The sequence below is a fragment of the Nostoc sp. DedSLP03 genome (assembly GCF_034530815.1).
Classification (GTDB): domain Bacteria; phylum Cyanobacteriota; class Cyanobacteriia; order Cyanobacteriales; family Nostocaceae; genus Nostoc.
In genome coordinates, this window is the sequence record NZ_JAVRCK010000042.1 from 1 (window position 1) to 48499 (window position 48499).

Annotated in this window: 42 protein-coding genes and 25 tRNA genes; 15 read left to right on the forward strand and 52 right to left on the reverse strand. The window is 42.4% G+C overall.

Annotation, left to right across the window (positions count from 1 at the left end; translation table 11 throughout):
• Positions 1–90 precede the first annotated feature (90 nt).
• From RM368_RS20255 to RM368_RS20265, 3 genes are all read right to left on the reverse strand, one after another.
• Positions 91–276: a DDE transposase family protein gene (locus RM368_RS20255; RefSeq protein ID WP_322695713.1), complete on the reverse strand. Its 186-nt coding sequence runs from the start codon at positions 274–276 to the stop codon at positions 91–93.
• Positions 277–397: 121 nt separating this feature from the next.
• Entirely contained in the window at positions 398–814 is a 417-nt protein-coding gene (locus tag RM368_RS20260) for a putative toxin-antitoxin system toxin component, PIN family (protein ID WP_322695714.1), read from the reverse strand.
• Entirely contained in the window at positions 801–1049 is a 249-nt protein-coding gene (locus RM368_RS20265) for a hypothetical protein (protein ID WP_322695715.1), read from the reverse strand. Before RM368_RS20265 ends, RM368_RS20260 begins: the two co-directional genes overlap by 14 nt.
• A gap of 108 nt (positions 1050–1157) precedes the next feature.
• On the opposite strand from RM368_RS20265, the gene RM368_RS38805 reads away from it, so the two are divergent.
• Positions 1158–1271, forward strand: coding sequence for a DUF6888 family protein (locus RM368_RS38805; protein WP_416212246.1), 114 nt, complete (start codon positions 1158–1160; stop codon positions 1269–1271).
• Between the two features lie 86 nt (positions 1272–1357).
• Here the strand turns inward: RM368_RS38805 and RM368_RS20270 are convergent, their stop codons facing one another.
• Both RM368_RS20270 and RM368_RS20275 read right to left on the reverse strand, forming a co-directional pair.
• Positions 1358–3085, reverse strand: a complete 1728-nt coding sequence (locus RM368_RS20270) for a succinate dehydrogenase/fumarate reductase flavoprotein subunit (RefSeq protein WP_322695716.1) — start codon at positions 3083–3085, stop codon at positions 1358–1360.
• A 240-nt stretch (positions 3086–3325) separates the two neighbouring features.
• A complete protein-coding gene (locus tag RM368_RS20275; protein WP_099102821.1) occupies positions 3326–3643 on the reverse strand; it encodes a hypothetical protein in 318 nt (105 codons plus the stop codon).
• A 521-nt stretch (positions 3644–4164) separates the two neighbouring features.
• Here RM368_RS20275 and RM368_RS20280 point away from each other — a divergent pair.
• A complete protein-coding gene (locus RM368_RS20280; protein ID WP_322695717.1) occupies positions 4165–4989 on the forward strand; it encodes a hypothetical protein in 825 nt (274 codons plus the stop codon).
• Positions 4990–5114: 125 nt separating this feature from the next.
• Here the strand turns inward: RM368_RS20280 and RM368_RS20285 are convergent, their stop codons facing one another.
• The 4 genes from RM368_RS20285 to pds all read right to left on the reverse strand — a co-directional run bounded on the left by RM368_RS20285 (position 5115) and on the right by pds (position 9197).
• Complete coding sequence (locus RM368_RS20285; RefSeq protein ID WP_322695718.1) at positions 5115–6437, reverse strand: ABC transporter substrate-binding protein; 1323 nt, start codon at positions 6435–6437, stop codon at positions 5115–5117.
• A 192-nt stretch (positions 6438–6629) separates the two neighbouring features.
• A tRNA-Ser gene (locus RM368_RS20290) sits at positions 6630–6721 on the reverse strand.
• Between the two features lie 120 nt (positions 6722–6841).
• Entirely contained in the window at positions 6842–7774 is a 933-nt protein-coding gene (gene crtB, locus RM368_RS20295) for a 15-cis-phytoene synthase CrtB (RefSeq protein ID WP_322695719.1), read from the reverse strand.
• Positions 7758–9197 (reverse strand): 15-cis-phytoene desaturase, encoded by a 1440-nt coding sequence (pds, locus tag RM368_RS20300; RefSeq protein WP_322695720.1) that lies wholly within the window; start codon positions 9195–9197, stop codon positions 7758–7760. The genes crtB and pds overlap by 17 nt, the downstream gene beginning before the upstream one ends.
• 437 nt (positions 9198–9634) lie before the next feature.
• Between pds and RM368_RS20305 the strand changes: the two genes are divergently transcribed.
• Entirely contained in the window at positions 9635–10723 is a 1089-nt protein-coding gene (locus RM368_RS20305) for a glycoside hydrolase family 3 protein (protein ID WP_322695721.1), read from the forward strand.
• A gap of 125 nt (positions 10724–10848) precedes the next feature.
• Here RM368_RS20305 and RM368_RS20310 read toward each other — a convergent pair.
• The 23 genes from RM368_RS20310 to RM368_RS20420 form a co-directional block, all read right to left on the reverse strand.
• Positions 10849–10919, reverse strand: a tRNA-Lys gene (locus RM368_RS20310).
• A gap of 137 nt (positions 10920–11056) precedes the next feature.
• Positions 11057–11139 (reverse strand) — tRNA-Ser (locus tag RM368_RS20315).
• Positions 11140–11146: 7 nt separating this feature from the next.
• A tRNA-His gene (locus RM368_RS20320) sits at positions 11147–11220 on the reverse strand.
• A gap of 9 nt (positions 11221–11229) precedes the next feature.
• A tRNA-Ala gene (locus RM368_RS20325) sits at positions 11230–11303 on the reverse strand.
• A gap of 76 nt (positions 11304–11379) precedes the next feature.
• Positions 11380–11453 (reverse strand) — tRNA-Arg (locus tag RM368_RS20330).
• Positions 11454–11459: 6 nt separating this feature from the next.
• Positions 11460–11530: transfer RNA gene (locus tag RM368_RS20335), tRNA-Leu, on the reverse strand.
• 10 nt (positions 11531–11540) lie between these two features.
• A tRNA-Leu gene (locus RM368_RS20340) sits at positions 11541–11614 on the reverse strand.
• A gap of 3 nt (positions 11615–11617) precedes the next feature.
• Positions 11618–11690: transfer RNA gene (locus RM368_RS20345), tRNA-Pro, on the reverse strand.
• A gap of 1 nt (position 11691) precedes the next feature.
• A tRNA-Leu gene (locus RM368_RS20350) sits at positions 11692–11769 on the reverse strand.
• A 6-nt stretch (positions 11770–11775) separates the two neighbouring features.
• Positions 11776–11852 (reverse strand) — tRNA-Leu (locus RM368_RS20355).
• A gap of 5 nt (positions 11853–11857) precedes the next feature.
• Positions 11858–11933: transfer RNA gene (locus RM368_RS20360), tRNA-Gln, on the reverse strand.
• Positions 11934–11936: 3 nt separating this feature from the next.
• A tRNA-Gln gene (locus RM368_RS20365) sits at positions 11937–12009 on the reverse strand.
• 130 nt (positions 12010–12139) lie between these two features.
• A tRNA-Asn gene (locus RM368_RS20370) sits at positions 12140–12214 on the reverse strand.
• A gap of 6 nt (positions 12215–12220) precedes the next feature.
• Positions 12221–12295 (reverse strand) — tRNA-Phe (locus tag RM368_RS20375).
• Between the two features lie 81 nt (positions 12296–12376).
• A tRNA-Arg gene (locus RM368_RS20380) sits at positions 12377–12451 on the reverse strand.
• 4 nt (positions 12452–12455) lie between these two features.
• Positions 12456–12545, reverse strand: a tRNA-Ser gene (locus tag RM368_RS20385).
• 4 nt (positions 12546–12549) lie between these two features.
• Positions 12550–12632 (reverse strand) — tRNA-Tyr (locus RM368_RS20390).
• Between the two features lie 7 nt (positions 12633–12639).
• A tRNA-Glu gene (locus tag RM368_RS20395) sits at positions 12640–12710 on the reverse strand.
• Between the two features lie 91 nt (positions 12711–12801).
• Positions 12802–12873: transfer RNA gene (locus RM368_RS20400), tRNA-Trp, on the reverse strand.
• Between the two features lie 5 nt (positions 12874–12878).
• A tRNA-Met gene (locus tag RM368_RS20405) sits at positions 12879–12949 on the reverse strand.
• 8 nt (positions 12950–12957) lie between these two features.
• A tRNA-Cys gene (locus RM368_RS20410) sits at positions 12958–13030 on the reverse strand.
• 3 nt (positions 13031–13033) lie between these two features.
• A tRNA-Glu gene (locus RM368_RS20415) sits at positions 13034–13110 on the reverse strand.
• Between the two features lie 4 nt (positions 13111–13114).
• Positions 13115–13188 (reverse strand) — tRNA-Asp (locus tag RM368_RS20420).
• A gap of 176 nt (positions 13189–13364) precedes the next feature.
• Between RM368_RS20420 and RM368_RS20425 the strand changes: the two genes are divergently transcribed.
• On the forward strand, positions 13365–13487 hold the full coding sequence (locus RM368_RS20425; protein ID WP_322678625.1) for a hypothetical protein: 123 nt from the start codon (positions 13365–13367) through the stop codon (positions 13485–13487).
• Between the two features lie 200 nt (positions 13488–13687).
• Positions 13688–14533 (forward strand): polysaccharide deacetylase family protein, encoded by an 846-nt coding sequence (locus RM368_RS20430; RefSeq protein WP_322695722.1) that lies wholly within the window; start codon positions 13688–13690, stop codon positions 14531–14533.
• Between the two features lie 263 nt (positions 14534–14796).
• Here RM368_RS20430 and RM368_RS20435 read toward each other — a convergent pair whose 3' ends face one another.
• Both RM368_RS20435 and RM368_RS20440 read right to left on the reverse strand, forming a co-directional pair.
• On the reverse strand, positions 14797–15186 hold the full coding sequence (locus tag RM368_RS20435; RefSeq protein ID WP_322695723.1) for an alr0857 family protein: 390 nt from the start codon (positions 15184–15186) through the stop codon (positions 14797–14799).
• Positions 15187–15202: 16 nt separating this feature from the next.
• Positions 15203–15709, reverse strand: a complete 507-nt coding sequence (locus tag RM368_RS20440; protein WP_322695765.1) for an HNH endonuclease — start codon at positions 15707–15709, stop codon at positions 15203–15205.
• 437 nt (positions 15710–16146) lie between these two features.
• On the opposite strand from RM368_RS20440, the gene RM368_RS20445 reads away from it, so the two are divergent.
• The 3 genes from RM368_RS20445 to RM368_RS20455 all read left to right on the forward strand — a co-directional run bounded on the left by RM368_RS20445 (position 16147) and on the right by RM368_RS20455 (position 20080).
• Complete coding sequence (locus RM368_RS20445; RefSeq protein ID WP_094347436.1) at positions 16147–16482, forward strand: hypothetical protein; 336 nt, start codon at positions 16147–16149, stop codon at positions 16480–16482.
• 953 nt (positions 16483–17435) lie between these two features.
• On the forward strand, positions 17436–19484 hold the full coding sequence (locus RM368_RS20450) for a GAF domain-containing protein (protein ID WP_409882161.1): 2049 nt from the start codon (positions 17436–17438) through the stop codon (positions 19482–19484).
• Positions 19485–19492: 8 nt separating this feature from the next.
• On the forward strand, positions 19493–20080 hold the full coding sequence (locus tag RM368_RS20455) for an SRPBCC family protein (RefSeq protein ID WP_322695724.1): 588 nt from the start codon (positions 19493–19495) through the stop codon (positions 20078–20080).
• A 93-nt stretch (positions 20081–20173) separates the two neighbouring features.
• Here the strand turns inward: RM368_RS20455 and RM368_RS20460 are convergent.
• Positions 20174–20246, reverse strand: a tRNA-Glu gene (locus RM368_RS20460).
• Between the two features lie 326 nt (positions 20247–20572).
• Between RM368_RS20460 and RM368_RS20465 the strand changes: the two genes are divergently transcribed.
• Positions 20573–22492, forward strand: a complete 1920-nt coding sequence (locus RM368_RS20465) for a cation:proton antiporter (RefSeq protein WP_322695725.1) — start codon at positions 20573–20575, stop codon at positions 22490–22492.
• A gap of 161 nt (positions 22493–22653) precedes the next feature.
• Here the strand turns inward: RM368_RS20465 and RM368_RS20470 are convergent, their stop codons facing one another.
• The gene (locus RM368_RS20470) at positions 22654–23286 is read right to left on the reverse strand and encodes a cytochrome b N-terminal domain-containing protein (RefSeq protein WP_322695726.1); all 633 of its coding nucleotides are present in this window, start codon (positions 23284–23286) and stop codon (positions 22654–22656) included.
• Positions 23287–23386: 100 nt separating this feature from the next.
• Positions 23387–24082, reverse strand: coding sequence for a triacylglycerol lipase (locus RM368_RS20475; RefSeq protein WP_322695727.1), 696 nt, complete (start codon positions 24080–24082; stop codon positions 23387–23389).
• Positions 24083–24696: 614 nt separating this feature from the next.
• On the opposite strand from RM368_RS20475, the gene RM368_RS20480 reads away from it, so the two are divergent.
• Complete coding sequence (locus tag RM368_RS20480; RefSeq protein ID WP_322695728.1) at positions 24697–26202, forward strand: hypothetical protein; 1506 nt, start codon at positions 24697–24699, stop codon at positions 26200–26202.
• 445 nt (positions 26203–26647) lie between these two features.
• On the opposite strand, the gene petJ is transcribed toward RM368_RS20480, so the two are convergent.
• The 6 genes from petJ to RM368_RS20510 form a co-directional block, all read right to left on the reverse strand.
• Positions 26648–26995, reverse strand: coding sequence for a cytochrome c6 PetJ (petJ, locus tag RM368_RS20485; RefSeq protein ID WP_322695729.1), 348 nt, complete (start codon positions 26993–26995; stop codon positions 26648–26650).
• A 245-nt stretch (positions 26996–27240) separates the two neighbouring features.
• Complete coding sequence (gene petE, locus RM368_RS20490) at positions 27241–27660, reverse strand: plastocyanin (RefSeq protein ID WP_322695730.1); 420 nt, start codon at positions 27658–27660, stop codon at positions 27241–27243.
• A gap of 242 nt (positions 27661–27902) precedes the next feature.
• A complete protein-coding gene (gene psbV / locus RM368_RS20495; protein WP_322695731.1) occupies positions 27903–28394 on the reverse strand; it encodes a photosystem II cytochrome c-550 in 492 nt (163 codons plus the stop codon).
• 134 nt (positions 28395–28528) lie between these two features.
• On the reverse strand, positions 28529–28744 hold the full coding sequence (locus tag RM368_RS20500; protein ID WP_322695732.1) for a hypothetical protein: 216 nt from the start codon (positions 28742–28744) through the stop codon (positions 28529–28531).
• Positions 28745–28960: 216 nt separating this feature from the next.
• On the reverse strand, positions 28961–29797 hold the full coding sequence (locus RM368_RS20505) for a carbohydrate ABC transporter permease (protein ID WP_322695733.1): 837 nt from the start codon (positions 29795–29797) through the stop codon (positions 28961–28963).
• Positions 29794–30702, reverse strand: a complete 909-nt coding sequence (locus RM368_RS20510; RefSeq protein ID WP_322695734.1) for a sugar ABC transporter permease — start codon at positions 30700–30702, stop codon at positions 29794–29796. Before RM368_RS20510 ends, RM368_RS20505 begins: the two co-directional genes overlap by 4 nt.
• 250 nt (positions 30703–30952) lie before the next feature.
• On the opposite strand from RM368_RS20510, the gene RM368_RS20515 reads away from it, so the two are divergent.
• Positions 30953–33403: an ATP-binding protein gene (locus tag RM368_RS20515; protein ID WP_322695735.1), complete on the forward strand. Its 2451-nt coding sequence runs from the start codon at positions 30953–30955 to the stop codon at positions 33401–33403.
• Between the two features lie 372 nt (positions 33404–33775).
• Here the strand turns inward: RM368_RS20515 and RM368_RS20520 are convergent, their stop codons facing one another.
• On the reverse strand, positions 33776–34687 hold the full coding sequence (locus RM368_RS20520) for a proline iminopeptidase-family hydrolase (protein ID WP_322695736.1): 912 nt from the start codon (positions 34685–34687) through the stop codon (positions 33776–33778).
• 35 nt (positions 34688–34722) lie between these two features.
• On the opposite strand from RM368_RS20520, the gene RM368_RS20525 reads away from it, so the two are divergent.
• Genes RM368_RS20525 through RM368_RS20535 form a run of 3 tightly spaced genes read left to right on the forward strand, consistent with a single transcriptional unit; the run spans position 34723 to position 36876 of the window.
• On the forward strand, positions 34723–36099 hold the full coding sequence (locus RM368_RS20525) for a hypothetical protein (protein WP_322695737.1): 1377 nt from the start codon (positions 34723–34725) through the stop codon (positions 36097–36099).
• A gap of 12 nt (positions 36100–36111) precedes the next feature.
• Positions 36112–36519 (forward strand): hypothetical protein, encoded by a 408-nt coding sequence (locus tag RM368_RS20530; protein WP_322695738.1) that lies wholly within the window; start codon positions 36112–36114, stop codon positions 36517–36519.
• Between the two features lie 9 nt (positions 36520–36528).
• The gene (locus tag RM368_RS20535; RefSeq protein WP_322695739.1) at positions 36529–36876 is read left to right on the forward strand and encodes a hypothetical protein; all 348 of its coding nucleotides are present in this window, start codon (positions 36529–36531) and stop codon (positions 36874–36876) included.
• A 152-nt stretch (positions 36877–37028) separates the two neighbouring features.
• On the opposite strand, the gene RM368_RS20540 is transcribed toward RM368_RS20535, so the two are convergent.
• Positions 37029–38249, reverse strand: a complete 1221-nt coding sequence (locus RM368_RS20540; RefSeq protein WP_322695766.1) for an ABC transporter substrate-binding protein — start codon at positions 38247–38249, stop codon at positions 37029–37031.
• A 227-nt stretch (positions 38250–38476) separates the two neighbouring features.
• Between RM368_RS20540 and RM368_RS20545 the strand changes: the two genes are divergently transcribed.
• A complete protein-coding gene (locus RM368_RS20545) occupies positions 38477–39910 on the forward strand; it encodes an MFS transporter (RefSeq protein ID WP_322695740.1) in 1434 nt (477 codons plus the stop codon).
• A 192-nt stretch (positions 39911–40102) separates the two neighbouring features.
• On the opposite strand, the gene accD is transcribed toward RM368_RS20545, so the two are convergent.
• From accD to RM368_RS20580, 7 genes are all read right to left on the reverse strand, one after another.
• The gene (gene accD, locus RM368_RS20550) at positions 40103–41053 is read right to left on the reverse strand and encodes an acetyl-CoA carboxylase, carboxyltransferase subunit beta (RefSeq protein ID WP_322695741.1); all 951 of its coding nucleotides are present in this window, start codon (positions 41051–41053) and stop codon (positions 40103–40105) included.
• A gap of 593 nt (positions 41054–41646) precedes the next feature.
• Positions 41647–42474: a prepilin peptidase gene (locus tag RM368_RS20555; RefSeq protein ID WP_322695742.1), complete on the reverse strand. Its 828-nt coding sequence runs from the start codon at positions 42472–42474 to the stop codon at positions 41647–41649.
• Positions 42475–42688: 214 nt separating this feature from the next.
• The gene (locus RM368_RS20560) at positions 42689–42949 is read right to left on the reverse strand and encodes a hypothetical protein (RefSeq protein ID WP_094347451.1); all 261 of its coding nucleotides are present in this window, start codon (positions 42947–42949) and stop codon (positions 42689–42691) included.
• A 90-nt stretch (positions 42950–43039) separates the two neighbouring features.
• Positions 43040–44128, reverse strand: coding sequence for a 3-isopropylmalate dehydrogenase (leuB, locus tag RM368_RS20565; protein WP_322695743.1), 1089 nt, complete (start codon positions 44126–44128; stop codon positions 43040–43042).
• A 374-nt stretch (positions 44129–44502) separates the two neighbouring features.
• Positions 44503–47253, reverse strand: a complete 2751-nt coding sequence (locus RM368_RS20570) for an HAD-IC family P-type ATPase (RefSeq protein WP_322695744.1) — start codon at positions 47251–47253, stop codon at positions 44503–44505.
• A gap of 113 nt (positions 47254–47366) precedes the next feature.
• Positions 47367–47909 carry a hypothetical protein gene (locus RM368_RS20575; protein ID WP_322695745.1) on the reverse strand — a complete coding sequence of 181 codons (543 nt, stop codon included), beginning with the start codon at positions 47907–47909 and terminating at the stop codon, positions 47367–47369.
• Between the two features lie 195 nt (positions 47910–48104).
• A partial coding sequence (locus RM368_RS20580; protein ID WP_322695746.1) for a hypothetical protein occupies positions 48105–48499 on the reverse strand: 395 nt, incomplete at its 5' end.

Genomic DNA, 48499 nt, shown 5'->3' on the forward strand with positions numbered 1-48499 from the left:
ATTCTTTTTCAGCAGTTCTGATTCCAGTTTACCTAATTGATGACACGCCCTAGGAATAAAGACCGTCACTGTCAACTTCTAACTACTAACTTAAATTGGTTGGCACTTCCCAGCCCTAATGAGTCCGACACGTCGAGCGATCGCTTCTTCTTGCGAACTAAAAGGCCCCCACTGTTCTATAATTTCTAGATTATCGTCGCCAACTTGGTCGCTGGGGATAATTTCACAGTTTCCCGCAGAACGCTTGACAATATACCAAGGTTGTGGGTTATTCATATTTGAAATAAAAATCTTGTTTTTTATAGTAACCTAAGTTGGGTATCATAATAGATTTCTTAGCTTGTTTCTCCACTACTGTATATAGCAAGGTGGGACAGTTGCGCTTAGGTTAATCTTGCTACTTTGAATCCAAAAATTCTTGAACAGTTAGAATCTCAATACCCCTCCAGGGGTTTAGCACTAGCAAATCATCATCTCCTGTAACAATACACTCTGCTTTAGCACTGACTGCTAATTCCAGATATTTGTTATCTTTTGGATCTCGGCATTCATTAATTTGTTCAATCACATCAATAAACTGAGAGTTTTCGGTTAAATCTTTGAGAAAATCTTGCCGCCTTTCTTGAGTAAGATATTTATCAAATTTGGGACGATATAAAACCTCTTGTAACTCAGATAATACAGAATCTGATAATACTATAACGCCAATATCCAGGGCTTGATCTAATGCCTGACGTGGCTTGCTTTGACTAAACAAAAATGCACTAATCAGCACATTGGTATCAAACACAAACCATCGATTATTCGTCATCATTCAAAAGCGATTTTAATATTTCAGGTGTTAATCCTCGCTCTCGTGCTTCAAAGCTTGCTTTATCCATCGTGTTTCTCAGACGCGCGATCGCTTCTTGTCTTTTAGTTGTAAATTGAGACTGCATGATTGCCGCAATCTTAAGTTGCAATTGTTCTCGTTCTTCTTCAGTGGCATTCCGGTACGCCTCTGCTACCTCAGAGGGAACTTTGATGGTAATTTCTTCTTTAGTAATCATGGTCTATAGTTCTCATAATTTATCATCTTTCATCATCTTACTTCTTTACGTCAGACTTCAACTTTTGACGGGAGCAGAAAATCTGGATGGACTAAATGCCATCAACTTATAAATGTGATGTTTCAGCCAATTCACATAGTGCGATTAGATGAACGATCGCTCAATATCTTTATATTAGCTAGAAAAAATAACAGTTGTAATTCAAAAACAATTAGGCTTTGATTGATAACTTAATCATTTCATATTTTTAATCGAGGTGGACAAAATTTTTGTCATCACCTCGATTTCTCAGATAAATTTATCTTTTGCTAATACTTCCGCTCTTTTGGCTCAAACATAGTAATCGCCACCGATCGATATTGAATATCAATTCCTGCTGGTGAGTAGTAAGCCATTGTGTGTTTGAGAAAGTTTGTATCATCTCGCTGGGAATAATCTTCGCGGAAATGAGCGCCACGACTTTCTTGGCGGTTTAGGGCTGATGCCAAAATAGTCTGTCCTACTACCATCAAACTTCGTAATTCTAAGGCTTCTACGAGTTCTGTATTCCAGCAACTACCTTTGTCATCTAAATAAATTTGCGGATATTTTTGTTGTATTTCTTCTAATTTCTGCAAACCTTCAGTCATTAATGCCTCAGTGCGGAAAACACCACAATACTCAGTCATACAATCCTGAAAAGCTTCACGGACTTGGTGAATGCGGTACTGTCCTGGTTGTTCTAGCAAAGCTTGAATTTGTTGCTGGGCTTCTGTTAGATACCGTTGCTCATCTACAGAGGGTAACTTACGTTTTTGCACAAATTTGGCGATCGCAGCTCCAGTTCTTTTACCATAAACTACACATTCCAATAGTGAATTACTGCCCAAACGATTTGCACCATGTACGGAAACACAAGATGTTTCACCCGCAGCAAAGAAAGCATCAACTAAACCATCACCACTACTGCGAACTTGACCATCGGTGTTAACTGGGATACCACCCATACAATAGTGAATTGTCGGGCGGACTGGCATCGGTTGAGTTACTGCGTCAACGCCTACTAGACGATGGGCTTCTTCCCAGCAGAAGGGAACGCGACTCATAATTTTTTCTTTGCCCAGATGGCGTAAATCCAGATAAACAAAGGGGCCACCAGCACTGCCGTTGAGATGAATACCACGTCCGGCGCGAATTTCGTAAGCGATCGCTCGTGAGGTAATATCACGAGGAGCTAGTTCCATGCGACTGGGTGCATAGTTCGCCATAAAGCGATCGCCTTCACTATTAATTAAATACGCCCCTTCTCCCCGTACCGCTTCCGAAATTAACACCCCTACCGGATATAAACCAGTGGGATGAAATTGGACAAATTCCATATCTTCGAGGGGCAAACCTGCGATCGCAGTCATTGCTAAACCATCACCCGAAGAAGCGTAATCATTTGAGGTAGTGTTATAAACGCGACCATAGCCCCCGGTGGCAAACATCACCGCCTTAGCCCGCACCACCTCTATATGTCCATCCAAAAGATGGAACATGACCACACCCTTGGCCTCATTTTCTTCTAAAATGAGACGCATCACGTACCACTCTTCATAAACTTGCACCCCATAACGCCGCAAATTGTTAACCAATTCGTGCAAAATCGCGTGACCAGTTTTATCAGCAGCGTAGCAAGTGCGGTTATGGGAATGTCCGCCAAAAGCTCTTTGGGCAATGCGCCCATCGGGTAAGCGAGAGAACAAAACGCCGAGATGTTCCAAGTCAATTACCACATCTGGCGCTTCTTGGGCGAGAATCGCTACAGCATCTTGGTCTGCCAAGTAATCAGAACCCTTGACAGTATCAAAAGCGTGTGCTTCCCAACTATCTTCGGAATCAACATTTTTCAGCGATGCAGCCATACCACCTTGAGCCGCCACCGAGTGAGAACGAATTGGGTGGGTTTTGGCAACCACAGCAATATTTAAACTAGGGTCAGTGCGGGCAATTTCTACAGCAGCGCGACATCCCGCCAATCCGCCCCCGACAATAATCACATCGTGTTCCAGCATAATTAGCCCTTTGATAGCAAACCACTGCTGTTCTATTGTAGAGACGTGATTAATCAGCTAGTGCGTTGTAACAATAACATCTGTACAAAAAAATTCCCTGCTTCTATACAGGGAGGTTGTAACAAATTTTGAAATTAGGAGTGAAAAGTTAAAAACAAAGAGTTATGGCACAGATAAAGTGACTCATAACTCTTGTACAGACGCGATTAATCGCGTCTGTACTCATAACTCCTAACTATGTTAGCTAGTTGCTTGTACAGGTTGTTGTTGAGAGACATTACCTGGTATGGGTTCCATTTTGGTTCCTGGCCCTACAGGACTGACTTCAATATGATTTAACAAGGTAGTGACAAACGCGAACAACAAGAAAGGTAGCGATAGCAGAACAACGAGACCCGCTGTTGCTAAAGCGTACACGGGCCGTTTAGCACCCATCAACGCCAAAGCTGATGCCAAACTTAGGGTAATTGTAATCAACCAAACAATTATTTGACCGTAGATATCACCGAAAGTCAGGGTACAGACAAACCGGTACTTTTGAATATTATTTTCGCTCATCACATTTGCCTCAAGTCTCTCCTAATAGGTTCTACGTTAGAACTATGTTTGCCTTGTAGGCAATTTCTAAATATTTTTGCAAGCTTTGTAATATCACTTCACAATCTAACTGCCTTTAATGGCAAGGCAGTTATGCTAACAAATTTGTTTCGTTTATGGAAGAGATGGCAATCGCGATGCCTCCTTAATAAACACTATCTTAATTTTAAGCAAAGAGACTATTTGTCATCTATCAAATTCAGGATATTTAGAATAAATATATCAATTCTATTTAATTTGTGAAAATTGCCACCCACAAATCCCCAATTTTGTAAAAGTTGTTGGGTATCTTGTTTTTCGCGAGTGATTCAGGATTACTATAGAATTTAATTTTTTGCTAATAAATATTAACTAGAGAAATCAAGTAAATTCAGGATGTAAAACCGATTTTTTGATGTTAAATTTTGAATATTGCCCGATTTTGTTGACTTAAGTCAACAAAAATCTTTATTTTTCGTGGCAACATTGTTTTAGGAGTGAACGTGAATACTATTTTTTTTCTTCGTAAAGGTGTTTTTTGGTTGCCAAGTTTAGCTACTCTTGCATTCGTGAGTAGCGGTTTATCTGCAAGCGCCCAGACAGTAAACAAGTTGAGCGATCGGGCATTAACTGAACCTTCCGCAACCGTAGCGTCTCCCAACGAGTTTAGGCAAAATCTCTCTACAGAAACAACTGAAACTTTTGCAGTCACAAATTTAACTAAAGTAGAGCAATTGCCCAACACTGCGATACAAGAAAACGCCAGTGTAACACCCATACCCGTTCCAGGTACAGTGGCGACCTCATCTGCAACGCTAACCTCTGAACCTGTACAACCGACTTCTCAAACTCCTGCTCAACCATCTGATACCAAAGTGGCGCAATCAGATATTGATTTAGGTAGAACTACCAATGGTGGTAGTAGCTATCTTGGCGTCGCTGCTAACATTGGTTTGAGCGGTGGTGACACGTCTTTGGGCGACGGTAACTTTGCGGTAGTTAGCAAAATCGGACTGACAAATTCTATATCAATACGACCCTCAGCCGTCTTTGGGGATAACACCACAGTTCTACTTCCGATCACCTACGATTTTACCTTTAAACCAGCAGATGCTTTTAGCGAACCATTAGCGATCGCACCTTACGTCGGAGTGGGTGCAGCTTACAAAACTGGTGATGATTCGCAATTTGCCTTTTTGGTGTCTGGTGGCATTGATGTGCCTCTAACTTCTCAATTTACGGCAACAGCTGCTATCAATGCCGGATTCTTCGATCAAACTGATGTGGGCTTGTTATTAGGAGTTGGTTACAACTTCAGTGGGCTTTAAAAGTTAAGAGTTAGGAGTTATGAGTTAGAAGTTAAGAGTTCGTAATGTTTCACTTATAACTCATAACTCTTCACTCCTAACTTCTAATTCTTAATTCATAACTCATAACTCTTCACTCCTAACTTCTACTTAGGGGTAACTTTGTCAATCACCTTGATTGTGCCATCGTCTCCTACTGTCCAAACATCGTATACACCCACGACATCGCCGTTAGCATCAACATCTACATTGCCGCTAGCGCCTTGGTAGTTAATCTTTTTACCATCTTTAAGTAACTTTAGTCCCTCGCAGACATCAGTAACTTCTGTGCCAGGGCCATCAGCAACTTCCCGGATTTTGCTGGCTATGCCAACGCCTGTATTTTCCTTAGCAGCTTGCGCCGCCAATGTTAATAAAGCAGCTGCATCCCAAGCTTGAGGAGCGTATTCCCCTGGTGCACCACCTTTTTTATCCTTCCACAGTTTGTTGAAAGCTTCTAATGCTTTACCATCGGAACCCGGTACTGTACCGATCGCTCCTGTTAAAATATATTTACCATCACCGCCTTTGCCAACTTGTTCGGGAAAAGTAGGCGATTTTACCCCATCTGTCAGCAGAATTTGTACTCCCTTCGCCACACCTTGTTGATAGGCGGCTTTTAGGAACAGACTACCAGTTTCCGCATACATTACAGCCAAAACTGCATCTGGCTTCCCAGCAAAAGCAGCAGCCGCTTCTGTATCAAATGTCTGGGCTTTCGGGTCGTAGCGGACAGGTCTATCTTTATTAACTATAGTGCCACCCAATTTTTCAAAAGTTTGCACAAATGCTTTTTCAAACCCTACGCCATAGTCATTATTAATCACGACTGTAGAAACTCGCTTGAAGCCTTTTTTGTTAGCAAGTTGGGCTAAGGCTAGTGCCTGGTAGGTATCGGGGGGAGCAGTACGCGCCCAAAAGCCTTTAAAGTCGCCTTTTTGTGCCTTTTCGGTAAACACGGTACTGGTACTACCAGGAGACACCAGCATGACTTTATTTGGTGTGGCAATAGAAACTGCTGCACTAGAAACGCTACTGGCAAAGGAGCCAACTACACCTGCAACTTTATCTAAAGTTGCTAGTTTGGTCATACCGGCAGCTCCAGCTTTCGGGTCGGTTTGGTCATCTACTTGCACCAAAGTAACAGGTTCGCCATTTACCCCACCGCAAGCGTTGACCGTATCCACCAGTAAAGGTATGGAACCTAGCATTTGCTGTCCTACTGAAGCCAAATCGCCTGTCGTCGGTAACAGGGAACCGATTTTTAGTCCTTTAGCACTGCTTGTAGTAGTTGAGTTTGCCGCTGGAGTAGCGGTACTTCCGTTGGTAGCTGTGCCGTTGGGGTTACTGTTATCACCACAAGCCCCAAGTAGAAACCCAGCCGCAAGGGTAGCTATACTTAAACTTAAGGCGGCACTAATTTTTCTCATAAATTACTTTCACTCCTCAAAACACTTAGGAGCCTAAAAATAAGATCCAAACTAGATTTGTAACTTAGCTGGATCTTATCAAGATTCCAAAAGATAAATCATATCATCCATCTTTAGGAGTAGAAATATTTACGCCGATAATAGTATTTCTTTTTTACACAGAATATACTCTGTGTATCAAAAGCTCAAAAACGGAGAGGGAGGGATTCGAACCCTCGGTACGGAGTTGCCTGCCGTACAACAGATTAGCAATCTGCCGCTTTCGACCACTCAGCCACCTCTCCATGACTCACGAATATCAATGTTACCAGACTTGTTAGCAAGAGTCAATAGTCATTTGTCATTGGTCATTAGTCATTTATAAAACTCTAAGGACTAAAGACTAGGGACAAATGACTAATTTTTTAAAGGACTTGCGATCGCATCCAAGCTATGGGCAAGCTGCATAACTTTTTCCATTGGGGAACGAAAGCCCGCTGACTGAATACATCGTAATCGTTGCGTTCAATCGCCTCCAAAATTTGACCGTACAGCATTGATGCTGCCCATACAGGCCAACGAGCATCGGATGCTAAATAAGTAATTCCCTGGTCGGATGTGGTGTAAAATTGGCGGGCGCGGTCAATTTGAAAGCGCATCAATGCCCGCCAACGATCGTCTACCACACCTTTGAAGAAGTCTTGCTCGGTATAGTTAAATTTTGCCAAGTCTTCCAGGGGAATGTAGATCCGTCCCCGTTTGGCATCTTCTCCCACATCCCGCAAGATGTTGGTGAGTTGATTGGCAATTCCGAGAGCGATCGCTTCTTCTATGGGAACATAAGGTTGTTTGTTCTGTTGCCACGGTGCTGCATATATGGTGTTATCCACACCCATAACTGATGTTGACATTAAGCCAACAGTGCCAGCAACGCGGTAACAGTAGAGGTATAAATCCTCAAAGGTTTCATAACGACTGCGATATAAGTCCATGCGCTGACCGGCAATCATATCCCGAAATGGTTGAATGTCCATCGGAAAGCGCTGGAGGGTATCAACTAAAGCTACATCGTAATTTTCTAATGGACACCCCGCAAAAATCGATTCCAGCTGCTGTTCCCATAGGTCTAGGGTTTCTGGCGTGGTAATAGCAGATGCGGGGCCATCCACCAATTCATCTGTACGGCGACACCAAGCGTAAATTGACCAAATAGATTGACGTTTTACCGGACTCATCAGCAAAGTACCCAGGTAAAAAGTCTTGGCATACTTTGCTGTGAGATGCCGACAAAGTTTGTATGACTCGTCTACAGAGACCAGCGTTTTCATGCGCGGCGGGGAATCAGGCAGTTGCAGCATTCGTTGCGGGCGGTCGGGTGAGCGTTTGCAGGTTTGAGGAATTTGCTACCGGGAGGGCCTCAGAAATCGCCTGCGCTGTCAGCTTACCAGAAAGTACGGCACCTTCCATACTGGCTAAGTAGCGTTGCATGGTGTAATCCCCTGAGAGATAGAAGTTACTAATGGGGGTTGTTTGCGAGGGACGGTACTGTTGACGACCAGGGGTCGCTTTGTAAACTGAACGGGGCGTTTTCACCACATGAGATTTCAGCAATGTTGCTGGATTGTCTCCCCCGAAGTGGTCGGGGAAGAGTTTTTCTAACTCGGCAATAGTTGCAGCCACAATCTCCTCATCGGATTTGGCAATCCAATCTTTTGCCGGGGCTAGAACTAATTCCAGCATCGAGCGTTCGGGGTTGGCGTATTCACGGCAGGTATTGCTCATATCAGCATAAACGCTTAGGAGGGGCGATCGCGAGAATAGCAAGTGATCAATTTGCGTAAGTTTACGATCGAACCACAAATGCACGTTAATCACAGGTACGCCCTCCAACCCGTCTAGCTTTTGGAAAAACTCCATTTCTTTCCAAGGTGCTGGCAAAATCACCTTCAGAGGGTCAACCGGCATGGCAGATACATACAAATCCGCCGTGAAAACTTCATCTTCCTCTCCATTCAACCCCCGCATCAAGTAACCTTTGACGCTACCATCGGCGTTTAGCAAAATCTCTTTTAAAGGGGCATTCAAACGGACTTCTCCACCGCGTTCGGTGATGTAATCTACTAGGGGCTGACACAATCGTTCTGTTGGCGAACCATCTAGAAAGGCCATTTTCGAGCCTTTTTTTTCTTGGAGGAAACGATTGAGGGCAGTTAAAAGAATGGTTGCCGAAATTTCATCTGGGCCGATGAAGTTCAGCGACTTGGCCATAGCAATAAAAACTTCTTTATTGACCCGTTCTGGAATTTTGTGTTTACGCAGCCAATCTGTCCAGGAATATTTGTCCATTTCTTCAACGTACTTTTGCCCCTGAATCATGGCCGGCAATAACCCGATGCCAAAGCGGATTTTTTCTGGCCATGTCAGCATGTCGTTGTTTCGCAAAATTGCCACTATACCATTAATTGGTGCTGGCAAATCTGGGAAATCAAAGCGACTGTAAGTACCTGGTGCATCTGGTTGGTTGAAGATCATTGTGTGTTCTTTCCACTGCAATCGATCTTCAATGTCCAGTTCTTTGAATAACTGCAACATATTCGGATATGCGCCAAAAAAGATGTGCAGACCTGTTTCGTACCAGTCTCCATCAGCATCTTTCCACGCGGCCACTTTACCGCCTAGAACGTCTCGACGTTCCAAGACAATGGGTGTGTGACCTGCGTCTGTAAGATATTTCGCGCAGGAAAGTCCTGCTAGTCCCGCTCCCGCGATCGCTACTCGCATGTAACCCTACTGCTCTTCAATATTTCTTAACCGTTTTATCGTTTTCATTATACGTTGCAATCCGTTACATTTGGCAGTTATTGTGCGATCACTTCCCTAAAAAACTTTTGCCAAAGGGAATTTTACCTACGCGCACTTGCCCAAGCAAATTGCCAATACCATTGTTGGCAATAGCTTTGTGGCGTACACTTTCTCTATATTTACATGCAAGTGATTTAGGGAAACAAAAGTATTTCCTTTGACTGAAAATAGCTAATTTTAAAAGTTGTCTGAAAGGAGTTGATTTCTTGGCTAATTTGTGTATTTGCTATTAGGAAACATCTGGGGCATTACTTAAAGAAAACTTTCCTCTCCCGATAAGGGTGTAGGATAAATGTTTATGTCCTCTAGGTTGAACAACCAAGTTGTTTACCGCACAACTTAATAGGTAAAAGATTATGGGTGTATCGCAGGAGCTAAGGCGCTTTGGACATCACTTAATTTTAGGTATTTCCGGCACGACATTAAGCGATGACGATAAACGCGCACTCAATGAATTAAAGCCGATTGGGGCGATCTTTTTTGCTAAGAACTTTTTGGATGGCACCCCATATCAGGTTTGGCTGGAAAGCTTCAAGGATTTGAATAACCAAATACGAGAATATACTGAACGTGATTCCATGTTCCTCACTCTCGATCATGAAGGAGGTCGTGTAATTCGTACACCACTGCCAATTACCCGCTTTCCTCATGCCTTATTGCTGCGATCGCACGCTTTTGAAGTAGCAAAAGCCACAGCAGTAGAACTAAAATCACTGGGAATCAATTTATCTTGGGCACCTGTAGCAGATATTTTTTCCCATCCTGACAACCCTGTGATTGGGTCTCGCGCCTTTGGTAACACTCCCGAAACTGCTACTCAAGGTGCGCGTGACTATTACCTTGGACTTCGAGATTCAGGAATTTTGGGATGTGCTAAACACTTTCCCGGACATGGAGACACCAGCAAGGACTCTCACATTGAGCTACCAATATTGAATTTAACTCTAGAAGACCTGCGACTTCGAGAACTTATACCTTTCAAAGCCTTAATCGAAGTACAGATTCCTTTGATTATGACTGTCCATATCTTATTTCCCAGAATAGATCCTGATGTCCCAGGAACGATTTCTCAGGCTATCCTCAAAACCATACTTAGAGAGGAACTTGGCTTTGAGGGAGTAGTTGTATCTGATGATTTGGATATGAAAGCGATCTCAGATATGTTTATGAAAGCTGGTACTGTGGCGCGGTCATTTAATGCAGGCTGCGATCTGTTTATTGTATCGCGTAATATTAACTCATCATCTATTGAAAGAACTTATCGGATTGCTGAAGATTTTGCTGATTCGCTCAGTAACGGTAGCTTAGATGAAGCAGTCGTAGAAGCAGCTAGAGAAAGAATTGAGAAACTACTGGCAGTAACACCGCAATATCCCATACATGCTTTGGATAAAGATGTATTATTACAACATGCTCAACTAGCGATCGCTAGTTGTTATTCCTAACCCAACGAGCATTCAAGTTGTACATTAGCAATTGCCAAAAGGCTAACCAAGATTGCATTTCTTAATTTTGAATTTTGAATACTTCGGCTACGCTCAGTACAAGTTTTGAATTTTGAATTGTTTAATGGGTGGTATAGGGGTCGAACCTATTTCTGCGGGTTAAAAGCTCGCTGCACAGCCAGTATGCCAACCACCCTAGTTAATTTGAAAAAGAAATGAGCAAGTGCGATTTGTAATACCAACATTTAGATATAAATCCACCAGGGAGGTACTGCCCCTCCTGTTTCTGTGTTATCAGCACAGCGCCTCACTTTTCGGCTTCAGGTGGAAAAGAGGAAGATGGAGGAATCGAACCCCTACAGTTGCCCATACCCTGGTTTTCAAGACCAGTTGCCGTCCATTCAGCAGCATCTTCCATTCAGGGGCGTCTGACGGGACTTGAACCCGCTCTGACTGGTTCCACAAACCAGCGCCTCGACCACTTTGGCTTCAGACACCATCATCAGTGGAATCAATGGGAATTGAACCCATAACCTCCTGCTTGCAAGGCAGACGCTCTAGCCATTTGAGCTATGACCCCATAAAAATTTAAAATTCAAAACTTGTACTGAGCGTAGCCGAAGTATTCAAAATTCAAAATTAAAGACATTTTCAAACGGGAGTGGTAGGACTTGAACCCACAACTTTCGAGGTAGAAGCTCGAAGCTCTATTCCATTGAGCTACACTCCCAATATTTGGTAGTCCTGGCAGGATTTGAACCTGCAAAAAACTAGATCCTCGGTCTAGTGCGTCTTCCGTTCCGCCACGAGAGCTTAGTACCCCTGACAGGATTTGAACCTGTAAAATCTGGACTCTGATTCCAGCACGTATGCCAGTTCCGTCACAGGGGCATATCGGGATGGCAGGACTCGAACCTGCGACTCCATGCTCCCAAAGCATGGCTTCTGGCCACTGAATTACATCCCGTTGGTACTCCTGGTGGGAGTCGAACCCACAACAAAACAGATTTTAAGTCTGCCACCTCTCCCAATTGGGCTACAGGAGCAAAGTTTGGTACTCTTGGTGGGAATCGAACCCACAACTTACCGTTTTTGAGACGGCAGCCTCTTCCAGTTGGGCTACAAGAGCAAGTTTGGCAGCCCCGCCAGGACTCGAACCTGGAATCTTCGCCTTCAAAGGGCGCTATGTTGCCAATTACACCACAGGGCTTTATTGCCAGGGCAGGGTTTGAACCTGCAACCTCATCGTTCAGAGCGATGCGACTTCCCAATTCGTCCACCCGGCATTAAATAATTCGTAATTCGTAGTTCGTAATTCGTAATTGTATTTTGTGACGGGGACTTAAACGCCCGATTAACATACAAGCCGTTTATAGAAACGTGGGTATCAACCCCTATTTAATTACGAATTATAATTGGCTGCCTCAGTAGGACTCGAACCTACAACCGCGCGGTTAACAGCCGCTTGCTCTGCCATTGAGCTATGAGGCAACGAAGCCCCCCAGGCCGGAATTGAACCGACGACCTCCTGTTCTTCAGACAGGCGCTAACTACCAACTGAGCTACCGGGGGATAAGAAGGAGAGATAGGTTTTACCTAGTGGACTGGTTTAATTCAACTCGAATCAGCCACTCCATCATCTCTCCCATGTAACGAGAGCGGAGGGATTTGAACCCTCATGTCTTCAGTTTCGTAGACTGAGATGTTATCCAGTTACACCACACTCTCAAAACGGAGAGAACAGGATTTGAACCTGCGACGGATATTAACTACCCGCTTCCTCTTAGCAGGAGGACGCTTTGAGCCACTCAGCCACCTCTCCACAGTGGGTCGAGCAGGATTTGAACCTGCGTGCAAAAAAGAACAGTTTTACAGACTGTCGCCTTCAACCAGACTCGGCCACCGACCCATAATGATTCCCTCGACGAGAATTGAACTCGCATCTTTGCTTTGAAAGAGCAATGACTTAACCATTCGTCCACGAGGGCAGAATTGAGAGAATTTTAGATTTTAAATTTTGAATTTTAGATTAAAAAATTTAATCCAAAATCTATAATCCAAAATCCAAAATTGTCTGACGCAGGGACTAGGATTTGAACCCAGAACATCGGATTTGGAGTCACGAGGTGTTGCCATTACACCATCCCTGCATTGTTAGCAGTGGCGGGATTTGCACCTGCATCGACCTGGTTATGAGCCAGGGGCTTTACGTTAAGCTACACTGCGACACCATAAGGCTGAGGTGAGATTTGAACTCACGATGTCGGTTTTGCAGACCAATGCCTTCAACCACTTGGCTACTCAGCCATTTGGGAGTCCCGACGAGATTTGCACTCGCAATCTTCAGCTTGAGAAACTGATGGCTTAAACTATTCGCCTACGGGACTGCAACCAGGGTGACGGGACTTGAACCCGCAACATTTCCACAGACAACGGAACGCTCTAGCCAATTGAGCTACACCCCGATTTTGAGAATCTGTGCCTAAAATTTTAGGTTTTTAGGCACATGTTTTGTTGGTGAACTTGCCCATTTCTTATTCAGTTTTCAAGGTTCAGAAAAATTACTTTTTACTGTTAGGAAAACAACCGAAACTCTAGGTAGCAAGCCTGTTGTGTATTACGGATGTATTCAGTGGTTTTGATGAGTGCAAACTTAGAACTTTTTTCGTTTATTGCCTCTACTACCGATGGTTTGCAAGTAGGAGCAGTTTTGTTAACTGGGGACTCTGGTTTATTCCAACGCCTGTCCTTTAGTTGGATGTAGAACATAAATTTGACTTTTGAGAAGCTTTGTCTTTCGCCTCACTACAGATATACTACAAAATACTACAAGAGGTGTCAAGGGGTTTCAGAAAGTTTTTTTGAAATTGTCTATAAAAGCTGCTGCACTTATATTTGAGCTTGCTAAACCCTCTGAAAAATCAAACTACAGCTTATGATTGGGTGAATCTTTAAAAGCCTGACGTGACAGATAACTCCTTCAAGCGACGACAGATAATTAGTTTTGTCGCGATCGCCTCTAGTATTACAGCTTGCAGTATTGCCCCAGGTATCTCCCCACAATTGGGGTTGAACCAGCCACTAAGCAAAATCCATACTGCACTTCAAGATCCAGCAAAGGGGCAAATTAATCCCCAGCTACCGCCATCAGTCAAAGTAGAAAATCCTACTTTTACAGTCCCAGATAAATTTCAAGGAAAAACAGTTTATAAGGTGCAACCCAGCAACAACGAAAAGGTTATTGCTTTAAGCATTGATGATGGCCCCTGGCCAAAGACAACCCTAGAAATGCTAGATATCTTGAAGCAAAATGATGTTAAAGCAACATTCTTTTGGGTAGGACAAGCTTTAGAAGCAAATCCAGACTTAGCCAAGCGTGAAGTAGCCGAGGGACACGCCATTGGCAACCATACTTGGCATCATTGGTATCGGCGAATGGATGAAGCCACAGCCAAGAGTGAAATCGATCGCACAACCGATCTGATATACAAAATTACAGGAGTCAAAACTTCTCTGTTTCGTCCTCCTGGAGGCTTTTTAAATAATGGACTAGCCGCTTACGCCAAAAGCCAGAAAGATGCTGTCATTATGTGGTCACTAACTTCAGCTGATACCGATCCTCATGCCAAACCGCAGGCATTTGTAAATAATGTCCTCAAAGGCGCGAAACCTGGTTTCATTGTTTTAATGCATGATGGTGGTGGCGATCGCCACAGAACTGTACAAGCTTTGCCACAAATCATCAGCGGACTCAAACAGCAAGGCTACCGATTTGTAACAATTCCTGAACTGCTAAAAATGGCACAATAAAGGGTGAGAAATTCTCCTCACCGAAGAGGCAGAGGGGAAGGGGGCAGGGAGCAGGGGGAGCAAGCCTATCCCTTGAGCGCAGAGCTTGATTGAAGCATGGGTACGTTCGCGTTGGCGAAGCCTCTCGTAGAGAAGCGTCCGAAGAGAAGCCCCCCCTTTCTAGGGCGCTTGGACGCAAGCCGCGAGTACAAGCCCCGTCTGGTGTCTTCCCCCTTGCCCCCTGCCCCCCTGCTCCCCTGCTTCTTTTGACCCGACTATTTTGTTTATTCGCTCATCACAGAAGCACAAGATTGAGCTTCCTGCCAAAGTTTATGCAAAAAGAACTCAGCGCGATCGCTCATTGTGGTGACAAACACACCGACAGAATCCTTAGAACTAACTGATAGCCAAGAACCCCGCAGGGTGACTTCCATATATTCGCCATCGCACGCACACAGAGCAATGATTTCTCTGTCATCTCTTTTTACCTCAGACCTCAGTACTTCTACTCCTGGCAAATCAACAGGAAGCAAAAAGGAAGCGGTACTTGGTTCAATGCACAAACTTTGCCCAACTCGCAGGGCTAAAATCACTCGTTGCGCTACCCATTCTTCTAGCGCCAGAGTGATACATTCCAAATCAAAACTGCTTTCAGTGTAAGTTAATTTCAGCATTCCTTATGCTCTCCTGTTATTCCAGGTTTGCTTGCATATCTATCCAAAACTGTTCAGCAAAAGAAATCGCGGGGTGGATTGGCGCTTTTGGTTTGGTACGCAGTTGCATACCAGCTTCAAACAGGGTGCGATCGCCTTTACGGGAGTTACATCTTTCACAAGCTGCGACTACGTTATCCCAAGTGTGAGAACCGCCTTTAGAACGCGGCATCACATGATCTAGCGTTAGATGTTTGCCACTACCGCAATATTGGCAACTGTGATGGTCTCGTCGCAATACTTCCCGCCGATTCACTGGCGGAACTTTCCACATCCGCTCATTAGAAGTGATTGTCAAGCGAATATGTTTTGGCACATCAATTACCAAACTGGGTGAGTGAACTTGCCATCCGCTTTCTGTGGTAAAACCCAACGGTTGCGCCTTGTTGGTTACTAACAGCACAATCGCCCGCTTGATATTGACCCGACATAGTGGCAAGTAATTTTGAGAAAACACCACCACAGATTGCTCTAACACTTGCATTGCGTTCGCGCCGCGCATGGAAGATATCGTCACAGCTTAACTCCTTATAAAAAAACCCCCGCTTCAAGTTTTCGGTGAAGCGGGGGTTAGAATTGACCGGAAAATTTTCTGGTCTCATATCGGTACAGGATTCCTTTGCCTGTACCCCCCGCTTTTTTGATTTAGTTGTGGTTTTGCAATTAGTGCACTAATGGCTACATACTTATAATCATCATTACCTTCTGTGATTTGCCTATGATTTCGGCTACCATCGCCCATAAATAAATACTCCACTTCCATAGCAGCTGATTCCCAATTGGTTCGGCAATTGGTAGAGCACAAAATTGAAGTAGAGATGGGGTAAATAGATTTCACAGAAAATTTCACCTATTGAACATTCCTTTAAACATACTACACTTGTATTACTATCCTGTCTATACCTTCAAGGAGAAAAACTGATGCATACGATCGCTCGCACCCCAACCACCGATATGGAAGTTACCAGCATTCGCTTAGAACGGGAACTCAAAGATAAACTCAAAGAAATAGCTGGGAATCAGGGATATCAAGCTCTGATCCGAGATATCCTTTGGAATTATGTTCAGCAAAAATCAGGTGAGTGGAAACCTCGATTTTCGCGATCCGACATTCGAGCTAGCATAGCTGCTACAGCTCAGCAAGAAGAACGCTGTGTGCTTACAGGTCAACTAATTCAACCCCAAGAACCGATGTTGTTAGGACTAACGAGGAATGGCGATATGGTTCCTCTGAGTGTCGAGAGCTTGGCTGGATAAACTTCGTCTATTTTGAAACCTGGTGTAGGGAGGGCATCTAGCTCGCCCTACCAACAGGGAGTATAAAATGCTCTTACTACTTTAAAAAATATAGTTCTGAAAATAGATGTGGTTTTTTATATTCAGATTAATGCAGCCTAGTTATTTTTACTAATAACTGGGCTGCATTCACAATTTAGCCAGAACTGCCGCAACCTGTAGCGAACAAGAATTTATTTAAATTTAAGCTCTACTCCCAATACTTGTCGGGTTTTGGGGAAAAGGGGAAAGAAAAAACCTTTAACCTAAACCCAGTAACCTTTTCCTCAAATCCAATTTCGAGTTAAAAATCCAAAACCCGAGCAGTATTGGCTCTACTCCAAATTTCTGTCATAGGTTGGGAACAAGACGCTTACGAACTCGCTAGCATAGTTACGCTATCAGTGTAGTATCGGGTCTGAACACAAGTGCGTCTCGTTGATGCAGCCTCTCCTAGAGAAGAAAAGCCTACACTGCAAGAACAACCTCCTCGTGTTTTCTTTACTTTTGTTGATATTTTACTGAGAGTTACGGAGATCGAGGAGTAACTTGTTAAACTTACTAGTTTTTTCAAGAAATGTAATAAAGCTTTATAAAGGAAGTTACGTAATTTTACGCGCTCAAAAGGGGAATTTTGCTGTGATTCCAGAGAAATTACGGTTTATGTATACTTACAGACAGGATAAAGTTAGTAAATTATTTCCAGACAGTGCAGTTAAAAATAAGCTAACTTAAGCATTTATAGGATATTTTGAGTATTTTATTACTTATGTCCCAATGTAGCAATTTGCTTGATGTAGTGGAAATTTGGCCATCTGATATAGAAAAGGGCTATAACAGGTGAGAGAAAGTATTCACACAAAATTTGTCAATTATCAAGGTGTAGCAACACAACTAACGGTGAAGAATATGCCAAGAGGTTGGGTGCAAGAACAATGGCGTTACTATCCGAGGGCGTGCCAGAAATGAAAAAGCCTTTATCATCGCTGCCACATTACGTAGATGACATAGATCGACTACAACCTTACCAAGTCAAGCTGATGCAGCATCAGGAAGAACCTGCCCGCGAGTTGGTACAAAAGATTAACCAAATTATTGCTAATAGCTCTGCAACAGCTTTGATGCTGCAAGAGATTGCCCAATTGCTAGGAGTCGCTTTTCAAGTAGATTGCTGCTGCTTGGTTTCAGCGGCAGATGAAACATCAGACGAAGCAACTACTACTAATTGGTGTGCTGATGAGTTTCTAGGGTTGCCACACCCAGAAGAAATGTTTTCGATGGAACAGTTGCTTATGCACTCGCCAGTGCTGCAATGTGCTGCCCAACCATTGACTATTGAAGACATTTCCATTATTCAGAACAGTCTGGTAATTGGGTGTCAATATTTACCACTACCGATAAAAGCAGTTTTAGCAATTCCCACTCGCTTTGGTGGCAATAATAATGGAGTGATTAATCTGATTAAATTCCAACCTTATGAATGGAGTGAATCAGAAAAACAATTGCTCAAAGAAGTGGAGTCGGCTTGCGCGATCGCTTTTTCTGGAGTGGCACAAGCTCAACAAATTACTCATCAAGAGCAGTCTCTGCAAAAAAGCAAGCACCATCAAAGCTTGATCAAGCAATTAACCTTATTGAGTCGTAGCAACTTGGAGTTGAATCAAATGCTCCAGTTAGTTATCGCCTCGACAGCCGAATCTCTACAGGCAGATCGGGGTTTGCTCATCTTACTAAAATATACAGATCCACTATTTAAGACTCAAGCTAAAAAACAAATCCCCAAAGCGAAAGCTAGTGTAATCGCCCAATGGGCTAGAGAAACACAAAATTCTGGCACTAGTAAATTAGACACCTTAGCTGAGTCTTTCTTGATTTCAGACTGTGGTTTATGCCAGCGTGCCTTCATGGATTCTGGAAAACCAGTAATCTTCGATGACTATACAGATCAAAACGATACCTTAACAGCTGCTCCATTATTTGCGATAGAGAAATTGCCTGCGGTACTTTTAGTGCCATTAGAAAGTCAAGGTAAAATTTTAGGATTCTTGGTGCTACAGCAAGCTGTAATTCGCAATTGGCAACCAGAAGAATTAAATCTTGTGGAAATGGTTTGCGCTCAAGTGAGTAACGCCATAATTCAGTCACAGACATTGCGCCAAGTGCAAATGTTGGTAGATGAACGGACGGCGAAACTCCAAAGTAGTCTAGAACTGCAAGCGAAATTGCATGAAAGAACCCGACAGTATGTCGAGCAGCTGCGGAAACTTAATGAACTCAAAGATGAATTTTTGAGTAACATGAGCGATCGCCTACGCTATCCTTTGACAAATATGCTGATGTCAATAAAAAACTTGCGTTTGCCAGGAATAGCACCAGAGCGTCAGGGTAAATATCTAGATATTCTTGAGCAGGAATGTTCAAAAGAAATCAACTTGATTAATGACTTGTTGACACTCCAAAAGCTAGAGTCGCCTCACGAAGCCCCGCAATTAGAATCTATAGATTTAAATACTAGAATTCAGGATATAGCAGCATCTTTTGAGAAAAAACTTGGCGAAAAAGGATTAAAAATTTCTATAGATTTGCCGGAAGAATCGCTCAAACTACAAACTGAACTAGAGAGCTTTGACCGCATTCTGCAAGAATTATTAACGAATGCCTGTAAATACTCAGAGCCTGATACAATAGTTCGCCTTGAAGCGGCTCATCAAGTCGATCGGCAAATCGATCGAGTTATCATGAAGGTGACGAATACAGGACGTGCCATCTCTGAAGAAGAAGCGACCTATATCTTTGATAAGTTCCGTCGTGGAAAAGGGCGCTGGACTCCAGGGACTGGCTTGGGACTTGCTTTAGTCAAGTCTTTAGTGCAGCATTTGAATGGAGCGATCGCTGTTGAAAGTCTCCCAATTTCGGATTCTGAACAGAGCGAAATTTGCTTCACCTTGACTCTGCCCCAATTTTCTGACGAAAGCAAACCATAATTCTGAAAGTGACTAAAAAACAGAACACAACAGAGAACCCTGATTTGCAATCTTCCACTGATGACACCAACCTAGAAGAGGATTTGCTTGCTCAGGTAGAAGTTCAAATTGAGAAAATAGCAGAGCGACAGCGGCAAATCAGCGCTAAAGTCAAAATTCCCCATCCAGTCGAGCAAATCTGGAAGGTTTTGACAAATTATGAAGCCTTACCAGACTTCCTCCCCAACCTCGCTAAGAGTTGTCTAATCGAGCATCCCGATGGTGGAATTCGACTGGAGCAAGTAGGCTCCCAACGGCTACTAAATTTCAACTTTTGTGCGCGGGTAGTTCTAGATTTGGAAGAATGCTTCCCTAAAGCAATTAATTTCCGTATGGTAGAGGGAGATTTTAAAGGCTTTTCTGGTAGCTGGTGCTTAGAACCTTATTCTTTCGGTGAGTATGTAGGAACAAATCTGTCCTACACGATTCAAGTTTGGCCTAAACTCACTATGCCAGTGGGAATTATTGAAAATCGTCTGAGCAAAGATTTGCGGTTAAATCTTCTGGCTATTCACCAACGTGTAGAAGAACTAGCCAGCAAAGAACCGTATGCATAACAACAATAAACCATCATTCAGATGCATTTCTGAATGATGGTTTTTATTGCTAAATTTCAAATAAAAAAGCTTTTGCTTTTTATTCTTTTTAAGTACCCCCAGGGGAATTCGAATCCCCGTTACCTCCGTGAAAGGGAGGTGTCCTAGGCCTCTAGACGATGGGGGCATCGGACTCAGACCTTTTATAAGTTAACCAATTTCCTTGCCGTTGTCAACAGGTTTTGCCAAAAAAAGTTTGTGGCAGCTAAACTGGGTGGAAGCAAAAGCTTGAAGAAGATACAAAGATATGGAGACAGATAAAAAAGTTCGTAGATGCTTCTGCAATCAGCCGCAGGGTGCGTCAGCCTTGATCGCTGGGAATTTCGGAGTATATACATATCTAAAAAACGCTGAAGACAGCAAGGAACAAAGGGTATGATGTTGTACCCTGTAGAGTTGATATCTACGGTTTTTTACAAGAGATTTTGAAATAAATCGCTCAAAATCTACAATATGGAAGCATCTTTTGAAATCACCATACAGATGGCGATCGCTGTCTTTGCAGGCATTAGCGCCCAAGTGCTGGCTGCATACCTTCGTGTACCCAGCATCGTCTTGTTATTGCTGTTGGGCATTTTATTTGGCTCCGATGGCATAGGGCTATTGCATCCCCATTCGCTAGGCACTGGACTGGAAGTTATAGTCGCCCTGGCAACGGCAATTATTTTGTTTGAAGGCGGACTTAACTTGGATCTGCGTGAGTTAGGTAGAGTTTCAGTCAGCTTACAATTGCTCGTCACTCAAGGAACGCTAATTACCCTGCTTGGCGGGAGTATGGCTGCTCACTGGCTGGGTGAATTTCCCTGGAACATAGCCTTTCTCTATGCTTCCATAGTCGTGGTGACAGGTCCAACCGTCGTTGGTCCATTGCTCAAACAAATCAATGTAGATCGACAAGTGGCAACACTTTTGGAAGGAGAAGGGGTTTTAATTGACCCTGTAGGGGCTATCCTCGCCTTCGTTGTCCTCGATACGATTTTGAACGGCGATGCTGACCCGCTCAATGCGATCGTCGGTTTACTTATACGTCTGGGTGTGGGAGCAGCAATTGGTGGTGCTGGCGGTTATCTGATGAGTTTGATTTTTAAACGCGCCACCTTTCTGTCATTTGAGCTAAAAAACTTAGTGGTGTTGGCGATACTTTGGAGCTTGTTTACCTTATCGCAGATGATCCGCAGTGAATCAGGAGTCATGACAACAGTAGTTGCAGGGGCAGTCTTTGCTAACTCCTCAGTCCCGGAAGAACGTCTGTTACGCAGCTTTAAAGGTCAGCTAACAATTCTCAGCGTTTCGGTACTATTTATCTTATTAGCTGCTGACCTATCCATTGCCAGTGTGTTTGCTTTGGGTTGGGGTAGTTTATTCACCGTTTTGGTACTAATGTTTGTCGTTCGCCCGATTAATATCTTGTTGTGTACCTGGAACAGTGACCTCAACTGGCGACAGAAACTGTTTTTAAGTTGGGTTGCTCCGAGAGGAATTGTTGCTGCCTCTGTAGCTTCTTTTTTTGCGATTTCGTTGACACAGCGAGGCATTAACGGCGGTGATTCCATCAAAGCTTTAGTTTTCCTCACAATTATTATGACTGTTGTCTGCCAAGGGCTAACAGCTGGCTGGGTTGCCAAATGGCTGCAAATCACTTCTAAAGACGTAACTGGGGCAGTAATTGTGGGTTGTAATCCCTTGAGTCTTGTGATTGCTCGTTTCTTTCAAGAACGGGGAGAAAACGTGGTGATGATTGATACTGACCCCGAATGTCTTGTGCAAGCCGAGGCGCAAAATCTCCGGGTGATTGCCAGCAGTGCGCTAGATGCTGCGGTTTTAGAAGAGGCAGGACTTGCCTCTATAGGTACTTTTTTGGCGATGACAAGTAATGGCGAGGTGAATTTTGTTTTGGCTCAAAGAGCAGCTGAAGAGTTTAAACCTCCGCGCGTCTTAGCTGTTTTTCCCCGCGATCCGCAAGCGAGTACCTCGACTAGTAATAAAGTTAATCAAGCTTTTATTCCAGACTTAGCAATTAAAACTTGGAATGAATATTTGAATGATGGGCGAGTGAAGTTAGGGACAACTACGCTAGATGAGTTGGAATTTTCGACTCAATGCGATCGCATCCAAGAAAAGATTCGGACTGGGGTATTGATACCGCTATTGGTAGAACGAGCAGAACGCTTACAGGTAATGCCAGCGAACCAAGATTGGGAAATTGGCGATCGCATTATTTATCTGTTACATGACCCCAGACCTAGCCTTTTAAAACGCTTATCTGGTGCCACCCAATCCACTCCCCTCTCTTTAGAAAAGTTACCAGAGGTTGAAGACCTATCCCTGGCTCAATTATCTCAACTATCTACTAGTGAGGCTTCTGGGGGATGAGGGGATTGGGGAAGAGGGGCAGGGGAGGGGAGCGGGGGAGCAGAGGAGCAGGGGAAGTAAGGGGACAAGGGAGACAAGGGGAAATTATTGAACAAGTCTCCCCCATTTACCTTATCTCTTCCTTATACCCACTGCCCCTTTTACTCTTCTTTGACTCTTTATTACCCTTGCGAAGGCATAAATTCGCTTTCTGGTTTTGGCGCTTCTTGATACATTTGCCGTTCTTGCCAGAGTAAAGCAGACAAATGTACTATGGCAAGAATTAGCGTCGCTACCGAAATCAGATAACTGTGGATTGTGTAAAGGTGTTCGACGGTAATTGTGTTAATGGCTCCACCACCAGTCAGGATTTCGCGCAGTTGTCCACCAATCAAAGGAATGGCTTCGATGGTTCCTAGCTCAATGCTAAAACGCCAGTACCCTTCCTGAGTCCAATCTAAAATCATCGCTGTCCAATCCAGACCGATCGCACTTAGGGTTAACAAAATCACACTAATCCAAGCAGCCAGCCAACTCTTACGAAATTGCCGACCTAAAAACATCACCACAATTTGAATTAAGGCGATCGCAATTACCGCGTTACCAGCAATATCATGCGCTCTCCAAAACAACCAGCCGTATGGCAGTTGTGTATTAATCATCTTTAATGAGTTATAAGCTCCGCCTGCTGTCGGTTCATAGTAAAAAGAAAGCATTATTCCAGTAGAGATATAAATTAAACACAGAGTCAAAATCACGACTGATAATATCGTCGCTATTCGTCGCAAAATCCGATCGAACTGGGTGCTTTGCATGACCCACCCCTCCTGTTCTTAACTAAGTATTTATTCTTATTACGATTTTAGCTAAGAAATTTTAAGAAATTTTACTTTTCTTATATAAAAAGAAAGTTTTTTAAATCAAATACTGTACCCAAGCTTTTAAGGGTTCTGGTGAGCCATACCAAATTCCAGGACTTCTGGGAGAATGCCTCACACCTGCGATCGTTAGATTTTCCGCTCCCTGCAAATGAGCAGCTTCAATGGGCGTAATGCCATCTCCCCAAGTGTTACCCTTACCACAGGTTAATTGGTAACTACTGTAAGCTAACCAACTACCAGGCCGCCTTTTTCCAAAGATAGTTTTGCCAGCCACACAAACGTAACGAACGTTTTTGTAAAAAGCTCCTGGGTAGTTATTGTTGACAAAATCTAGATTGGAACGTGTCCAGCGTTCTTGGCTAATATGGGGTGTACCCAAGGTGATGAGATTAGCAACCAAGGGATGCGCTTGCCAGAGAAATGGTTTGACATCACCACGTGCCAAATAGGGCTTTTCTCCCATGTAAATGCGGGATATCCAACCTCCGGCTGAGTGACCAATTAAGTTAATTTGAGTAGCATTATGTTGACGTAATATATGCTTAATCGTGTAATCGAGTTGTTGCAAAATCGAGATTACGGGTCTTACTCCCAGAGTGGGGAGCCAGTCACGCCGCCGCAGTGGCACTGTAACTGTGGGAAAATCTAAGTTTTGTAGGGATTGTTCTAGTTGGCGATAAGCGGTCGCACTTTCTAGATATCCAGGCAAAATAACTGTCGGTAACGGCATTAGAAATTTTAGATGCAATGATTGGGGGTTTGAGCTTTTTTGACGAAGAAGTAGTCATATTCAAGAGCTATAATTGCGATCGCCTGACTCACTCCTTGGAGAAAAAAACCATAGCCTTAGTGAGATTCCAGGCTAAAATGTCAATAAAATTGTACAATTTACAACAGTTTGAGGGGCTGCCGATGTGGTAGTATTTTCAAATAAGGCCCAGTCTCAGACAAACACATGTGTCATCTGTTACAGAAGTGTAGTTGACTGAAAAACAGTTGAAAAAACAAGGCAACTTCGGCAGATGTTTTGATGTATTCAAACTTGTGCGTTTACTTAAACTTTATAAAACTCCCAGATATTAATTTTAATTGTGTGCGTCATAACAATAAAAAATCAAAAGTAGTAATTGTTCAAATATCTCTTTAGCAAGCTCGAATTTTGAAAATATGATACAGCGTCATTGATTAATTAAAAACTTGAATAAATGGCAATTTTGGCGTTTTGATTGCCAACTGAGGAAGTTATTATTTTCTTATGAAGAACACATCTCTTGCAAGATATTGCAATGCCGGAAAGAGAAAATCGCTAGTCAACTGCAACTGAGTGAGTGAACGATAACAGCCATGTCTTACGTCTCCCTGCTGAAAAATATACCAGACATCTTAAGCCAGCCAATTGGGATAGCAGCTATAGCCTCCCTTGGTCTCCACGGTGCGATCGCCATGATCGTACCATTGATGCCAATGGAGTCTAACAAGCCCAAAGAAACAGCATCATCCAAAACAGTTGGACTTTTGGAATTGAGCCAAGCCGACCAAAACCGTCTGCCGCAAAGCACGCCCCAAATTGGTTTACAACAATTACCTCCAGTCGCCCCACTTGCTGCTGCTCCAAACTTTAGCCTCCAACCGGGATTAACCCCATTAGCGCCATCACCATCCAGTCAGGCGGTATTACCTCCGCTACCGGCATCATCGAATAACTATCGAGTCTCCTCTTTGCCTACAAGGCAGTCTTTGCGGATGATTCCGAGTGATAATTTGCGGTTTGACGCGTCTAAATTTGATAGTTCTAAATTTAATACCAGCGCTAGATTCTCTCGACCAGTTCCTCGTGTGAATGTGAGTGAGAACGTCGCCAAATACGAGCCACCTAAGCCGCTAGCTGTAAGTAGGTTGCCAGAATTGCAGTCACAGCAAATACCTGCCGATCTTCTGCGGAATCCCCAGCCTCCAATCTTATCTGACAGTACACCCGTTGCAACGGCACAGGTAAATACAGCTTCACAGCCAATGACGCAACCAATTCTGAATGCGTCGTCTACAATTCCTCAAAATCCGCTGATAAATTCTCTAAAACAAGCTCCAACGAATGGGGGTACTTTAATTGGAACTAGGGGAAGCACGGTACAAACAGCGGATTTATCAACGAAGGGAACTCAACAGGCAATTGCACAGCTAGACTCCTACGCCAACCTGAGAAAGGAAGTCCAGCGACAATACCCCAACGCTGAACAAAAACCAGTCATCCGTCAAACATTATCCACGAATAAGTCAAATCTTGAAGGTGCTGTTTTGGGTGTATTGGTAGTAGATCCTGATGGTAAAGTCTTAGATATCAAATTTCAAGACAAGTTAATTTCCCCGGAATTGCAATTAAAAGCAAGACAATACTTTAACAAGCAATCCCCCAAGGGTGATAAACAGATTAGTTCCTATCCATTCAACCTACGTTTCCAAAACAGTACGAGTAATCTTACTGAGGCTACTCAAGAGCAAAAGCCCTCGTTATTATCTGCACCGGGGAGCAATAACAATCAGCTTACCCCTTCACCAGCAGCTACTTTTAAACCATTACCTAATTTACAAATCAGAAATAACCCGCCTACGTCCTCTCCAACAGGTACTCTCAAACCATTAATTACACCAGCTACTCCCAAACCATTATCTGAACTGCAAATTCAAAATAACCAGCCTACGCCTTCATCGGCAGCTACTACTTCTGAACCTTTATTGTTGCCGAAAATCAATCAGGGTCAGTCTACATCTGCTCCTGAATTGGATAAAAAATTAGTAGAACGGTTGCGCGAAGTCAAGGAAAACAGACAAAAGTCTAATCCAGAAAAATAATTGCCCGTTGATAATTTCGGATTCAGATAGGGGTAATTTATCTAGACGCATTTGCAGCGTCTGATAAAGAAGTGTCTACTCTACGAGTTCTCAATTGGAGTAACCGCAGGGTATTATCCCTATCTGAAAAAGTTTTTGCATAAGTCCTGTTTAAAATACAATACGTTTGGGTTAAGAGTTATTGGTGTAGTTTAAAGACAGGATAAATCGCGTTTTGACATCAGGGTTTTGGGTTTAAAATATTGTTTTTCGTAGTTGACAAATTAGCGAAGTTCGTCCTACATAACACTTAACTTATAAGTTCGTTAAAAGGTTCCAAGAAGGAAATACACAGAGGGATTTCCAACAAATAAATTCTCCAATGTTTTGGGGGTGAGCGTCTAGCTAGCTATTAACTAGAGACAAGCAAACGCTCACCCTACAAAAACTATACAGTATAGCTACTTTACCAACCTTGCTCTGCATTTTGAAAAACGTAAGCAGCTACCTCCAAAATCTCTTCAGAACTTAACTTGTCTTTAAAAGCAGGCATAGCATTTTTACCATTTTGCACTTGGTGGATAATCGCCTGGGTTGAGTCTTGATTGTAATTTTCTAGGTACTTTGACAATGCTTCCTTTTTCAAGGTTTTCTGGCTGATAAGGATGTTACCGCCACCTATATGGCAAGAAGCGCAGTTAGCCTCGAAAATTTTAGCACCGTTGTTGGATGTTTCGGCAGCTAGTGCTGGACTCATGAATGTGAATTTGAATAGGGCGATCGCCGACAGTAGAATTAATAAAAGTATTCTCAACAGTATTTCCTCGCAACAAGCCTCCAGCAAGAGTATAAACGCGATTAATCCCTGATTAAGTCAAATTTGATCAAAATTGGCGGTAACAAGTTCACTCCTCGATACGCTACAGATTGTTTAGCGTCTTAGGGAATGATAGAACTCGTTACCGCCATTTCTGCATTTTATGCGTCACTCTAGCAGTGTAGCGTGTGGCGATGAGCTAATTTCATTGAGTAATCATCTCGTGTCAAACGCTGGTGTTTCTAGCCTTGGACAGTAATTGTACCAACCATGCCAGCACCACGATGAGGTTCACAGTAGAAGGTGTAGTCACCAGCAGGAGCGTCTGCTGCAAAGGTGGTTGTTTCCTTTTGACCAGGACTCATGAGCAACTTCTTATGAGACAGAGATTTGGCTAAATCGGCACTCTTAGCGGGGTTTTTGGCAGCATCAAACACAACATTATGAGGAGGAACTTTATTGTTCACCCATTCAATAGTGTCACCTGGTTTGATGGTCAACTTTTTCGGTTCAAATGCTAGCAGTCCTTTATCGCTACCCAATTTCACCTTGTAGGTTTCAGCCGAAGCACTGGGAGTAAAAACAGCAAAGCTGCTAACAACTAAAAGTATTGTCAACACAGCTAAACTGAGGCGTCGCCAGCTTGCCGAAATTAATTTCATAGCTCTCTCCTAACAATCAATTTTTTTCCCTTTCTCATTTTAAATAAAATCAACACCAAAGTATGACAATCTGTCATAGATCAATTTTTTTTTAATAATGGAGAGCAATTTCTTGCAAAAAGCTGTCCAATAAGCAGTAAATGGGGAATGGGGAACAGGGAATTAAGAGTAGGGACTGAATTCTTTCCAATGCCCTATTCCCAATGCCCAATACCCTATTCCCAATGACTCAACTCCGGGATTTAGTAATAGATTTTTCCGCCTCCCCACTTAGTACCAACGATTTTGGGTTGTAAGAGAATATGACCGGCGATCGCTTCCAAGTCATCATCTGTCAGATTTCGCACTGCTGTGAAAATATCTGCGCTTTTGATACTGGGGTGTATTTCGGAAATCTCTTCTTCACCGTCGTAAGTAGTGGGATTTTTTAGGTAATCTACTAAACCTTCAATGTTGTTCCGGTTAGGTGTTGCCAGTGCTAAGTCCTCTGGAGTGAGTCCCACGTTTTGGTTTGTCTTGGTAACTCCACCAGCATGACATTGGGCGCAAGCGTAATTAAATAAGCGTTTGCCTTCTTTGACTTGTTTAAGGCTGAGTACAACGGTATCACCTTGAGCATTTAATGGCACTGTTCGGGTAGCTTTGTCTAGTTCCACTGCTGTCGCGCTACCGACAATCAACTGAAACGAGAGTAAAACAGTAGCCATAACAACGCCAATTAGTCTTATAAACATGTTTCCCCTTAAAGATTTTGACGCTCAACACAGCTAAGAACGCGATTCTCAATCTCCAAGCTGCTAATTGCTAATGACTCATTAGTTTTTTATCATTAGCTATCAGTTATTAGCGAAAGTTCTGAGATAACCCTTCAGGGGACTTCGCGATCGCCCACCAAGTCGTTAGTACCTTTGGGGCGTATTTCAGAGGATATTTGGGAAATAATTGCCCTTGCATCTTCTAACGCCAAACGGGTCTTTTGGTGTTTGTAGGCGATTCCCAGTTGGTTGCACAGAGAAAACACTTGTTCTACAGGAATGCTGTAGTCGGCTGCTATCTCTGCGATCGATAGGTCTGCAAAACCCATAATGCTTGTTTACTGATAGATAGAGATTGAGTCGCTGTAATACCAATATCACGTTAGGAGTGCAATTTGTTGCCCAAAATACTGTTTGGGGAATGGGAGGAGGCAGGGGGCAGGGGGCAGGGGAAGCAGGGGAAGCAGGGGGCAGGGGGCAGGGGAAGCAGGGGAAGCAGGGGAAGAATTTTTAACTTTTGACTAATGACTAATGACTAATGTCTATTAACCTTTTCCCCCGGTAAAGGTGACGCTTTGAATAAAGTAACGATTAAAAAAAGCATAAATGCCTAAAGCTGGCAGGGTAAAGACCATAGAAGCCGCCATAATGTAGTTCCAATAGCTGATGTATTGACCTTTGAAGGTGTTTAGCCCCAAAGGAAGGGTAAACATTTCTGGATCAAAAAGGATAACTATAGGCAGTAAAAAATTATTCCAACTCCCCATGAACACAAAAACCGCCTGCGCTGCTAGTGCTGGTTTTGCCAAAGGTAAGACAATGTGTCGAAAAATTCCAAAGGTATTTAAGCCATCGAGTTGAGCTGCTTCTTCTAGTTCTTTAGGAAAATTAATGAAAAACTGTCGCATCATGAAGATAAAAGTGGCATTAACCATGCTAGGAACAATCATGCCTTGATAAGAATTCAGCCAGCCGATCGCTTTTAAAATCAAAAATGTCGGAATTAGAGTGATTTGCGTTGGTACTGCTAGTACTGCCAAAATTAGGAAGAACCAAAAGCGCTTCCCCACAAAGCGCAGTCTTGCCAAGGCATAACCAGCCATTGAATTTAACAACAAGTTTAAAAGCGTCACGCTGAGTGCGATCGCTACACTGTTGAACAACCAGCGCCAAAATAGCGGTTCTTGGAGAAAGATTTGCCTGTAGTTGTCAAGAGTAAAATTCTTGGGGAGAAAGTTGGGTTTACCACTGACAATCTCTGTTAGCGGCTTAAATGATGCTGAAAGTGCCCAGAGAAAGGGAATTAGAGTAATGATGGCATAAAGTGTCAGCAAGACGTACAACAGGGCTTTGAGCCAGGATAAGCCAGAGGTGTTAGTCAAATCCGTTCGCCTCCAAAAAGTCGTCGCTGAATCAAAGTGATGGCAATGATGACTGCTGCTAACAGAAATGCGATCGCAGCTGCATATCCCATTTGTAAATTCCGAAATACAGCTTGATAAATCAGCAGCACCAAAGTTAAGGTAGCGTTGTTTGGGCCGCCAGTACCGCCAGAAAAGATGTAAGACTGGTCAAAAAGTTGAAAAGTCCCAATCACCCCCATTGTTACCACAAAGAAGGTTACAGGCTTAAGCAAGGGAAGAATAATGTGGATAAATTGCTGCCATCCATTTGCGCCATCAAGTTCTGCGGCCTCGTAAAGTGTTTGGGGTATATCTTGCAACGCCGCCAGATAAATCACCATGAAAAACGGTGCAGTTGACCAAATGTTCATCATCATAATGCCTTTGAGCGCAACTGCTGGATCGCCCAACCAGTTATAAGTAGGTAGCCCCACAAAAGCGAGAAAATCGTTTAGTAGCCCATCAGTGTTATAAATCCACATAAATATGAGTGTCAGCACTGCTGAAGAAGTAACTGTCGGCAAAAAATAGAGGATACGCCACCATTTTTTACCGCGAATCCCAGAATTCAGAGTTACTGCCAAAATTAAAGCCAGGATAGTTTGAGTTGGCACAACAATGGCTACATATTCGGCTGTGTTTCTCAAAGCAATCCAAACTCTTTCATCTTCAGCTAATCGCGTGAAGTTCCGAAAACCAATGAATTCGTACTCAATACCGCCAAGAAGTTGGACTTTTTGCAAGGAAAGAAAAACGGCGTAGAGAATAGGTAAGACTACAAAAGTTCCCAAAACTAGAATGGTGGGCATCATGAACATATACCCAGCCAAGTCTTCAGTGATGTTCCATCTGGGGTTACTCCGCCGTCGGTTAATTTCAAACACTACTAAACCTCCGCTTAATCCCGCCGCACTAACCCGACTGTAGCGAGAGGTTGTGCATGATTATTTATCGTACTTCTGTACAAAAATATTTAACCTCATCAAATGAGCCTCTATCTTTAGAAAGCGTAGACGTAAAATAACGAGTCAAGAGACATCGGTTGTGTAAGTTAGTTCTATATGTAACTTAGGGAACTATATATTTAGTTTTCTTAGGAATGCTAATTAACAAACTTAAGCAATAGGACAAAAAATGTCATATACAGCCTACTTACGTTCGATTAAAAGTAAACTCCAAAGAACTGGTAAAACTCAAAAAAGCCTACGGGTCAAAACTATCATAGAACAGTTTGGCTACCAGCGTAGAAGTCAATCATTCATAGATGATTTTAATAATGCTCTTGATGAGTTGGAACTTTGTGCAAATCCTCGGTTGGATTTGCATATTCCGTTAGATACAAAAATAGCTATTACTCTTAAAGGTGTAGAACCAACAAATGAGGTTGCTGAATCTGAATCAATTTCAGACAAATTAAAAGAGGCAATTTCAGTCAAGCATGATTTTTTCTACTACTTGTTTGATTTTGGCTCTGAACAAGAATATGAGCGATTCCAAGCGTGTTTAGATTCTCACCAGCCAGTAGGTATTTTTTTGATACCGCAAGTAGAAGATTTCTTCTGTGATATTGTTCTCAAAATCTTTAATTATGAATTAATTAGAAAATCTCAGTATGGCGGTTACAATAGTATCCCCAAAGCTGCTAATAGGAAAATCCCTACAAGTATTGTCTCAGAAGATAAAGATTGTGAAGATGAACAAGAAAATCCTATTTCTGAGGCTAGTATTTTTCAATTTTATCGCTCAACTATGACCAGCATTATACTTGGCAACACTGGTTTGGAATTGCTTGATTCTGAAAAATTCGATCGGCAGTTTGAACAGATATCCTTATATGCCAATAAATATAATTCTGAACAATTTTTTATCTTATTTCATTGTCCATCGGCATTAGAAATCCAAGCTCATCAACAAGAAGATGCTTTAGGATACTTGGTAGATAAAGTTGCTAGTAAAATTCCTTTTACTTTTACTCTCAGGTGTAAATATCCGAATGAAACTTCGATTAAATACAAAGAGGAAGTGTATGCCCATTTCCGTCTACTATTGGAACTTCCATATTATGAAATAGAGGAAGACGATGCATCTTTGCAAGATTACTTTGTCGAATTGCAAAAGGCTCAAATCCAAGCTGAGTCTCAGTTATTGCTGAAAATGAAAGCTGAACATTTTTACACTCTGAAGTGGCAGCAGGAAAGTAAAGAATATATCTACCTTAAGTATTTTGCTATTAAAACGTTGGAAAGTCTAGGATATGGATTGTCTAATATCGGCTGTGAATTTGAATTGACTTCTAGGGATGAAGAAACAATCGATGAAGATACATCAGAGGATGATGAAGAGTACCAAAGTGAAATTATAGAAGTCTATGTAAAAAATCAGGTAGTGGTTGAGATAGAAACTCTCAAATACCAAGAATTTCAGGATAACAATCTCTTTTTAGATTCAATTAAAAGAGTCTTGAGGAAATCCAAAGTATGGCCAAATCAGCTAGAAAGCCTGTGGTTGGTAATTCCCGGTTTTGAGATAGCACGCAACTATTACCAACTGAAAAAAATGAAGGAAGTATTAGAATATAAGTTTTCTGGATATTATGGCGATCGCTTCCAAGTTGTAATCATGGCTCCTGATTATGAAAAACACCAATTAGTCCCAGTATCATTTGATTCTATTGACTATCCATCTTTTAATTATGGAGCTAAAAAACCTAGTTTAGTACAAGCATATCCAATTACTAATCGCGTCAAAGAATTTAAACTTGACTTTAGCCAAGTACAAGGTCTGAATGAAGAAAAAGAGAAACTAACTAGACTCCTGAAGCTGCAATCTAAAGGATATAAGAGTTCAATTGGTGGAATTCTTTTCTATGGCTTACCGGGATGTGGTAAAACTCTACTAGCAAATGCCTTTGCTAATGAGTCTGGAAGATATTTCTTTAAGTTCTCTCCTGCCGATATTGTCAGTGTTTGGATAGGGCAAAGTCAAAAGAATATTCGAGATATCTTTGCTCAAGCTAAGAAAAAAGCTCCTTCACTTTTATTCATTGATGAGTTAGACAGTATTGGATTTAATCGTAATGAAGACAACGCACACACAGACCAAAAGGCAACTATCAACCAATTACTCATAGAACTAAATAATCTGCAAAATAGTGATGTAATTGTCATCGCTGCTACTAATTATTTGAGTGGTATTGATAGTGCTTTGAAGCGTTCTGGTAGATTGGATTGGAAGATTCCTGTTTTTCCGCCCGATCGAGTAGAAAGAATAGATTTGTTCAAACACTACCTATCAAAAATTGATATGAGTCAGTTAGTCAACTTTGAAATTCTGGCAGATAAAAGTGGGAGATTTACTTCATCAGATATTGAGTTGGTTTGCCGGGAAGTCAGAAATGCTATTCTTCTAGAAGAAATAAGTTCGGCTTTAACAACTTCAGATGTAATTACTTACATTAATAATCTACAAGATGGTGGCTTAAGTCTTAACGAAGGACAAGTCAAAGATTTTTTGGAAGAGTGTAGGAGAATGAGTGTAAAAAATCCTAAGTTAGAAACTCTGAAATTAGAATGGGGATTGTATTAGCAATAGGCTAATAAAAATGGCGATCGCCATTCTCGCAGTGTTGGAAAATAACTTTAGGAATATGCAATATTTTCATCCTCGAAAAATCCTGCTAAGAAGTATAGGAGTGGTAGCAATCGCCTATATTTTAACTAGTACTAACACAAAAGTTTGATTATATTTATAAAGTTCCTTCTCTACATCTTCCTGTTTTGTTTTTCATGGAACTGCTGACAGCGTTGTTCCATCCCACATGAGTCAGCAGTTATATGATACTGCCCCTGAACCCAAACAACTTTTATTAATTCCAAAAGCAGAACATTTCCGAATTTATCAGCCTGGAAACAGCTCTTATTTACAAGCAATTGAGAAGTTTATCGAAAAGGTTGAATCTCAAGAATAAGAAATAGATTGATCGACATGACCTTCGACACGATTTAAAAATTCGTCCAAGACTTCCAAAAATTTTTCTGTCTCTTCCAGATGAGGCATGTGTGAACTGTTTTCAAACAGTACCCACTCAGAGCCGAAAATACCCTGGTGAACTGTTTCAACACAAGTAGGCGTAACCTCATCATAACGACCTGATAGCAGCAGTGTAGGCACGATAATTTCACCGAGGCGGTCTTCAATATTCCAGTCGATGATTTTGCCTGCACCCCGAAACTCTGTACCAACTTTGCTGTAGGCTCTAGTTAAGCTGCTGGGCCAAGGATCTAGTCGGCAAAGAAAAGAATGATTGAATACTTCCATTGCCTGTTTGTATTCGGAGTCTTGAGTAGTACCATCGGCTTCGTGTTTACGAATGACCTCTTGTACTTCGATTGGTAGCTCATTCATCAGGCTATAGGCTTCACTAACAAATTGTCGAATACTAGAAGGCGTGTTAGCTAGAACGAGACTCAGTAACCCAGTAGGTTGAGAAAGAGCATGTTCCAGTGCTAAACAACCGCCCCATGATTGCCCAAAAAGATGAATTTGGTCTAAATTTAAGGCACTGCGGATGGCGAAGAGTTCTTCTTTGAACAAATCTATGGAATATAAGTTAGGGTCTGTGGGGCGATCGCTATTTCCACACCCTAATTGATCGTAAAAAATCACCCTGCGTCCGGTTGTGGCGATCGCTTCTAATGGTTCTAAGTAGTCGTGGGGTACTCCTGGGCCTCCGTGAAGACACAGCAGAGGGAGTTTGCCAGAATCTTCTTGGTCTGGTTTAACGATGCGATACCATACCTGATGACCACGGAATGAAATAAAGTCTTCGAGGGCAGAAGTATTAGACATGGCACAAAAATTATTTGACATTATAATAGTCGACTATACGTAGACAAAAATAGCAAATGGCGATCGTCCGCCCAAGAATAATTGATTACCACGGCATTTCAGCAACCCAAGCACAGCTAGATTTTGCCATAGCATTTGTAGATGAAGATATTCCCCTTTACGTTGACCCTTTTCTTTTATGGAAGTCTCCCTCACAACAAGACCAATCACTTCATACCTCCATAATTAATTCCTTTAATAACCTAAACTTTCTTGTTCAGAAAGGCAAAATAGATCAGGCTCGTGACAACCTCATTCTTGCATCTGAATGCCAAGAGATTGGACTGGGATTGTCAAAAAAACGAAAAGGTATAAAAATTAGCCGTAATAAAGCAGATGAAATTCTTTCTTTATTTCAGAAAATTCCTGAGTATGGAAAATACGGATTTGTTCATTTTGAAGAAATCCAGTTTTATGTAGATGGAATTGCGAAAGATCGGATCAGTGATATTTGTTGTAACTTTATTAAATCATTTTTAATAGACTTTACAATACAACAATGCGAACAACTAGGGATACCAATTGATAAAGCTGTTGTTTCTGGACTTTATGACTATCGTAAAAACTCATTTATCTTAAATGAGGAAATTACATTGCCTGTGAATCCTGAAACCAAAGAGCCTTTAATTTTTGTTCCTAAGAGATGGCTAAAATTTTCTCCGTGGATCAACTTTGAAGACTACTTTAAGGATTACTGTCCTCGTGATGAAATTTTTAATCCTGGTGAGCCAGAAGAACGTGTTAAGGTTCTAAACTTCAATAGAGAGAACTATGGCATTGTTCAGGAATATATCAAGGTAAAAGAGCGAACTCAGGACGACTGTAAAAACGATCCGCTCTTTAAACAGATTCCTGTCTTGTCCGCTAAACGGAAATTAGGTGAAATACAAAAGCTACCAACAGGAAAAACGGATGAAGCAGACATTAAATACGAAAATTACATCTGTCAACTTCTTGCCTCGCTTTTCTATCCTGACCTTGACTTTGCAGCAGAGCAGAGTCGTACAGAATCTGGAAGACTGATTCGAGACCTCATTTTTTACAACAATAGATCAATTGATTTTCTTCAAGAAATTCATCAAGATTATGCCAATAGACAGCTTGTTTTTGAGTTAAAGAACGTCAAGACAATCGAGCGTGAACACATTAGCCAACTTAATAGATATCTTGATTCTGGTCTGGGTAAGTTTGGTGTTATCGTGACCAGAAACCCTCTCTCAAAAGCAATGTTCGGCAATACTATTGATTTATGGTCTGGACAAAGACGATGTATCATTACGCTTACAGATGAGGATATCTCGTTAATGGTTAATATTTTTGAGAGTAAGCAACGCTCACCAATTGATGTTCTCAAAAAGAAGTATGTGGAGTTTCGTCGAGCTTGTCCCTCGTGAAAGGTGAAATAGATGAAGCGTAAAGATGTTGATTGGTTTGAAAAACTATCGGGACAACTTCAAGGTATTTACGAAGAGATTTCTGTTTTGTCTAAGAAATCTCCCAATGATGCAATCAATAAGTTTAAGCTCAATTTTATCAACCAATTGTTGAATAGCTCGAATGGTTTCCTTGAAGAGAAATATCGGCCTTTTAAAGAATTTTCAGAGTTTGATACAGATGATGTTCCCCAAAATAGTGATGTAGTGTTCATTCTGTCACAGTATCTACAATGCTTTGAAAAAATGCGTGCAGATAATGTAAAGGAGCGATATCCTCTCAATTGGTATTGGGTAGTAGATGCTGAAGGGAATGAAACTGGAGATGAATCAGGCAAAATTTATATTAAAACAACTCGTCCAAAGCGCTTAAGAGAGTAAATTATTTTTATGAAAATAGATCAAAAACAGACAAGCTTAGTGAAAGCTGAACTGCATGAAATTACAATGCCTCTAATAGATGCCATGCATATAGAATTTAAAGAACTGAGCAAGAAGAAGCCAGAGGCTGTGTTGAGCAAGAATAAGGTAAAAATTGTCAACAGACTACTAGAAAGCTGTCGTAAAGTATTAGATTCTGAAACATCGCTTGACTATCTTGATCTCATTGATGAGGATGATATCCCTCAAAATAGTGATGTAGTACTGATGTTATCTCAGTACGTAGCCGCTATGAAACAGTTCAAATCCACTTATTATGGCTTGGATGGTGCTGTGCGTCGCTGGTTTACTGAATAAATACAGCGTTTTTAACTAATTGAATTATACTACTGACTTCTAAAAAGTAGAGATTTTCCCACTTTCTGCCCTAACAATAGTCCATTTACCTGTAAATTGTGCCCTCATACTTGATCTTAGGAGTTAAGTATTATGCAGTAGATACTCTTAAGTTAGTCCATCGTCTTAATCTGCTGATTTGCTTCATTTTCTGCCTTCAGCATCGCTTGTTTTAATGGTTGTTGTCCCAACAAAGCGCTGACAAACTGGTTATCAAAATTATTGACGATCGCACTTGGATATTGACCCACCTGCCACGGTGTAGCATAATTCACACCCGCGACTAATGGCGATCGCAACGCATCTTGGTCATAACCTAAATTCTTTGCCACTGATTTACGTGTTGGCAAAGCAAATCCTGTTCCTGTCCACTTTTGCATTCCTTCTTTACCTGTGAGATAAGAAATTAACTCCCAAGCTTCGGCTTTGTGTTGTGCTTGCTTATTCATCACGTAGGCAACTGTAAACACCATCGTGCCTTTTTTATCATTAATCGTAGGCACTGGTGCGGTAGCAAACTTTACTTGAGGAAAGGTTTCAGTTAGATAAGGAATTGCCCAGTTACCCTCAATCACCATTGCTACTTTACTCTGACCAAACATTTCACTACCTGAGTTTGTCCCTACATCAGATTTTTGGGCAGAGGAACGATCTTTTTGATATTGGTTTACCACCAACTCTAAACCCTGTAAACCTGACTCACTGGCAAAAGTAGCATAACCATTTTGATCGACAAGTTGTCCACCAAAAGCTTTGATTTTATAAGCCTGACGCGCTAATTCTGGAATTTCCCCAAAGCCATATTTGTTAAGTTTGCCTGTCAATTGTTTCGAGTAGTTACGTAATTCATCCCAAGTTGCTGGCGGAGTACTCAAGCCGACGGCGGCGAAAGCTTTTTTGTTATAAAACAGAGCCAAGGTTGAATAGTCTTTGGGAAGACCGTAAATCTGATTTTGGTATTTAAAACTGTCGAGTAGGGTATCCTCAAAATCTGCGAGGTCAAATTCGGGGGTGATGTAACTTTCTAACGGTTCTAGGACATTCTGACTCATTAAGAAAGGAGCTTCCAGCGCATCCAGATAAAAAACATCGGGCGCAGCTTCCCCAACTAAACGAGTTTTGATTACATCCATGTATTGGTCGGAAATTACCTCATATTTGACCTTAATCGTTGGATGTTGTGCTTCAAAGTCTTGCAGTACTTGTCTCAATAGTTTTTGCTCAATGGGAGAGCCTCCCCAACCACTAAGTTTGATGGTGACTGCGGTAGATGCTAACGGTTTGCTTGGCAATTGTAGGCTTTGACAAGCAATAATACCGATCGCGATCGCCATCATCAATGCCAAAAAATTAAATAATCCTTTAGTGTTCACAAACAAATAATATTCTCTTTCCCCGCTTATACCTTGTGTTATTAAGGAATGATATTTTACTTATTTGAAATTTTGGCTGAAAATTGCAAGCTAAAATAACGAAAAATTATCAGCAATGCTAATTAAAGCATACTGAGTCCCTTTACAACCTGATTTGTCCGAGGATACTTCACCCATAATTTATGTTGATGGATTCTGTTCAGATTGAAACAACTGCACCACTAACTCTAGAATTTACCCAAATTGCCTCACCACCAACAGCAATTTCTTCAAACTCTCGAATTTCCAAGGATACTATTCGCACTAGTTTAAAAGCTTCCACTGCGGATTCTGTCTTAGCATCGGTTTACTCTCTTGGAACTGGCGGGATTTTACTCAGCAATTTATTGGTGGAGTTGGGTGCTAGTCCAGTGGTATTTGGGATGCTGTCTTCTATCCCCATGTTGGTCAATCTCATTCAGCCGTTGGGTGCTTACTTGTCGGAACGCAGCACCAGCCGCTTTCAATATTCGCTTCGCACACACGGAATTAGTCGGCTGCTATGGCTGATTTTAGTAATTGGTATTGCCAGCGCTAGTTGGGGAGTGTTTGATACTCACCAGTTAGTCATATTGACACTCTTGATTGTTCTATTCAGCAATCTTTTGGGAGGACTAGGAACTGCATCATGGCTAAGTTGGGTAGCAATGATAGTTCCCCGGCAATTACGAGGCAGGTTTTTTGGGACACGCAATAGTGCTGCTAACCTTAGCACTTTAGTTTGCGTACCAATTGCCGGTCTAGTTGTATCACATTGGTATGGGGGATCTCTACAAGGCTATGGGATAGTTCTACTGGTAAGCGTTGTGTTTGGGATTATAGGATTAGGATGCCAGTATTTCCAGGTGGATATGAATCCGCGATACCTACAGCTGCAAGCTACGCAAAACACTTATTATGGCAACTTAACCCCAAGTGAGATTCAATCAGAGGTTGCAAAAGATGAATCTTCTAAAGTCCTTCAATCAATTCATCCACCACAAGACCAGTCAATTAATAGCATCTGGAAAAACTCTAACTTTTTGATTTTTCTGCTGTATTTCAGCTTTTGGACGCTTGCTGTTAACCTCAGCAGTCCTTTTTTTAACCTTTATATGCTCGACACGCTGGATTTGAATGTGAGCTACGTGACTATCTACAACAGCTTTCAGGCGGCGGCGACTTTGCTGATGTTTATCCTGTGGGGAAAATTAGCAGACAAGATAGGTAATCGTCCCATCCTCATCTCTATTGGGATTTTGGTTGCAGCTACACCATTTCTGTGGCTGGGGATTAGTGTGAATCGCCTTGACATCTGGCTGTGGTTGCCACTGTTACACATCTTGATTGGAGGGACTTGGGCGGCAATTGACTTGTGCAACAACAATATACAATTGGCGATCGCACCAACAAAAAATCAGTCTATCTATTTTGCGATCGCAGCTGCCGTTGCTGGAGTAAGTGGCGCTTTGGGCACAACTATAGGCAGTTTCATCGTCCAATTTTCCCAGTCTGGAGGTTTACTAAGCTTGTTTGCCCTTTCTGGTCTATTCCGACTAGTAGCTCTTGTTCCGCTCATGTTTCTCCAAGAGCAAAGAGGTTAAGGAGTGAGGGAGCAGGGGAGCAGGGAAGCGGGGGAGCAGGGGGAGCAGGGGACAAGGGAGACAAGGAGGAATTATTGAACCAGTCTCTCCCAAGTCTCCCCCCTCTACCTTGTCTACCTTGTCTCTTCTCCATGCCCAATGACAAATGACAAATGACAAATGACAAATCCCCAATCCCCAATGCCCCATACTTTATTCTGCGGCGGTAGAAGTCAAGGACATTGTTTCCCACAACACCATGTGAGGTGTTGTTAATACAGGCTGATGTAGAGCAATCAGCTGGGCTAGGGTGTTCTTTAATTGGGTACGGGGTACGATATCATCAACAAAACCATGCTGGAGCAAATCTTCAGCAGTCTGGAAATTTTCAGGTAGTTTTTCCCGCAGGGTTTGCTCAATCACTCGCCGACCAGCAAAACCAATGGTTGCTTTGGGTTCTGCCAAAATTATATCGCCCAACATTGCAAAACTAGCGGTAACGCCGCCCGTTGTCGGATTGGTCAAAACAGGAATATATAATAATCGGGCGTCTTTATGGCGCTGTAAGGCTGCGGAGATTTTTGCCATCTGCATCAAAGAGAGCATACCTTCTTGCATTCTCGCGCCACCAGAGGTACAGACGATAACTACAGGATAGCGTCGTTGAGTGGCTTGCTCAATCATCCGGGTGAGTCTTTCTCCCACGACCGAACCCATACTACCACCCATAAAACGGAAGTCCATAACTCCAAGGGCAATTGGCAAACCATTGATTTGACCTAAACCAGTTTTTACTGCGTCTATTAAGCCAATTTTATCTTGTGTTTCCCGCAAGCGATCGCTGTAAGGTTTGCGATCGCGAAATTCTAGCGGGTCAGTTGGACGCAAATGCTCATCCAGAGGTTTCCAGGTATTGTTATCAATCAATTGACGGATGCGCTCATCGCTATCTACCCGATTGTGATGACCACATTCGACACAAACCATCTGATTGGCTTTCAAGTCTTTTGTATATGCCAACACACCACACTTAGAGCATTTATGCCACAAACCATCAGCAATTTCACGTTCTTGGCGTTCGAGGCTGGTAGATCCTGACTTCCTTCGATTTGCAAACCAATCAAATAGAGACTTTAAACCACGTGATTCTTCGTTGTTAGCCATTTTTTATTTTATTTTAAGTGGGTATGAGGTCGAAAACATGTCAAACCGTATTGGTTGTGCTTAGTCATAAGTCATTAGTAAAGACAAATGACTTATGAATACATCGTTAAACTACGTTTTTAAGCAATTCAGACCTTAATTTTCGTCTTTGGTTGCCAGCTTAACGAAAATACTTATACCAATACAAGTCTCTTGCTCTTTTTTTCAGCAGACTTAATTATATGGACGTAGTGACAAAACCATGAGAATACCAACCTCCAAATAAGATGCTCTCCCCCTCCCACCCTAATCAATTATTTGTATTGCTGGGTTCTGAACAATCAGCATCTGTTGCACTAGTTGTACTTGCCAACGGTTAATCGTCGTTAAGAGGGTAATACAAGTCACAAGCTGAATATTATCAAAATGTGAAGGGCTGATGGGGTAATGTTGGTTACAGTCACGAATTATAAATATTTCTTATGAAAGAGCATTAGGTATGGGTATTTGTCATTTGTCATTTGTCATTGGTCATTGGTCATTGGTCATTAGTTATTTATTATTCTCCCCTGCCCCCTGCTCCCTGCTCCGCACTCCCTGCTCCCTACTTCAATTCAAGACGCTGGGAAAAATAACCGCAGGTAGTTAGACAAAATGGCTTCGCCGCTAAACAGCGTAATCACAGATCCTAAAGCCAGAAAAGGGCCAAAAGGGATCTTTTGTCCTAATTTTTGTCGCGATCGCTGCATAATCAAAACACCGATGCCAATTAATGCTCCCAGCCCACAGGCAATAAAACTAGCTAAGAGCAAATATTTCCAGCCTAACCAGGCTCCCATCATGGCTGCTAACCTGGCGTCACCTGCACCCATTGCAGTTTTACCAAAGGCAATTGAACTCAATAGGGCGATCGCATCAAACAGCCATAAGCCTAATACTGCACCAACTATAGCGATCATAAAGTGATTTACCAATGCCACAAAACTACCCTCTGGTAGAAAACCAACTACCATTTGAAACAAAATTCCCACCACTAAACCCGACTTAGTAAGTGGATTGGGTAGGGTCATTGTATCTAAGTCGATGAGTGATAGCGCCAATAACCAACTGCAAAAAGCCCAATAGCCTATTGTTAAAGTCGAAACTTGAAATACCCAAAAAATTAGTAAAAAAATTATGCCCGTTACCCCTTCTACCACAGGATAACGGACAGAAATTTTGCTTTTGCAATATCGACACCGCCCTCTCAAGGAAATCCAGCCGAACACTGGTACGTTGTCGTAAGCTTTTAGCTGGTTTAAGCATTTAGGACAACGAGAAGGCGGCCAAAGAATTGACAACCCAGCAGGTAGGCGATAAACAATAACATTGAGAAAACTACCAATAGATGCACCCAAAGCAAAGACCATTACACTCGCCGGAATGGCGAACAAAATGTCCATACAGTCATTTGTCCTTTGTCATTTGTCCTTTGTCATTTGTCCTGTGTCATTTGTCATTTGTCAATAACTAGTCATCAATGACCAATACAACTCTTGGAGAGGTTGCGCCTTAAGCGAAGCTATACCGTAGGCTTTACGACTACGCTCAGGACAAGTGACTAATGACTAATGACTAATGACTAATGACCAATGACCAATGACCAATGACCAATGACTAATACATGTGGGATTCAATTTGACTTAAGGGCACAAAACACTCTTGAGGTAAAAGAACTGGCTGGTTAGTAAAAATAACCTTACCTCGATGAGTCACACGATTAATTGCTACACCAGAAGGTTGCCCTGCTATTTCGGGATGGACTTCACAGTGAGTATAGTATATCTGCCCAGCAGCTCTGATTACAGAGGGATCAATCAAAGGCGATTGGTTCTTGGGGGCGGTAAAATTTACTTGACCTTGTCGTAATGCGTACACTATCGACTGTTATTTGATTGCTAGATTTCCCTTTAGTCTACCCGAAACTTATAGCAAAGGTTGCCAAATTGCCCAAGTTGCTATATAAAATTATTTTTGTTCGATAGCTTTGATCAGTGAGTCTCCCATAGCGCGGCAACCAAGGAGGTTTTTTCCTGGAGACATTATATCCCCGGTGCGATCGCCCTGCTCTAAAACTTGCAATACACCTTGTTCGATACGATCTGCCGCTTCTGGTTGGTCTAAACCGTAACGTAACATCATCGCTACACTCAAAACCTGTGCTAGAGGATTTGCTTTATCCTGTCCGGCAATATCTGGGGCGGAACCATGAACTGGTTCGTATACACCAGGCCCAGAAGCGCCCAAACTAGCTGAAGGTAACATTCCAATACTACCTGTGAGCATGGCAGCAGCATCAGAGAGAATATCACCAAACAAATTGCCTGTAACAATGGTGTCGAACTGTTTGGGAGCGCGTACCAACTGCATAGCAGCATTATCTACATATAAATGAGAGAGTTCGATATCTGGATATTCTTGAGAAAGTTGGGTGATGCGATCGCGCCACAACTGAGATACTTCTAATACGTTCGCCTTATCTACCGAACAAAGTTTTCCACCACGTTTTTTAGCCGCTTCAAAAGCCACTCGCCCAATACGTTCAATTTCCGATTCAGTGTAAACCATTGTATTTACACCGCGTTTCTCACCGCTTTCTGTAGCAAAAATACCTTTAGGTTTACCAAAGTAAATCCCACCAGTGAGTTCGCGCACCACCATAATATCCACGCCTTCGACAATTTCGCGTTTCAAAGTTGAAGCGTCGATTAGCTGGGGCAAAATTTTCGCTGGGCGCAAATTGGCAAATAATTCCAAACCGGCACGTAACCCTAACAAACCTGTTTCTGGACGTAAATTAGATGGCAGAGAATCCCACTTGTAACCACCAATCGCTGCGAGTAATACAGCATCACTATTACGGCAAGTCTCTAGAGTGGCAGATGGTAGGGGTTCCCCTGTGGCATCAATTGCTGCACCACCGATGAGAGCTTCTTGGAATTCAAACTTCAGATCGAATTGCTTCCCTACGACTTTCAGTACATCTACCGCCACTGCCATAATTTCAGGGCCAATGCCATCGCCGGGGAGTAGAGTAATGCGGTAGTTCTGGGTCATAGCTGGTTGTTACTAGGTAAATGCTTTCAGATTAAATATCATACCTAGCAAAATGTACTGATGGAGTTTTTAATTTCTAAATAGAATTCAGGAGTCAGGAGCCAGAATTCAGAATTTAATTGGAGTGTGACTGGCAGATGAATAACTGGGTTTAAGAAAAGAGCTAAATCTTGTCTTTCAGAGACGCTGCACGAACGATTTAGCGGTCTACAATCACCTGTAAGGGTCTGAATCCCCCACGCTCTTGATTCTGATTCCTGTTAGCGGTAGCAGGGCGTTTAGCCCATTCTGACTTCTGAATTCTTCTTCAATTGGATGCGACTCTAACGTAATCATCTGGCATTGGATGAAACTACCAAAAAAGTCCTATATCCCTAGTTGAGCGGATCGAAACGCTGCAAGATCAAAGCTATAAACACCACTGGCAAACCTACACCCATGCAAATGAGAGCTTGGATAAATGTCAAAGGTGTGGTGTCAAACACTTGATTCATCATGCTCCACTGACTAAACAGACATTGTAAAATCACCACAGCCACAATTCCGATCGCAGGTGCATAAGCTACAGGTGTGCGTTTACCTTGGATTTTGGCGACTAGAGATGGGAAAAACTGGGTAATGCTTAACAGGTAAAAGATTTCTGCTGCCACCAATCCATTAATCGCCATCGTGCGAGCTAAGGCTTCATTGCCTGTAGTTTGCAGTATCCATTGAAACACCCCAAAAATTACCACCCAATTGAAAACAGAAATCGCTAATATGCGTTTAAGTAAACTGCCTGATAAAAGCTTTTCTCTAGGGTTGCGTGGTGGTTGCTCCATCACCTGTCCAGATTTTGGCTCAAAAGCGAGAGGAACAATCAACCCTACTGAACTAACCATGTTCAACCAAAGAATTTGGATTGGTAAGATGGGAAGCACAGTTGCCAGGAGAATGGCAATCAAAATTGTCATGGATTCGCCAACGTTAATCGGCAGCAAGAAAGCGATCGCTTTTCGTAAGTTGCGATAAACACTACGTCCTTCTTCCACAGCCGCTTCGATTGAGGCGAAGTTATCGTCAGTTAAAAGCATATCCGCCGATTCTTTGGCCACCTCTGCTCCGGCTATGCCCATCGCTACACCAATATCTGCCTGTTTGAGAGCGGGAGCATCGTTGACACCATCTCCAGTCATGGCAATAATTTCACCCTGAGACTGCAACGCTTTTACCAGATGCAATTTTTGTTCTGGAGCAACTCGCGCAAAAACCATACCTTCCTCAGCTGCTTGGGTGAATTCATTTTCATCCATCTGAGCTAATTGCCGTCCGGTGAAAACTTGTGCTTCAGTCGAGCAAATTCCCATTTTCTGGGCGATCGCAGCTGCTGTTAGTGCATGATCCCCAGTAATCATTTTTACCTGAATCCCGGCAGATTGACAGGCTTTGACTGCGGCGATCGCTTCCTCACGCGGCGGATCGATTATGCCTTGCAGTCCCAGAAACACCAGTCCTCGATCGAGATCGTTACGATCTAAGGATCGCTTAGTGGCAACTTCTTTGCTGGCAAAAGCTAGCACTCGTAACCCTTGGTTTGCCATATCAGCGACTTCCTGTTCCACGGCGGCGGGATTGAGACGAGCGAGTTTTCCTTGAGCATCGAACATCCGATCGCATCGTTGGATAATTGCCTCTACAGAACCTTTGAGATAAATGATATTGAGCGATCGCTTTGCATCTAATTCATGCAAAGTTGCCATGTATTGGAATTGAGACTCAAAGGGAATGGTATCGATTCTAGGTAATTCTTGCTCTAGATTTGCTTGCGTCAATCCCGCTTTATTGGCAGCTGTAATCAATGCTCCCTCGGTTGGGGTTCCTACTAAGTCCCACTGTCCATCTCCCCATTCGATGTGAGAATCATTGCAGAGCAATCCAGCTTCCAGGGATTCCCAAAGAGCAGTATGTCCATCTGCATTGAAATCAACAGGCTGTCCATTCATCAGGATTTCACCGTCTGGGGCATAACCAATACCGCTAACGGTGTAGTGTTGTCCACCTGCATAAATCTTTTGAACCGTCATCTGATTTTCAGTTAACGTCCCAGTTTTGTCAGAGCAGATAACGGTGGTACTTCCCAAAGTTTCCACAGCAGGTAGCTTGCGAATAATCGCCTTACGTCGTGCCATCCGGGAAACTCCGATCGCTAAAGTGACGGTAACAATCGCAGGTAATCCTTCGGGAATCGCGCTGACTACCAAAGCTACACTCGCTTTAAAAACATTAATCCAAGATTCGCCTTGTCCTAATCCGACTGCAAATGTCAAAGCAGCCAAAGCTAAAATGACATACAACAAGCTTTTGCTAAATTTGTCAATATTTCGTGTTAGCGGTGTTTTCAGATTTGTGCTGCTTTCAATTAACTGGGAGATGCGACCGGTTTCGGTGGCATCTGCGATCGCTACTACAATCCCTTCTGCCTGTCCAAAAGTCACAAAACTTCCGGCATACACCATATTGCTGCGTTCGGCTAACGGTGTCTCGACATCCAACAATTGGGTTACTTTCTCCACCGGAACGGATTCGCCTGTTAAGGCAGACTCGTCAACTTGCAAGCCACGCACACTTAATAGCCGCAGATCCGCAGGCACTTTATCCCCAGATGCCAGCAATACCAAATCACCCAGAACAAGTTCAGTCGAAGCCAAACGAGTTTTTTGACCATTGCGAATCACAGTTGCTTCGGTAGTGACAGCTTTGGATAAAGCTGCGATCGCATCTTCTGCTTTCGATTCTTGAATGTAGCCAATGATAACGTTAATCAGGGTGACACCAAAAATTACTCCCGCATCTATCCAATCTTGCAGCAGCAGCGTTACTACTCCCGCCGTCAGCAAAATATATAGTAGTGGTTGATTAAATTGCTCTAAAAATCGCAGCCAAGGACTTTTTCCACTTTTAGTAGTCAGTTGATTTGCACCCATTTGCTGGTGTCGGGTGGTAGCTTCTTCATGGCTCAAACCTGCTTCAGGATGGCTGGCTAACATTTGCACAACCTTTTGTTCGCCTAGAGAATGCCATTCAGAGTTGAGTAAATCTTCTGTTGTTTGAGCAAAAGTATTTGTAGCGATTGTATTTGCTGTCATCTGTATCTCCAAATTGAAGTAACTGTTAAACTAATTCGTAATTAATACTCATCAGATTTAAGTAAAAATTTCTTTGTTTGAATCTGTACCTTTTATTTTTGAAATTGGTGTGATTACGATAATCTTTTGCTAGGTTCGTAAACATGCCACTCTCGCACACCCCAGTAACTAAGAATCAATTCTGCTTGCAAAATTTCATCTGCTGTTCCCTCTACCTTCACCAAAAGTTCTTCTTGAAAGGTGGTTGGCTTACAGAGCGTAGCTTGCCTTTCGGGAGCAAACCAACCTTGAAATGCACCATATACACTGCCCAAAATTGCACTTGCTCCACCCGCCAGCAGTGTACCCAGCACAGATTCAACCGCTAATGCTGGCCCAAAACCGGGAATAACTAATACGCCAAGTCCGGCTGTGAGTGCCAGAAAGCCTCCGGCTGTTCCTCCTGTAATTGCGCCTGCTTTAGCACCTTCGCTCGGAGTTATGGTATATTTATCCGCATTGGCATCTCCATGCAAATTTTCGTGTTTAGAGTCTAAAGGAAACACAGAAATTTTTTGCATAGGAAAGTCAATTGCTCTGAGTTCATCAAGCACCTGTGTTGCGGCTTGACGGGTAGAAATGATGCCTATTGCATATTTAACTGAATGTAAATTCATCACAAATTCTCCTATATAAATAAGTAAGTTAAAAACGAAAAATTATTAATATCTAATAGTGAAAATTAGAATTTTTTAGTTTAATTGTGAGCCGAATTAGGTTGCTTATCTGCTTCTCTTTCAGGATGACTGATAAATGTGAATGAAAAGTGAATAAATTGTTTATCCTACTTAATTTTCATTTTTGAATCACATTTATCCCTCAAGTTCAAAGACAACACAGATGAATATAGACCTCTTGGCATTTGTGCTTTTTGCACTCTTGTGGAATAAGGGTACATATAGCAGGGGACAGGGAACAGGGTCAAAAGTCGCTTGTTGTCTAGGTTTGATATTAGGTTTATGTCCTAAACTACTGAAATAGTTGGAAATTTGGGTTTGAACTGTGGTTTTACCCCACTCTAACCACTGCTTGAATTCAAGAAACGATCGCCCGAATTCAACAAACGATCGCCCGAATTCAAGAAACGATCGCCCGAATTCAACAAACGATCGCCCGAATTCAACAAACGATCGCCCGAATTCAAGAAATGACCGCCCGAATTCAACAAACGATCGCCCGAATTCAAGAAATGACCGCCCGAATTCAA

Bases quoted from the DNA above. Each gene is read 5' to 3' on its own strand.
- RM368_RS20255 (WP_322695713.1), bottom strand. From the start codon at position 276: ATGAATAACCCACAACCTTGGTATATTGTCAAGCGTTCTGCGGGAAAC.
- RM368_RS20260 (WP_322695714.1), bottom strand. From the start codon at position 814: ATGATGACGAATAATCGATGGTTTGTGTTTGATACCAATGTGCTGATT.
- RM368_RS20265 (WP_322695715.1), bottom strand. From the start codon at position 1,049: ATGATTACTAAAGAAGAAATTACCATCAAAGTTCCCTCTGAGGTAGCA.
- RM368_RS20270 (WP_322695716.1), bottom strand. From the start codon at position 3,085: ATGCTGGAACACGATGTGATTATTGTCGGGGGCGGATTGGCGGGATGT.
- RM368_RS20275 (WP_099102821.1), bottom strand. From the start codon at position 3,643: ATGAGCGAAAATAATATTCAAAAGTACCGGTTTGTCTGTACCCTGACT.
- RM368_RS20285 (WP_322695718.1), bottom strand. From the start codon at position 6,437: ATGAGAAAAATTAGTGCCGCCTTAAGTTTAAGTATAGCTACCCTTGCG.
- crtB (WP_322695719.1), bottom strand. From the start codon at position 7,774: ATGCTGCAACTGCCTGATTCCCCGCCGCGCATGAAAACGCTGGTCTCT.
- pds (WP_322695720.1), bottom strand. From the start codon at position 9,197: ATGCGAGTAGCGATCGCGGGAGCGGGACTAGCAGGACTTTCCTGCGCG.
- RM368_RS20305 (WP_322695721.1), top strand. From the start codon at position 9,635: ATGGGTGTATCGCAGGAGCTAAGGCGCTTTGGACATCACTTAATTTTA.
- RM368_RS20425 (WP_322678625.1), top strand. From the start codon at position 13,365: ATGAGTGCAAACTTAGAACTTTTTTCGTTTATTGCCTCTACTACCGAT.
- RM368_RS20435 (WP_322695723.1), bottom strand. From the start codon at position 15,186: ATGCTGAAATTAACTTACACTGAAAGCAGTTTTGATTTGGAATGTATC.
- RM368_RS20440 (WP_322695765.1), bottom strand. From the start codon at position 15,709: ATGCAAGTGTTAGAGCAATCTGTGGTGGTGTTTTCTCAAAATTACTTG.
- RM368_RS20445 (WP_094347436.1), top strand. From the start codon at position 16,147: ATGCATACGATCGCTCGCACCCCAACCACCGATATGGAAGTTACCAGC.
- RM368_RS20450 (WP_409882161.1), top strand. From the start codon at position 17,436: ATGGCGTTACTATCCGAGGGCGTGCCAGAAATGAAAAAGCCTTTATCA.
- RM368_RS20465 (WP_322695725.1), top strand. From the start codon at position 20,573: ATGGAAGCATCTTTTGAAATCACCATACAGATGGCGATCGCTGTCTTT.
- RM368_RS20470 (WP_322695726.1), bottom strand. From the start codon at position 23,286: ATGCAAAGCACCCAGTTCGATCGGATTTTGCGACGAATAGCGACGATA.
- RM368_RS20475 (WP_322695727.1), bottom strand. From the start codon at position 24,082: ATGCCGTTACCGACAGTTATTTTGCCTGGATATCTAGAAAGTGCGACC.
- RM368_RS20480 (WP_322695728.1), top strand. From the start codon at position 24,697: ATGTCTTACGTCTCCCTGCTGAAAAATATACCAGACATCTTAAGCCAG.
- petE (WP_322695730.1), bottom strand. From the start codon at position 27,660: ATGAAATTAATTTCGGCAAGCTGGCGACGCCTCAGTTTAGCTGTGTTG.
- psbV (WP_322695731.1), bottom strand. From the start codon at position 28,394: ATGTTTATAAGACTAATTGGCGTTGTTATGGCTACTGTTTTACTCTCG.
- RM368_RS20500 (WP_322695732.1), bottom strand. From the start codon at position 28,744: ATGGGTTTTGCAGACCTATCGATCGCAGAGATAGCAGCCGACTACAGC.
- RM368_RS20515 (WP_322695735.1), top strand. From the start codon at position 30,953: ATGTCATATACAGCCTACTTACGTTCGATTAAAAGTAAACTCCAAAGA.
- RM368_RS20520 (WP_322695736.1), bottom strand. From the start codon at position 34,687: ATGTCAAATAATTTTTGTGCCATGTCTAATACTTCTGCCCTCGAAGAC.
- RM368_RS20525 (WP_322695737.1), top strand. From the start codon at position 34,723: ATGGCGATCGTCCGCCCAAGAATAATTGATTACCACGGCATTTCAGCA.
- RM368_RS20530 (WP_322695738.1), top strand. From the start codon at position 36,112: ATGAAGCGTAAAGATGTTGATTGGTTTGAAAAACTATCGGGACAACTT.
- RM368_RS20535 (WP_322695739.1), top strand. From the start codon at position 36,529: ATGAAAATAGATCAAAAACAGACAAGCTTAGTGAAAGCTGAACTGCAT.
- RM368_RS20540 (WP_322695766.1), bottom strand. From the start codon at position 38,249: ATGGCGATCGCGATCGGTATTATTGCTTGTCAAAGCCTACAATTGCCA.
- RM368_RS20545 (WP_322695740.1), top strand. From the start codon at position 38,477: ATGGATTCTGTTCAGATTGAAACAACTGCACCACTAACTCTAGAATTT.
- accD (WP_322695741.1), bottom strand. From the start codon at position 41,053: ATGGCTAACAACGAAGAATCACGTGGTTTAAAGTCTCTATTTGATTGG.
- RM368_RS20555 (WP_322695742.1), bottom strand. From the start codon at position 42,474: ATGGACATTTTGTTCGCCATTCCGGCGAGTGTAATGGTCTTTGCTTTG.
- leuB (WP_322695743.1), bottom strand. From the start codon at position 44,128: ATGACCCAGAACTACCGCATTACTCTACTCCCCGGCGATGGCATTGGC.
- RM368_RS20570 (WP_322695744.1), bottom strand. From the start codon at position 47,253: ATGACAGCAAATACAATCGCTACAAATACTTTTGCTCAAACAACAGAA.
- RM368_RS20575 (WP_322695745.1), bottom strand. From the start codon at position 47,909: ATGAATTTACATTCAGTTAAATATGCAATAGGCATCATTTCTACCCGT.